Origin of the sequence: Polyangium sorediatum, from assembly GCF_029946465.1 — a bacterium.
Taxonomy (GTDB): domain Bacteria; phylum Myxococcota_A; class Polyangia; order Polyangiales; family Polyangiaceae; genus Polyangium; species Polyangium fumosum.
This window is the reverse complement of the sequence record NZ_JARZHI010000046.1, coordinates 1-57,671: the sequence shown is the minus strand read 5'-3', so window position 1 is coordinate 57,671 and position 57,671 is coordinate 1. Positions and strand designations below refer to the sequence as shown.

Annotated in this window: 49 protein-coding genes (1 of these 49 running past the window's edge); 27 read left to right on the top strand and 22 right to left on the bottom strand. The window is 69.7% G+C overall.

Features of this window, described 5'->3' with window-relative positions:
* Together QHF89_RS34900 and QHF89_RS34895 are read left to right on the top strand one after the other, a co-directional pair.
* Positions 1-779: the 3' portion of a hypothetical protein gene (locus QHF89_RS34900; protein WP_136967437.1), read on the top strand. It extends 97 nt beyond the left edge of the window; 779 of the gene's 876 nt are visible here — the last part of the coding sequence; its start codon lies off the left edge, out of view; the stop codon is at positions 777-779.
* A 289-nt stretch (positions 780-1,068) separates the two neighbouring features.
* Positions 1,069-2,337, top strand: a complete 1,269-nt coding sequence (locus tag QHF89_RS34895; RefSeq protein WP_136967436.1) for an OmpA family protein — start codon at positions 1,069-1,071, stop codon at positions 2,335-2,337.
* A gap of 267 nt (positions 2,338-2,604) precedes the next feature.
* On the opposite strand, the gene QHF89_RS34890 is transcribed toward QHF89_RS34895, so the two are convergent.
* The gene (locus QHF89_RS34890; protein ID WP_136967435.1) at positions 2,605-2,934 is read right to left on the bottom strand and encodes a four helix bundle protein; all 330 of its coding nucleotides are present in this window, start codon (positions 2,932-2,934) and stop codon (positions 2,605-2,607) included.
* Positions 2,935-3,285: 351 nt separating this feature from the next.
* Here QHF89_RS34890 and QHF89_RS34885 point away from each other — a divergent pair, with 351 nt between their 5' ends.
* From QHF89_RS34885 to QHF89_RS34865, 5 genes are all read left to right on the top strand, one after another.
* Positions 3,286-4,503: an ABC transporter permease subunit gene (locus QHF89_RS34885; RefSeq protein WP_136967434.1), complete on the top strand. Its 1,218-nt coding sequence runs from the start codon at positions 3,286-3,288 to the stop codon at positions 4,501-4,503.
* A 28-nt stretch (positions 4,504-4,531) separates the two neighbouring features.
* Complete coding sequence (locus QHF89_RS34880; RefSeq protein WP_136933270.1) at positions 4,532-5,317, top strand: phosphate ABC transporter ATP-binding protein; 786 nt, start codon at positions 4,532-4,534, stop codon at positions 5,315-5,317.
* A 24-nt stretch (positions 5,318-5,341) separates the two neighbouring features.
* Positions 5,342-6,070 carry a phosphate signaling complex protein PhoU gene (gene phoU / locus QHF89_RS34875; RefSeq protein ID WP_136967433.1) on the top strand — a complete coding sequence of 243 codons (729 nt, stop codon included), beginning with the start codon at positions 5,342-5,344 and terminating at the stop codon, positions 6,068-6,070.
* A gap of 70 nt (positions 6,071-6,140) precedes the next feature.
* Complete coding sequence (locus QHF89_RS34870) at positions 6,141-7,049, top strand: SH3 domain-containing protein (protein ID WP_136967432.1); 909 nt, start codon at positions 6,141-6,143, stop codon at positions 7,047-7,049.
* A gap of 69 nt (positions 7,050-7,118) precedes the next feature.
* A complete protein-coding gene (locus tag QHF89_RS34865; protein WP_136967431.1) occupies positions 7,119-8,546 on the top strand; it encodes a VanW family protein in 1,428 nt (475 codons plus the stop codon).
* Here the strand turns inward: QHF89_RS34865 and QHF89_RS34860 are convergent.
* Genes QHF89_RS34860 through QHF89_RS34850 form a run of 3 tightly spaced genes read right to left on the bottom strand, consistent with a single transcriptional unit; the run spans position 8,499 to position 11,726 of the window.
* Positions 8,499-9,281 carry a metallophosphoesterase family protein gene (locus QHF89_RS34860; RefSeq protein WP_284721308.1) on the bottom strand — a complete coding sequence of 261 codons (783 nt, stop codon included), beginning with the start codon at positions 9,279-9,281 and terminating at the stop codon, positions 8,499-8,501. The two genes, QHF89_RS34865 and QHF89_RS34860, sit on opposite strands and share 48 nt — an antisense overlap.
* The gene (locus QHF89_RS34855) at positions 9,278-10,522 is read right to left on the bottom strand and encodes a carboxylate--amine ligase (RefSeq protein WP_284721307.1); all 1,245 of its coding nucleotides are present in this window, start codon (positions 10,520-10,522) and stop codon (positions 9,278-9,280) included. Before QHF89_RS34855 ends, QHF89_RS34860 begins: the two co-directional genes overlap by 4 nt.
* A gap of 19 nt (positions 10,523-10,541) precedes the next feature.
* Positions 10,542-11,726 (bottom strand): GNAT family N-acetyltransferase, encoded by a 1,185-nt coding sequence (locus tag QHF89_RS34850; RefSeq protein WP_136967429.1) that lies wholly within the window; start codon positions 11,724-11,726, stop codon positions 10,542-10,544.
* A gap of 473 nt (positions 11,727-12,199) precedes the next feature.
* On the opposite strand from QHF89_RS34850, the gene QHF89_RS34845 reads away from it, so the two are divergent.
* Both QHF89_RS34845 and QHF89_RS34840 read left to right on the top strand, forming a co-directional pair.
* Entirely contained in the window at positions 12,200-13,591 is a 1,392-nt protein-coding gene (locus QHF89_RS34845; RefSeq protein ID WP_136933276.1) for an adenylate/guanylate cyclase domain-containing protein, read from the top strand.
* Positions 13,588-14,619, top strand: a complete 1,032-nt coding sequence (locus tag QHF89_RS34840; protein WP_136967428.1) for a class 1 isoprenoid biosynthesis enzyme — start codon at positions 13,588-13,590, stop codon at positions 14,617-14,619. Before QHF89_RS34845 ends, QHF89_RS34840 begins: the two co-directional genes overlap by 4 nt.
* On the opposite strand, the gene QHF89_RS34835 is transcribed toward QHF89_RS34840, so the two are convergent.
* Entirely contained in the window at positions 14,579-16,468 is a 1,890-nt protein-coding gene (locus QHF89_RS34835; RefSeq protein ID WP_136967427.1) for a prenyltransferase/squalene oxidase repeat-containing protein, read from the bottom strand. The genes QHF89_RS34840 and QHF89_RS34835 overlap by 41 nt on opposite strands.
* 87 nt (positions 16,469-16,555) lie before the next feature.
* Positions 16,556-16,777 (bottom strand): Franean1_4349 family RiPP, encoded by a 222-nt coding sequence (locus QHF89_RS34830; RefSeq protein ID WP_170229576.1) that lies wholly within the window; start codon positions 16,775-16,777, stop codon positions 16,556-16,558.
* A 168-nt stretch (positions 16,778-16,945) separates the two neighbouring features.
* On the opposite strand from QHF89_RS34830, the gene QHF89_RS34825 reads away from it, so the two are divergent.
* Both QHF89_RS34825 and QHF89_RS34820 read left to right on the top strand, forming a co-directional pair.
* Positions 16,946-18,178 carry a M50 family metallopeptidase gene (locus QHF89_RS34825; protein ID WP_284721306.1) on the top strand — a complete coding sequence of 411 codons (1,233 nt, stop codon included), beginning with the start codon at positions 16,946-16,948 and terminating at the stop codon, positions 18,176-18,178.
* A gap of 13 nt (positions 18,179-18,191) precedes the next feature.
* Positions 18,192-18,713 carry a cyclic nucleotide-binding domain-containing protein gene (locus tag QHF89_RS34820; RefSeq protein ID WP_136967424.1) on the top strand — a complete coding sequence of 174 codons (522 nt, stop codon included), beginning with the start codon at positions 18,192-18,194 and terminating at the stop codon, positions 18,711-18,713.
* A gap of 7 nt (positions 18,714-18,720) precedes the next feature.
* On the opposite strand, the gene QHF89_RS34815 is transcribed toward QHF89_RS34820, so the two are convergent.
* The 7 genes from QHF89_RS34815 to QHF89_RS34785 form a co-directional block, all read right to left on the bottom strand.
* Complete coding sequence (locus tag QHF89_RS34815) at positions 18,721-19,620, bottom strand: CPBP family glutamic-type intramembrane protease (protein WP_136967423.1); 900 nt, start codon at positions 19,618-19,620, stop codon at positions 18,721-18,723.
* A gap of 157 nt (positions 19,621-19,777) precedes the next feature.
* Positions 19,778-20,521 (bottom strand): molybdate ABC transporter substrate-binding protein, encoded by a 744-nt coding sequence (modA, locus tag QHF89_RS34810; RefSeq protein ID WP_284721305.1) that lies wholly within the window; start codon positions 20,519-20,521, stop codon positions 19,778-19,780.
* 35 nt (positions 20,522-20,556) lie between these two features.
* Positions 20,557-21,498, bottom strand: a complete 942-nt coding sequence (locus QHF89_RS34805) for a hypothetical protein (protein ID WP_284721304.1) — start codon at positions 21,496-21,498, stop codon at positions 20,557-20,559.
* 41 nt (positions 21,499-21,539) lie between these two features.
* A complete protein-coding gene (locus tag QHF89_RS34800) occupies positions 21,540-22,637 on the bottom strand; it encodes a monooxygenase (protein WP_136967420.1) in 1,098 nt (365 codons plus the stop codon).
* Between the two features lie 97 nt (positions 22,638-22,734).
* Entirely contained in the window at positions 22,735-24,225 is a 1,491-nt protein-coding gene (locus tag QHF89_RS34795; RefSeq protein ID WP_284721303.1) for a vWA domain-containing protein, read from the bottom strand.
* Between the two features lie 112 nt (positions 24,226-24,337).
* On the bottom strand, positions 24,338-24,892 hold the full coding sequence (locus QHF89_RS34790) for a CbiX/SirB N-terminal domain-containing protein (protein WP_136967419.1): 555 nt from the start codon (positions 24,890-24,892) through the stop codon (positions 24,338-24,340).
* Positions 24,856-26,640, bottom strand: a complete 1,785-nt coding sequence (locus QHF89_RS34785; RefSeq protein WP_136967418.1) for a hypothetical protein — start codon at positions 26,638-26,640, stop codon at positions 24,856-24,858. The genes QHF89_RS34790 and QHF89_RS34785 overlap by 37 nt, the downstream gene beginning before the upstream one ends.
* Positions 26,641-26,685: 45 nt before the next feature.
* On the opposite strand from QHF89_RS34785, the gene QHF89_RS34780 reads away from it, so the two are divergent.
* Positions 26,686-28,092: a hypothetical protein gene (locus QHF89_RS34780; RefSeq protein ID WP_284721302.1), complete on the top strand. Its 1,407-nt coding sequence runs from the start codon at positions 26,686-26,688 to the stop codon at positions 28,090-28,092.
* Positions 28,093-28,134: 42 nt separating this feature from the next.
* On the opposite strand, the gene QHF89_RS34775 is transcribed toward QHF89_RS34780, so the two are convergent.
* Positions 28,135-28,635, bottom strand: a complete 501-nt coding sequence (locus QHF89_RS34775) for an acyl-CoA thioesterase (protein WP_284721301.1) — start codon at positions 28,633-28,635, stop codon at positions 28,135-28,137.
* Between the two features lie 180 nt (positions 28,636-28,815).
* On the opposite strand from QHF89_RS34775, the gene QHF89_RS34770 reads away from it, so the two are divergent.
* On the top strand, positions 28,816-29,946 hold the full coding sequence (locus tag QHF89_RS34770) for an ABC transporter substrate-binding protein (protein ID WP_284721300.1): 1,131 nt from the start codon (positions 28,816-28,818) through the stop codon (positions 29,944-29,946).
* A 7-nt stretch (positions 29,947-29,953) separates the two neighbouring features.
* Here the strand turns inward: QHF89_RS34770 and QHF89_RS34765 are convergent, their stop codons facing one another.
* The gene (locus QHF89_RS34765; protein ID WP_136967415.1) at positions 29,954-31,870 is read right to left on the bottom strand and encodes an ATP-binding protein; all 1,917 of its coding nucleotides are present in this window, start codon (positions 31,868-31,870) and stop codon (positions 29,954-29,956) included.
* A 64-nt stretch (positions 31,871-31,934) separates the two neighbouring features.
* Between QHF89_RS34765 and QHF89_RS34760 the strand changes: the two genes are divergently transcribed.
* Complete coding sequence (locus QHF89_RS34760; RefSeq protein WP_136967414.1) at positions 31,935-32,765, top strand: homocysteine S-methyltransferase family protein; 831 nt, start codon at positions 31,935-31,937, stop codon at positions 32,763-32,765.
* 242 nt (positions 32,766-33,007) lie between these two features.
* On the opposite strand, the gene QHF89_RS34755 is transcribed toward QHF89_RS34760, so the two are convergent.
* Positions 33,008-34,243, bottom strand: a complete 1,236-nt coding sequence (locus QHF89_RS34755) for an acetyl-CoA C-acetyltransferase (RefSeq protein WP_136967413.1) — start codon at positions 34,241-34,243, stop codon at positions 33,008-33,010.
* A 187-nt stretch (positions 34,244-34,430) separates the two neighbouring features.
* Between QHF89_RS34755 and QHF89_RS34750 the strand changes: the two genes are divergently transcribed.
* From QHF89_RS34750 to QHF89_RS34740, 3 genes are all read left to right on the top strand, one after another.
* Complete coding sequence (locus QHF89_RS34750; protein ID WP_136935693.1) at positions 34,431-35,768, top strand: DUF2330 domain-containing protein; 1,338 nt, start codon at positions 34,431-34,433, stop codon at positions 35,766-35,768.
* A 65-nt stretch (positions 35,769-35,833) separates the two neighbouring features.
* Entirely contained in the window at positions 35,834-36,451 is a 618-nt protein-coding gene (locus tag QHF89_RS34745; RefSeq protein ID WP_136935694.1) for a TetR/AcrR family transcriptional regulator, read from the top strand.
* Positions 36,448-36,900, top strand: a complete 453-nt coding sequence (locus tag QHF89_RS34740; RefSeq protein ID WP_136935695.1) for a PaaI family thioesterase — start codon at positions 36,448-36,450, stop codon at positions 36,898-36,900. The genes QHF89_RS34745 and QHF89_RS34740 overlap by 4 nt, the downstream gene beginning before the upstream one ends.
* A gap of 28 nt (positions 36,901-36,928) precedes the next feature.
* Here QHF89_RS34740 and QHF89_RS34735 read toward each other — a convergent pair whose 3' ends face one another.
* Entirely contained in the window at positions 36,929-37,882 is a 954-nt protein-coding gene (locus tag QHF89_RS34735) for a hydrolase (protein ID WP_136967412.1), read from the bottom strand.
* Between the two features lie 101 nt (positions 37,883-37,983).
* Here QHF89_RS34735 and QHF89_RS34730 point away from each other — a divergent pair, with 101 nt between their 5' ends.
* Positions 37,984-39,399: a serine/threonine-protein kinase gene (locus QHF89_RS34730; RefSeq protein ID WP_136967411.1), complete on the top strand. Its 1,416-nt coding sequence runs from the start codon at positions 37,984-37,986 to the stop codon at positions 39,397-39,399.
* Here the strand turns inward: QHF89_RS34730 and QHF89_RS34725 are convergent, their stop codons facing one another.
* Positions 39,400-41,346 carry a serine/threonine-protein kinase gene (locus QHF89_RS34725; RefSeq protein WP_136967410.1) on the bottom strand — a complete coding sequence of 649 codons (1,947 nt, stop codon included), beginning with the start codon at positions 41,344-41,346 and terminating at the stop codon, positions 39,400-39,402.
* A gap of 74 nt (positions 41,347-41,420) precedes the next feature.
* On the opposite strand from QHF89_RS34725, the gene QHF89_RS34720 reads away from it, so the two are divergent.
* The gene (locus tag QHF89_RS34720; protein ID WP_284721299.1) at positions 41,421-42,398 is read left to right on the top strand and encodes a hypothetical protein; all 978 of its coding nucleotides are present in this window, start codon (positions 41,421-41,423) and stop codon (positions 42,396-42,398) included.
* Positions 42,395-43,147, top strand: a complete 753-nt coding sequence (locus QHF89_RS34715) for a glycerophosphodiester phosphodiesterase (RefSeq protein WP_136967409.1) — start codon at positions 42,395-42,397, stop codon at positions 43,145-43,147. Before QHF89_RS34720 ends, QHF89_RS34715 begins: the two co-directional genes overlap by 4 nt.
* Before the next feature lie 15 nt (positions 43,148-43,162).
* Here QHF89_RS34715 and QHF89_RS34710 read toward each other — a convergent pair whose 3' ends face one another.
* Positions 43,163-44,056, bottom strand: a complete 894-nt coding sequence (locus QHF89_RS34710) for a LolA family protein (protein ID WP_284721298.1) — start codon at positions 44,054-44,056, stop codon at positions 43,163-43,165.
* A 130-nt stretch (positions 44,057-44,186) separates the two neighbouring features.
* Between QHF89_RS34710 and QHF89_RS34705 the strand changes: the two genes are divergently transcribed.
* From QHF89_RS34705 to QHF89_RS34690, 4 genes are all read left to right on the top strand, one after another.
* Complete coding sequence (locus QHF89_RS34705) at positions 44,187-45,200, top strand: shewanella-like protein phosphatase (RefSeq protein ID WP_136967408.1); 1,014 nt, start codon at positions 44,187-44,189, stop codon at positions 45,198-45,200.
* A 146-nt stretch (positions 45,201-45,346) separates the two neighbouring features.
* Complete coding sequence (locus tag QHF89_RS34700; RefSeq protein ID WP_284721297.1) at positions 45,347-47,044, top strand: RCC1 domain-containing protein; 1,698 nt, start codon at positions 45,347-45,349, stop codon at positions 47,042-47,044.
* Positions 47,041-48,522 carry an RCC1 domain-containing protein gene (locus QHF89_RS34695; protein WP_284721296.1) on the top strand — a complete coding sequence of 494 codons (1,482 nt, stop codon included), beginning with the start codon at positions 47,041-47,043 and terminating at the stop codon, positions 48,520-48,522. The genes QHF89_RS34700 and QHF89_RS34695 overlap by 4 nt, the downstream gene beginning before the upstream one ends.
* Positions 48,513-50,036 (top strand): di-heme oxidoreductase family protein, encoded by a 1,524-nt coding sequence (locus QHF89_RS34690; protein ID WP_136967405.1) that lies wholly within the window; start codon positions 48,513-48,515, stop codon positions 50,034-50,036. Before QHF89_RS34695 ends, QHF89_RS34690 begins: the two co-directional genes overlap by 10 nt.
* A 271-nt stretch (positions 50,037-50,307) precedes the next feature.
* Here QHF89_RS34690 and QHF89_RS34685 read toward each other — a convergent pair whose 3' ends face one another.
* Together QHF89_RS34685 and QHF89_RS34680 are read right to left on the bottom strand one after the other, a co-directional pair.
* Positions 50,308-52,131, bottom strand: coding sequence for an HTH domain-containing protein (locus tag QHF89_RS34685; RefSeq protein WP_136935704.1), 1,824 nt, complete (start codon positions 52,129-52,131; stop codon positions 50,308-50,310).
* Positions 52,132-52,418: 287 nt separating this feature from the next.
* A complete protein-coding gene (locus QHF89_RS34680; RefSeq protein ID WP_136967404.1) occupies positions 52,419-53,975 on the bottom strand; it encodes a MopE-related protein in 1,557 nt (518 codons plus the stop codon).
* A 116-nt stretch (positions 53,976-54,091) separates the two neighbouring features.
* Between QHF89_RS34680 and QHF89_RS34675 the strand changes: the two genes are divergently transcribed.
* From QHF89_RS34675 to QHF89_RS34665, 3 genes are all read left to right on the top strand, one after another.
* Positions 54,092-54,457 (top strand): hypothetical protein, encoded by a 366-nt coding sequence (locus tag QHF89_RS34675; protein WP_136967403.1) that lies wholly within the window; start codon positions 54,092-54,094, stop codon positions 54,455-54,457.
* Positions 54,458-54,843: 386 nt separating this feature from the next.
* Positions 54,844-55,092, top strand: a complete 249-nt coding sequence (locus QHF89_RS34670) for a hypothetical protein (protein WP_136935707.1) — start codon at positions 54,844-54,846, stop codon at positions 55,090-55,092.
* A gap of 101 nt (positions 55,093-55,193) precedes the next feature.
* Positions 55,194-57,425 carry an FG-GAP-like repeat-containing protein gene (locus tag QHF89_RS34665; RefSeq protein WP_284721295.1) on the top strand — a complete coding sequence of 744 codons (2,232 nt, stop codon included), beginning with the start codon at positions 55,194-55,196 and terminating at the stop codon, positions 57,423-57,425.
* An 87-nt stretch (positions 57,426-57,512) separates the two neighbouring features.
* Here the strand turns inward: QHF89_RS34665 and QHF89_RS50255 are convergent.
* On the bottom strand, positions 57,513-57,671 hold a 159-nt coding region (locus QHF89_RS50255; protein ID WP_425440851.1), incomplete at its 5' end, for an MYXO-CTERM sorting domain-containing protein.

The window sequence follows — 57,671 nt, the reverse complement described above, 5'->3', positions numbered from 1 at the left end:
TCGCGTCGCCCTCGGGCGACCCCACCGCCGTGGAAATCGCTGCCGCAGCGCAGCCGTCGAAACCGGCGGAGCCGCCGCCCGCGCCTGCGCCGCTGCCTCTGGAGAAGGGGCGCTGCCCAGCGCCGCACACGTGCTCCTTCGAGCTCGAAGGGCTGACCAGCCGGCTCCTCGGTCGCAAGGCCGACGACGTCGAGAGCGTCTCGCTGGCGGGCCAGGTGGCGAAGGTGGAGGACGCGATCCCGGTGCCGATGGAGGCCCTCCTTCCCATAATCGAGGGTCACCTCGCGGAGGTCGCCGACGACCGATTCAGCGTCGACGTGCCGGTCGAGATCCGTTTCCGCAATGGCAGCCGCGCGCAGGGGACGTTCCCGCTCGGGGGCATGACGTTGCGCCTGCGCGTCGAGGAGGTCCTGCGCGGCGTCGCCAAGGGCCCGGTTACGCTGCCGGGGGACACGCCGCCGGCGGCCGGGAAGCCGCGATCGATGTGGGTCCTCGGCGGCACCGCGGCACCGCGCCTCCGCGGCGCAGCCGAGACGATCCGGGACGTCGACTGGGTGCTCGTGGCGGATGACGTCTCGTCAAAAGCCCGCTGCCCCGATGGCAGCACCACCTCCCTCTCCCAGCTACGCGCCCGGGTGTACGATCGCCGCTCGGGCATTGTCCTCGCCGAGCGCGTCTTCGCGGCCCCCGATCCCGGTGGATGCGAGAACAGGATCGGCATGCGCGACGCCGAGCCCGGCGCCCGCTGGGCCTGGGACAAGCTGCGCCTCGAACGCTGAGCCGCGGCGTCGTGCGGCGCTCTTCAGCGTCTTCGCATCGATGTTTGCAGGTGGCCTCGTCCAGCTGCGAAAGCGGGAGCGGGAGCGGAAGTGGGAGCGGGAGCGGAAGTGGGAGCGGAAGCGGGAGCGGAAGCGGAAGCGGAAGCGGGAGCGGGAGCGGAAGCGGGAGCGGGAGCGGGAGCGGGGGCGGCAAGAGGGATCTTGTTGTGTACCGCCGTTGAGGAAGGGGGTGGATCCCCGGATTACGCAGGGATTGCCATACGCCGACGGATGCGTGTAGACAGAGGCCGTGCTTGCACGGACGCTTTACCGATGGCCCGCGGTTCTCATCGCGTATTCCATCGCGTGCGGCACACCGCGAGCACCGGATTATCTCACGCCTTCGAGCCCGTCCGTGGTTCCCACAGATGCCGGTTCAGACGCGCCGGATGCCGCTCGGGTCGTCGACACCCGCGGATGGGCAAGCGCCGCAGATTCACCCTACAAGCCTTTCCAGAACCTTCGGCCTGAGTGCCTCATCGACCACGGTTGTCCATTCGAGCCGGCTGTGCTGCCGCCATGCCCTTCGGGGCTCGATCCTCTCGATGTCACCGAAGTCCTCGCGCGCGCCGACGAGCTTTCCGGCCAGTCCGCGCTCGTGCGTGGGATGCTGCGCGCCAGAACGATGATGACCCTGGTGGACTGCGGCTTTCAGTGCTGCAATTCGGCGGGAGGCCCCATCGTCCTTTCGTCTCTCGAAAGCTCCGAGCAGGGGATGCCTCCGAGCCTGCTGCTTGCAGACGAAGCAAACCCGTACGCGTTTCGCTGCGGGGGTGACGATTCCTGGACCTGCTGCACCTTCTCGCCGAACGTGGAGGTGCTCGTGTACGGCCGAATCGAGCCCATTCCCCCGGAACGCTTGAAATATCATCTTGTATATCCGTCGCTCACCGACGTGCGCCTCTGCGCGCTTCATCCATTTCCACCGCCTGCCGAGCTGGAGGTGAACGAGACAGGGTGCAAGCTTCAGGGCAGGCAGTATGCGCCCGAGGAGCACGTCACCATCGGCGAGCAAATGTGCGGCTGTCATCGCGGACGCGCCTCCTGCCAGCCGAACGATTCGTCGTCCTGCTTCTATGCCGGAGAATGGCTTCCTGATAAAGGCGCTCTTCTCCTGCGACGGTCATGCGAGGTCTTGCAATGCAACAGCGGCAACTGGGCGCGTTCCCCGGGGGATTGCAGCTTCCCGATGCTTGCCTTGGTCGGCTTTGCGCTCCGAAGTACCGCGCTCGAACCGAAGGAAGCTGCCAAGCTGGAACCGCTGCCCCAGGCCCTCAGAGAATTGCCCGGCTCGATCAGAATCATCGCGCGCGTCAAAGCAAATGAAGGACGAAATGCGGAGCAGCTCGCGCAGGAGCGCGCACAGCAGGTGAAACGATGGCTGGTCCGGCACGGGGTATCGCCGGAGGCCCTCCGCGTAGAAATCAAACGGCCGGAGATCGACGACGGCGGCCCGCCGCTCGTGCACTTCCGATTCGTGCCGCAATCACGCGCTTCGGCTCCACGCCCCGGTCCGTGAATCGGGCGCAGTTGATATTACTGAATACGCTCCGAACCGTTTGCCGGCGGAAGATGGAGCGGTATCGTAGCCATACTCATGACTCCGGGTAGCACGGGGTTGTGGGGAGACGCCGGTCGGTGTTGAAGGCGCCGGCTGGCGTCGCTTGTCCTGTCTCATGAATTGGGGGCGAAGGCAATCGCGAACGTGCGGATTGGTTCGTCGCGGGAGAGTCCCTCACCCCCAACCCCTCTCCCGTGCCGGGAGAGGGGTGAGGGAGACTTGTTCTTACGGGGCGCGGCGGTAGACGAGGCGGCCCAGGGTGGCGATGACGTGGTCCATGCGATCGAGGACCTTTGGATGAACGTTGCCGATATAGCGCATGGCCTGGGCGACCTGGACGCAGGCGAGCACCTCCCGGGCGGAGCCGAGGGCTGTCTGATATCGCTGCCGTTTATGTCCTGCCGTGTTCCCTGCCCCTTCCGCCGTATTGAGAGCGACGCTGTGCATGGCCCTGCGCAGTTGCCGAGCCAGATCGGAATCTCTCCGTTCAATCTGCTCCGCGATCCCTGCCGCGTCCCCAACCATGGCCAAAACGACTTCGTAAATCCTCAGCATGACGAAACCTCCGCCCGACGACCCAATCGCCGGGACCCCCGTCCCACACCGTCGCGCGGAGGCCTCTTCAAGGCTGCGCAGCACCGCGCGGAGCCGCCCGGAGCGCGAAGCGCGAGGACGGTGAGCACGGCTTGGCCTTGAAGAGGCCGAGCACGACGGTACGCTCGCCGTCCCCGAGCGAGATCCCCTGAACCCCGCCCCCGCCCCCGCTCCCGCCCCCGCTCCCGCTCCCGCTCCCGCTTCCGCTCCCGCTTCCGCTTCCGCTTCCGCTCCCGCTCCCGCTCCCGCTTTTTTTTCGCCGCTCCACCCCTCTGTCACGGTCCTGTCACACAGCACGGGTACGACGACCCTGTGGGCACCCGCGTCACGCGTTCGCTCGCGGACGTCGTCGTCCCGAAGCTCCTGTTCCTCTGCGCGCTCGCCAGCGTCCTCGCCACGCTCGTGATCGCCGGCCTGCTCGCCGCAGAGGCCCTCGGGTTCGTGCGGACGCTCGGTGCCTCGGGGCCCGCGGCGGACGCACGCAGCGGCCTCGCGTCGCTCCTCGCAGGCACTGTCCTCGCCACGCTCGTCGCCGTCCTCGTCGCGCTCCCGCTCGGCCTCGCCGCCGCGATCTACCTGAGCGAGTTCGCAGGCCCCCGCGCGCGCCGTGTCCTCGCGCCGACGCTCGACGGGCTCGCGAGCCTGCCTACGGTCGTCCTCGGCTACCTCGCGATCGCCCTGCTCACGCCGTCGCTCGGCGCGCACCCCGTGCTCCTCTCGGGCGTGGCCCTCGGCGCGATGATCCTGCCGTACTTCGCGGCGCGAAGCGCACACGTGATCTCCGCCGTCCCGCAGAACCTGCGCGAGGGCGCGTATGCGCTCGGCGCGAGCAAGCTCGCGACGGTGAACGCCATCGTCCTCAAGTCGGCGCGCGGCGGGATCGGCGCGGCGCTGCTCTTCGCCGTCGCGCGGGCGCTCGGCGAGGTGATGATCCTCGTGATCATCACAGGCCACACGCCGCAGGGCGGGTGGGACGTCTGGGTCCTCGAAGCGTCGAGCCACCTCGCGCGCGCCTCGCTCTCCGTGACGATCGAGGGCGCCTTGGCGCTCGTCGCCCTGGCCCTCGCGATGGCCGTGCCCGCCTCGATCGGCGCCGCGTCGTGGCTCGAAGAGTACGCGCCCCGCGGCAAGCGCATGTCGCGCGTCGAAAAGCTCGCCCGGACGCTCGCCGCGGCCCCGCCGATCGTCTACGGCCTGCTCGGGCTCGCGATCTTCGTGCGTGTGCTCGGCTCCGGCCAAAGCACGATCGCGGGCGCCGCGATGCTCGCGCTCCTCCTCCTGCCGCGGATGACCACGGCCTTCCGCGAGGCGCTCCGCGCCGTGCCCGGATCGCTGCGGGAAGCCTGCCTCGCGCTTGGCGCCGATCGGCTGCGCACGCTGCGCGAGGTCGTGCTGCCGGCGGCGATGCCCGACATCTGGCGTGGCGCCCTCCGCTCGCTCGCCCGCGCGGCCGTCGAGACCGCGCCGCTCGCCTGGATCGGCGCGCTCTCGCTCTCGGCGCTACCCTGGAAGCTCTTCGTCGCGGCCTAGTGCCCGCGCGTGATCCCCGGATCCCCGTATGACCTCCGACCACCCGCACGACAGCGAGCCCCCGGTGAAGATGAAAGCCGAGGATCTCCGCGCGTGGACGGACCGCGAGGAGGTCATCCGCGGGATCACGCTGCGCATCGCGGACAAGCGCATCACGGCGCTGATGGGCCCCTCCGGCTGCGGCAAGTCCCCGCTGCTCCGGTGCTTGAACCGCATGCACGAGATGACGCCGGGGAGCCGCGTCGAGGGGCGCGTGCTGCTCGACGGCAAAGACATCTACGCCCCCGGCACGAACCCCGCAGAGGTCCGCCGCCGCGTCGGCATGGTCTTCAAGAAGCCGAACCCGTTCCCGCACATGTCCGTGCGAGACAACATCCTCGCCGGCCTGCGCCTGAACGGCCTGCCCGCCGAGCGCCCCGACGAGCTCGTCGAGCGTTCGCTGCAAAAGGCCGCGTTGTGGGACGAGGTCGCGGACGACCTCGCGCGCCCGGGGACGAGCCTGTCGCGGGGCCAGCAGCAGCGCCTTTGCATCGCGCGCGCGCTCGCGCTCGGCCCCGAGGTGCTGCTCATGGACGAGCCGACGAGCACGCTCGACCCGGTGGCAACGAGCCGCATCGAGGATCTGCTCCACGAATTACGCGAGCACGTGGCCGTGGTCATCGTCACGCACAACATGCAGCAGGCCGCGCGGGTCAGCGACTACACGGCGTTCATCCACGAGGGAGATCTGGTAGAGTTCGATCGAACGGATCGGATCTTCACGAACCCGAGGGAGCGACGAACCGAGGATTACGTGACAGGGAAGTTCGGTTGAGCTGAAAGGATCACGCGAAGGTCGATGCCCCAGGGTCAGCACACGAGCCGCGTCTACGAGAACGAGCTGCGCACGTTGCGTGATCGGCTGCTGCTCATGGGCAGCCTCGTCGAGGAGATGATCGGCAAGGCGATGCAGGCCCTCGCCACGCGGGACACGGCCCTCGCGCGCTCGACCATGAAGATGGACCGGCGCATCAACCGGCTGGAGTGCGAGATCGACGATCTCTGCATGCGCATCCTCGCCATGCGCCAGCCCGTCGCCTCGGATCTGCGCTTCGTCACGAAGGCGCTGAAGATCGTGACGGACCTCGAGCGGATCGGCGATCTCGGCGTGAACATCTGCGACCGCGTGGCCGAGCTGAACGAGGAGCCGCCGCTCGGCGCGACGTTCGACCTCGTGGCCCTCGCCGACGAGGCGACGCTCGTGGTGCACGAAGCGCTCGACGCGCTCGTCGAGCGCGACGTCGACCGCGCGACGGAGCTGCTCACGCGGGACGAGGCGATCGACGAGCACTACAGCGAGATCTGGAAGCGCCTGCTCGAGCTCATGACCTCGGACCCGACGACGATCTATCGGGCGACGCGGATCCAATCGATCGCGAAGTACCTCGAGCGCATCGGCGATCACGCAATGAACATCGCCGAAACCGTGGTTTTCCTGGTCACCGGCAAGGACATCCGGCACCGGAACCGGCGCTACGAGACAGGCGCTCCGCCCGCGAACGAAGGCGCGGAAGGCAAGCCTGGCTGAGGGCGTTTCGCGCCTCGTGCCTCGCGCAAAACTTGCTGAGAGCCCGGGAACTTGTGCTACGGCACGGCCCATGGCGAAGTCCACGCGCCCCGTCACGATCGAGAGGCCCTCGCCGGCCGACGAAAGGCCCGCATGGTCCCGGGTCGGGATCGTCGCCGCGGTGGGCTTCGTGCTGGGCATCGCATGGCCCAAGCTCGCGGGCGTGAAGGTCGGCCCCAACGTGCCGGGCGATCTGAAGGCCCAGGTCGAGGTCACCGCCCCCCCGACGGCGTCCGCCCAGGCCGCGCCGCCCGCCGCCGCGCCCGCGCCCACGGGCGCCCCGACGGCCGAGCCGGCCGCCGCGCCGTCGAACAAGCAGACGGTCGCCGTCGGCCCCGGCAAGATCAGCCGTTGCTGGGACAAGAAGAACAAGAAGGTCACCGATTGCGGGGCCCTCCAGCTCGACCCCGTCGCGGTCCCCAAGCTCCAGGGCCTCGCCGAGTGCCCCTCCGCGGTCGGCCTCTCCGGCAAGCTCACGCTCGGCCTGGAGATCGATTTCGAGAAAAAAGAAGTCCACGTCGTCAAGAACAAGAAGGACAAGACGACGATCCCGACCTCGACCGTCACCGGCATCGTGCAGTGCGCCTCACGCGCCTTCGCGAACCTCCCGCTCGAAGACGTCCCCAACAAGTACCGCAATTACACGGTGCAATACGGCCTGACGTTCTACCCGCCCGGCAAGGCGCCCGAGGAGGCCGAGGCCCCCGCCGGCGAGGGCGAAGCCGCCGCCGGCAGCACCACGAGCGAGGCCGAGGCCAATGGCACGGGCGTCGTGAGTTGGGATACGGCCCTCGTGCGCAAGGATCCCAAGGACGGCGAGGTCGTGGCGCGGCTCGTGCGTGGGACGAAGATCAAGCTCGTCGGCCGCCGGAACGATTGGTTCAAGGTCGAGACGGGCGGCAAGACCGGCTGGATCTACCGCGGCGCGATCGGACTCTGAATTTCCACGCGGATCTGGAAATCGAGCGGCTTGGAACGATAAGCTCGGCCCCGAAGCGTTCTCGGGCCGATGTCACACGCAAGCGCGCACCCCTCGTCCACCACGCGACGCCCCCGCCGGAACTTCCTTCTCCGCGGCGCCCTCGCCGTGCTCGTCTCCGGCGCCGCGGCGCTGGGGGCCTCCGCCGCGTGTAAACACCTCCTGCCCGCAGGAAACGCCGTCGCCAAGGGCGTGCATATCGGCGGCGCCGAGGCCGGCCCCGGGACGCCGCGCGAGGTCGCCGCGAGGCAAGCGCGCGTGTTGCTCGATCGGCGCGTCACGCTCGTCCTCGGCGAAGAGGTCGCGCTCGAAGCGTCGCTCGCCGAGCTCGGCGCGACCGTCGACGAGGAGCGGCTCGCCGCGCGCCTGGCCTCCGTGGGCCGCGAGGGAGACCTCTTCACGCGCCTCGCGGACGCGCTCTCCGCGCGGCACGGCGGCGTCTCGGTCCCCGTCTTCGTCACGCTCCCGATCGAGCCGCTCGCCGCCGCGCTTTCGCGGCGCAAGGACGAGACCGACACCCCGCCCCGCGGCGCGCGCCTCGATTTCGCCACCGGAAAACCCACCACGCACGTCGCCGGCCAGTACCTCGACCTGTATGCGGCCGCCTCGGCGATCGAGCGGGCCGCCGCGAGCGGCGAGGCGCGTGTGCCCGTCCCGAGCTTCGCGATCCTGCCCGACGCGTCGAGCGAGATCGTCGCGTCGATCGACGTCTCCCGGGTCGTCACGAAATACGAGACCCGCTTCGGCTACGTCGGCGGACAGGCGAACCGCGCGCAGAACGTCGCGCGGGCAGCCGCCGGCATCGACGGCGTCGTGCTCCTGCCGGGCGAGATCAAGAGCTTCAATGCCGAGGTCGGAGCGCGCACGAAGGAGAATGGCTTCACCACGGCGCCCGAGATCTTCAAGGGCGAGATGCGGGAAGGCATCGGCGGCGGCACCTGCCAGGTCGCGAGCACGCTGCACGCGGCGGCGTACCTCGGCGGCTTCGAGATCGCCGAGCGCATCAACCATTCCCGGCCGAGCGGCTACATCCCGATGGGCCTCGACGCCACGGTCGTGTATCCCCACGTCGACCTCAAGCTCAAGAACCCCTATTCGTTCCCCGTCGTCGTGCACGCCATCGCGGACAAAGGCACGCTCACGGTGGAGATCCGCGGGAGCGGGAATCCCGCCGAGGTCGAATGGTCGAGCGCGACCGTCGGCGTATCCCCCTACAAACGCAAGATCGAGGAGAGCCCGGGCTTGAGCGAGGGGCGCGTCGTCCTGAAGCAAAAGGGCATTCGCGGCTACCAGATCAAGAAGACCCGCGTCGTGAAATCGGAGGGCCGGGCGCGCGTCGAGGAGAAGACCGACGTGTATCCGCCGACCTTCGAGATCCTGATCGTCCCGCCCGGCCTCGATCCCGCGACGTTACCGCCTCTGCCCGGCGAAGCGGCCGAGCGGCAATCGAGCGGCTAACCACGCCCCGAGCCCGCCCCGCTGCGCCGCCGCGAGCGCCGCCACCTTCGCCATCGCCAGCGTCGTATCGTAGGCGACGCGCCGGAACCACACGGCCCCCTGGTCCATGTCGAGGATCGCGAACGCCGCGCGGGGATCGCCGTCCCGCGATTGCCCCACGCTCCCGGGGTTGATCAGGTAATGCGCCCCGTCGTCGAGCTTCACCATGTCGCCCGGCGCCGGCCCGAACGCGCCGCCCCGCGCGCGCCAGGCCCCCGCGTGGTGCGTGTGCCCGAAGAGCCCGATCCGCGCGCCGTACCCGCCCTCTTGCAGCGCTCGCAGGCTCTTCTCCAGCCGCGACAAACTCGACAAATGCAGTTCGTCGTTCGGCATCGGGTGCAGCGCCGCGTGGAAGAGCAAGAGCTCGGAGGACACCTTCCGGACGAGCGGCAACGAGGCGAGCCAATCGCGCGGCGGCCCGCCGAGGAGCCGCCTCGTCCATCGCATCGCCTGCTGCGCCTGCAGGCCGAAATGCGCCGTGTCCCGCAGCCCGAGCGCGGCGCGATCGTGGTTGCCGACGACGCCCTTCGCCCCGGCCGAGGCGAGCATCCGCGCGCATTCGTTCGGGTTCGCCCCGTATCCCACGACGTCGCCGAGGCACAGGATCGCGTCGACCCGCTCCACGTCGATCGCCGCGATCACCGCGGAGAGCGCCTCTACATTCGCATGCACGTCCGACACGACGGCGTATTTCACGGCCGACCCGCCTTTCCGCCCGCGCGCCGGGCCCGCTGCCCCACGCGTTTCGCCAGCGTGAGCACGAGCGGCCAGGGGTCGTCCCAGGCAAACACGTCGAAGACCTTGGGCCCGCGGTACGAGGCCACGAAATCGCGGAGCGACACGGCGCCGGAAGGCCCGTAATCGAGGAGGAACGCCCGCACGTCCCCCTCGACCGAGGCCCAGCGCAAGCCCGGACGAACCGGCCCCGTGTGCGGCAAGGGCAGCCCCGCGAGCTCGGCATACGCGACGAGCGGCAGGTTCACGCCGGACGCCGCGCCGAGCCGGTTCCACAGATTGAAGCGCGGGTTCGCCTCCAGCAAAAAGAGCTCGCCCGTCTCCGCGTCCCGCTTGAAATCGAGCTTCACCACGCCCACGAGCCCGAGCGCCCGCACGACCTCGAGCCCGACCCGCGTCACCTCGGGATCCTCCACGATCTCGATGAACGTGCTCTCGCCCGAGCCCGACGGGTACGTCCGGATCTTCTTGCCCACGTGATGGGCGACGGGCTCGCCGCGCGCATTCATCCACGCGTGAAAGCTCGTGATGTGATCGTCGCCGCCGCGCACGTACCGCTGCACGACGAACGCCGTGCCCGACCGCCGCATCTGCGCGAGGCGTTTGTCGAGCTCCTCCGGCGTCCGCGCGAAAAACGCCTTCCAGGGCAACCCTCCCTCCTCGCGCACGGCCGCGGAGGTGCGGAACGACGTGTGATTCACGGGTTTCACCGCGCAAGGCAAAGGCACGCGCGCCATCACCTCCGCCCGCGTCCTCGCCTCCGCGGACGCCACCGTCGCGGGCACGGGCAAACCGAGGCGCCGCGCGAGCGTGGCGAAGCGCGCCTTGTCGACGAGATCCTCCACGCGCTCGGCCGGCGGCAGGAGAAATCGGTAATGCCGCTCGAGCATCTCCCGGTGCCGCGAGATGCAGAGCAACATGGCGTCCGTCCCGTAAAACAGCACGGGCCGCCCGCCCGTCCGTTCCGCCACGATCCGGAGGTCCTCGGCCGTCTGATCCGGGTTCGTCACGGGATCCGAGAGGACGGCGGTCCGCGCGACATATCGAGATCCGAACGTCGGATCCCCGGCGCGCGTCGAGGCCACGACGAACGGAATGCGCGGGACGGGCAGGCCCGCCTCGGCCGGCGCGTCCCCGGAGAAACACCGGACCATGTTGAGATCCCCGCAAAGCACGGCCGGGACAAGCGATTGCTCGGGCATCGTTCCCTCCCCCTCCGCATCAAGGTTCTTCCTCGGCGAATGCTTCCACCGGACGCCGCTTCGTGCTGGGACGGCCGCACAGCCGCGCCCATTCGCGCGCGGCACGCTCCGCGTGGTCGCGCAAAGCCTCCCGCAGGGTCCGCCGCGCCGCCCGGATCTCCACGATCGGCCGCGAAGAGAGCGCCATGTCGAGCTTGTACCGCACGTCCCCGCCCAGAAAATCGTATTCGCGCCGCCCCGACGCGATCGCCATTCGAATGGCCAGCGCGTGCGCTGCGATCCCCGGCCGGAGCTTCGGCGGCAAATCGGCGCGCCGACCGCTCTGATAAAAATACACCTTGTCGTTCCAGACCAGGTTGTAGAGCGCCGCCACGGGCTCGCCCCCGGCCCGGAGCACCGCGAGCTCCAGCGCGCCCCGTTCGAGCAGCGCGGGCATCACGGCATCGTGAAAAGCCCTGAATTTCTGCGACGAAAACACCCCGCTCCGGTCGTCCTTTTGCCAGCGCGCTTCATGGAGCGAAAGGAGCGTCGCGCGCGCCGACACGAGCTCGTCCGGCGTGCGCGCGACCGTGAGCACGAGCTCGCCCTGCCCGAAGCTCTCCAGATCCCGCATCGATCGCCGCACGAGGTACCGCCGCGACGAAGGCAACGCCGCGAGGTATGCCTCGAACGATTGCGGCAGCGCCACGTACGGGCTCCGGCCGCGCTCCGTCAAGGTCACCCGCAAATCCCTGCGCCCGAGCGCGTCCGCGAGCGCGAACGGCGCGCGCTTGCTGCCATCCATCGCCGGCAGCACGACCTCGTCCCAGGCCCCGAGCAGGCCCCCCGCGAGCGCCCGCGCGGTCGCCTCCGCGACGGCGTCCTCCTCGCCGCGCTCGGCCACGATTCCGATGTATTCCGAGACGATTTCGTCCGCCTCGTCCTCCCCCGACGGGAGCGCTTCGAGCCGACGGAACGGGACGCCCCGATGCCACACGCGCCGCGCCACGAGCGGCAAGAGGCCGATGAGCCGCCCCTCGCGGGAGATCCGTAACGCACGGAGGCATCGCCCGTCCGTCCCGCCGAACACGCGCCACCAGGCGAGGATCCACAAAGGGGAGAGCGTAGGCTCGTTGCAATCGCTGCGATCGAGCAGCGCCTCCCAATCCCCCTGCATGGCCTCGAGCTCGGCGATATCGGAGACCACGGTGCAGCAGAGTTCCATGACAGCCCTCCAGGCGACGCGGCCATTTCGAGCATCCCTCGAAAAACCGCGATCTTCGCCGTATGGACTTCTCGCGCGCGCCCCACGCGCGCCGCGCGAGCCCGATGTAGGCACGGACTGCGCCCCTCCCTGCGTTCCGCCCCCACCGATGCCGCCGGCTCGCTCGACCCGCGGCGCGCTCGCCCCGGGACGGCTCCACGCACCTGCGGGACGCGCGCCTCCGTCCGCCCTCCTACACGCGCGGAAAATCCGCCGCGGCGCTCGCCCGAGGGACGGGTACGTCCGCGGCGACGAGGGCCCGACAAACTGCACGGTGCCGTGCGGCGCGAGCACATCGGCGCGCACAAGAGGCCTCTCGGCGAGCTGCCAGGTTGTCCCGAAGAGCGGCGACGCGTGCACTCGCCCCTTGACGCGGGCAGCACCTTCTTGTCCCATCCCGTATCCCCCAGCGCCCCGCGCGACGAGAGAGAGCCGTGCTCGAGACCAAAAACCCTCGATTTTCCCCGCCGGCGCAGCTCCCGGAGGAGATCCGCGCCATCCTGCAGAACCAGGAGATGGCGGGCGAGCGGCTCGTGAACTACGTACGAAGCGGCTTCGCGCTCTTCTCGCTCAGCGCGAGCCTGCTCGGCTCGGCAAAGGAAGCGCCGGCGGCAAACCTGGTCTTCCGCTCGATGCTGTACGCCTGGCTCGCGTATTCCGCGGTCGTCTGGCTTCTCCTCCGCCTCCGCCCTCGCCACTACGGCTGGCTCAAGTACCTATCGATCACTGTCGACATTTCGTTCCTGTACCTCGCCATGGTCGGCAGCCTGTACAACCATTCCGGTGTGTACGAGGTCTACCGCGGCCCCATGGCCTGGGTCATCCTCGCGGCCTTCAACATCATGGCGGGCCTGCGGTATAGCGTGCTCGCCGGCCTGTACTCGGCCGGGCTCGTGGGCGCGTGCGGCGCGGCGTTCCTCACGTATGTGAACGCGACGATGCCCGTGCCCTGGGTCGAGAGCGCCGTGTACGTCGGGGAAGGGCTGAACTTCGAGGAGTGCGCGAGCATCGTGCTCTTCACCGCGCTGACCGGCGTCTTCTCCGCCGTCACCGCCTGGAACTCCCGCAAGCTCATCCTCCAGGCCGCGACCGAGTCGCTCGCGAGAGACCGCCTCGAACAGGATCGGGATCGCCTCGCCAAGTACTTCTCGAAGGACGTCGTCGATCTCGTCCTCAACAACCCCGAAAGCATCGGCCTCGGCGGGCAGCGGATGCACGCCACCGTGCTCTTCGCGGACATTCGCAACTTCACGCAGCTTTCGACCATGATGCAGCCGGAGGAAGTGGTCGATCTGCTGAATCGCTACTTCTCGATAATGGTCGAGATCGTCTTCAAGAACGGCGGCACGCTCGACAAATTCCTCGGCGACGGCCTCATGGCCCTCTTCGGCGTCCCCTACCCCCTCGATCGCCCGGAAGAGCGCGCCGTTCGCACCTCGCTGGAGATGCTCGACGCGCTGCAGACGATGAACCGCGAGCTCGAAGCCAAGGGCATGCTCCGGCTCGACATTGGCGTGGGCATCAACTGCGGCGCCGTCGTCGCTGGCAACATTGGTTCGTCCCAGCGCCACGAATACACGGTCATCGGCGATACCGTGAACCTCGCCGCCCGGCTCGAAGCCCTGAACAAGGAGACGCGCACCCAGATCCTCGTCTCCGCGCCGGTGCACCAGGCGATCCAGGGCGCCTTCCGCACGCGCACCCTCGGGCCGCTGCGTATCCGCGGCAAACCCGAGCCCATCGAGGTCTTCGCCGTCCTGCCCTCCGACGTCGTGCCCGAGCCGACGCGCATCTCCCTCCTCCCGCCGTCCACCAGCTATCCGTGAAGCCCGACGCGCCGTTCGCCTGTTATCTCGCGAAACAGATCGAAATCGATCACGCGTGGGATCTCTGCGAGCGGCACCTCTCCGCCCTGCCCGAGCCCTTGGGCGCGCTCGCCGCCCGCTTTTTGCAAAGCGTCGCGGACGACCAGGGCCATCACCGCGGCTACTTCTCGACCCCCCTCGCGCCGCCGCTGCTCTATCTGCCGCTCTGGCTGCGCGACGGGCTTTTGGGCAAACGCCCCGAGCTCGCCACGATCCCCCTCGCGCCGCTGCTCGCAGGCGCCATGCTCGGCTACTTCCACGTCCGTTTCCAGGACGACCTCCTCGACGAACCCGAGCGCGGAGACCCCGCGCTCCAGCTCCTCGGCAATACCTGCTTCGTCGCCCTCGTCGAGGCCTGCCGCGCCACGCTCGGCCTCCACGAAGCATTCTGGAGAGCCTTCGATCGCGCCTTCCTCGATATGTCCCGGCTCACCCTGGCCGAGCAATACGCCGTCCGCTCCGACGCGCCTTATACCGATGCGCTTTTCGAGGCGCACGCCGGCAAGGTCGCCTTCGCCCGCATTCCCGTGCTCGCGGTCGCCGCGCTCGCAGGGCGAATGGATCTCGCGCCGGCCCTCGAAGCATTGGTCGGGCGGCTCGGCGTGGCCTATGGGCTCGTCAACGACGTCCTTGGCTGGCCTCGGGATCTCCGCGCCGGGCACCGCACGTACCTGCTCGCCCGCGCGGGCCTCTCCCAGGACGATCTCGCGCGTGTCGCCCGCGTGGAACCCCCTGCGGAGCGTGATGCGGCCCGGGAAGAACTCGCGACGCGCCTTCGCGAGCGTCTCTACGAGGGAGGCCTCCTGCGCGGCGCGCTCGAACGCGCGGGGGAGGTGCACCACGAGGCACGGGAGATGTCCCGGACCCTCGACGTATTGCCTGGCTTCGACGCGTTCACCGACGAGCGAATCACCTGGCTCGAATCCCTCGATTCTCGCCTGGCCGCGATCACGCTCCAGCGCGCGCTCGCGCGAGGTCGAGCCCCATGAGCCGCGCGCGCGTCACGGCGAGCGCGCGCAGGCAAAACGCCGCCGAGACCGTCCGCGCGCCATGCGCCGCGGGGACGCCGTCCTTGCCGGGGCAACGATACAGCGGCTCGCGGGGCCATAACCCGTCTGGCTCCTGCCGTGCGGCGAGGTAATGGACCATGGGCCAGGGGTCAAAGGTTCGTCCTCGCCCGCGCGCCAAAACCTCCAGAGAACACGCGGTCGAGACGACGCCGCCGAATCCTCCATCCGCGGCTTGGAGCGTGACGAGGGCCCGCTCGTGCGCATCGACGAGCTCGAAGAGCGTGGCCACGAGGTCCGGCGCGGCGCCCGCCTTTTCCACGACGCACGCGAGGCGGGCAAACATCAACCACGTATACGGCGCGCCATAATAGGCGAGGCTCGCCTCTTTCTCGGCCGACCAGGTGCGCAGGCACCACGCGAGCGCGCGGTCGAACACGCCCTCGGGGAGCCCGATCCCCGCCTCCGCGAGGCCGATGAGCGCATTCAGCGTCACCGCCACGCAGCGCGGCCCGAGCCACGCCGGCCCGCCCTCGGGCACCGGCTCGCGCAACCCCTTGTCCAGCCAAACCGGCAGCATCCCGTCCTCGGCCTGGTGCGCACAAAGGAGGTCGAGGGCCGGCGCGAGCTCCGCCGCGAGCGTGGTTCGCTCGGGCAAACGAGCGACGAGCTGCAAGGCGAGGCCGAGGTCGTCGCTGTCCGGCGGAATGCCGGTGTAATCGTCGAAATAACGGAATCCGTCGACGCGGCGGACCTCGACGAGCGCCCGCGCCCGCGCCGTGACGTCCTCGCCGGCCTCGTGCAGCGCGAGCAAGCAAAGCCCGACAGGGAACAGCCGCCCCACGCGCGGCACGTCGGCGAACCCTCCCCACCGCTGCAAATCCCATGATTCGCGAAGCTCGGAATCCGCGGCGAGGGTCCGGCACGCGAGCCGCGCCGTCCGCTCGAGCTCGTCCACCTCGAGCTCGCTTTTGGGCACGAAGGCGAAAAACCTCGCCCCGTTCACCCGACGAACCACGCGCGCGAGGGAGGCCACGAGCTCGTCCACCACGCGCTTCGTCTCGCCTTCGAGGACGCGTGTAGCGCGCTCCGCGAGCCGATCCGCCTCGGACACGACACGCGTGACGACCTCGGCGGAACCCACGATCCGGAGCCAGGGGAGCCGATCGGGCGACGGGCAAACCCAACGCGCGAGGGCGGCGCCGCTCCCGGTCGCGCCCGCGTCGGACGCGATCGCGGCGAGCATCTGCGGCAGCGGCGCGCGCATGTTCGGATCGAGGAGCGCGCGCACCTCACACGCGAGCCGCGTGAGCTGCCCGAGCGCCCGCCCCGCCGATGCGAGCTCCGCATCCCCCTCGCCCGAGGATCCCAGCGCTGCGGGCACGATCGCCGAGAGCCCGAAATCCAGGAGTGGCGACGCCGCCGGAAGGGTGCTCGCCCCGCCGCCCTGCACCGCATCCCCGAGCGCCTCGATCGTCCGATCGAGGGCCGTTTGGAGCCCGGCCGGCGCGTCTCCACGATCCCACGCGCGGGCCGCGAGAAGGAGCCCTTCGATCGGCGAGAGGGCGGGCTCGGGTTGGTTCTCGGGGAGCGCGTAGGCCGGGGGAGGAAGGCAACATGCGGCGTGCACCGCTGCGACGAGCAGGAGGACGGCGCGCGCGGTCGAGCCCGCTTCCACGGCGGGCTCCTGCGCGGCGCACAACGTCTCGAGGGTGGTTGCCGTCGCGCGGGCAGGATCGTCCGGTCCTCCCAGCGCGGCGAGCGCGGCCTCAGCGCGTGCGGCGAGCGGCCGCGGGAGCCCCTTCGACCACGGCGCTCCGGGGTGGATCACGATCAAAAGGCCTGGAGGGGGAACTTCGGTGCGAAGCGGCGCGGGACCGGGCGGGGAGCCGGGTCCGCGCGTCGCTCCCGCGGCATCTCAGAACGCCGCTTTGCGATTGGCGAGCTGCTCTTCCATGCCCTTCGCGACCGCCTGGACCTCGTCGGGGTTCGCCGACTTGATCGCGTTGAGCAGCTCGGGCGTGGCCTCGTACCCCTCGGCTGCGAGCGTCGCATCGGGGTTGGCGAAAAGCCGGGCCCGGAAGTCCTTGTCCATGAGGGTCCGGCCGATCAGCTCGTCGATGTTCTTCTTGGCTCCCATGCTGCTGCTCCTCGAAGTCGTCCTCGGAAAAAATGTACGTGGACCTTTATGACCTACACCAAAGGACCTGTCCCGGTCAAGGATCGCCGCGGCGCACCGGCGTCCGATCTTTGCCCGGCTTTGCCGGTGTGTTAGTGTCCTCGACGGGCTTATTTCAGCCGAGATCCGATGAGCGAGAAGGAGAAGCCCCAACTCGAGCTCCTGATTCGCCAGCGGACCCCAGGTCTCGGCGGATCGCGGAGCAGCAGCTTCGTCACCAAGTCCTACGTCGCCGATCAGGTCGCGCTGAGCGTGAAGCCTCGGCGCATTCCCGAGGACGCGTACGAGGTGCAGGCCCAATCGAGGAAGGATCGCAAGCTCTTTTACGTGATCCGGCAGCTCGAGGCCGACCGCTACCTCTTCCTCAACGAAGAGGAGTACTTCCTCTGGCAAAAAATGGACGGGCTGCACACGCTGCGCGACGTCGCGACGGCGTACTTCCTCAAGTTCGGATCCTTCGATTTCCGGGTGATCCAGCGCTTTTTGTCGCGCGCGCGGGAGCACAAGCTCATCATCATCCCCCATACCGATCTCGTGCGCCGCACGCTCTCCGACGAGCAGACCTCGGGCCGATCGCGCCTCCTCACGCGGATCCGCGGCATCGATCTGCGCCTATCGAACGTCGATCAGCGCATCGCCGCGCTCCACGACAAGGTCCGCGTCCTCTTCACCCGCCCCGCGCTCGTCGCTTATGCCGCGCTGCTCGTCCTCGGCGTGATCACGATCGGGAAGCAAGCCGGGCGCGGGCTCGGGAGCGAGGTGCTCCGCGGCCATCATGCGCTCCTCCTGCCCGTGTTCCTGCTCATGCACGCCGCCGCGATCGTCGTGCACGAGCTCGCCCACGCGCTCGCCTGCAAGCACTTCGGCCGCGAGGTGAAGGCCTTCGGTTTCACCTTCGTGAACCGCCTCGTGCCCTCGGTCTACGCCGACGTCACGGACATGTGGATGTCCACCCGCAAGGCGCGCATGGCCGTGAGCTTTGCCGGGCCCTTGTCGGGCCTGCTCCTCGGCTCGATGAGCGCGATCGTGGCGTGGTTCGTTCCCGCGGGCGTCACGTCGTCGTTCCTCTGGCTCTACGCGATCTCGATGCTCGCGCTCGCGATCGGCAGCCTCTATCCGTGCCTGTTCATCGAGTCCGACGGCTACCACATCCTGAGCGATTGGCTGCGCATGCCGGCGCTGCGCGAACACAGCCGCAGGTTCTTGCAGGATCGCGTGCGAAATCTCGTGCGTGGACGAAAGCAGAGGCCCATGACGAACGACGAGCGGACGTTCCTCGTGTACGGATGCGCCTCGGTCGCGAGCCTCTCCGCGGCCTTCGTCACGGTCGTCACGCTCCTCGCCCGCCCTCTGCTGCGCTAATCGAAGGACCCCGATGACACTCTCCCCGAGGCCGCTTCACAAGGACCAGATCAAGCAGTGCGCGCGCGCCCTTCAGCGGGTCAGCCTCTTCTCCGCCTGGAAGTTCGACGAGGTCGAAGAGTTCGCTGCGCACGTCCAGATCGCGCCCTGCCCCGCGCAGGAGGTCGTGCTCTGGGAGGGAGACGCAGGGGACGTCCTCTACATCATCGCCGAGGGCAACGTCGTCGTGTCGCGCCGCCTCAAGGGCGACGTCGAGACCGTGATCTGCCGCCTCCACGCCGGCGACTTCTTCGGCGAGCTCGACGTCATCGACGATCAATCCGCCTCAGCGAACGTGCAGACCGAGACGAGTTGCCTCTTCTACACGATCGACCGCCACACGTTGTACCGCGAGCTCGAGTCGAACCCGCGGCTCTACTCGAAGTTCTTGCTCGCGCTGCTCAAGGAGGTCGCGAAGCGTCTGCGCACGACGAACCAGCGCCTCATCGACGCGATCCTCTGGGGCATCGACGCGACGTCGCTGGATCCAGGCTAGCCGCGCGTCACAAGCGCACAGCGCCGAACTCGGAGGTCCCGGGCCCGTCGCCACGTGCGCGATCGCCCGGCCCGCGCCGCCAGCGCAAGAGGACAAACGTGATCGCCGTCGTGAAGATCGCCACGAGCACGCCGCCCTCGCCGGTCCACAAGGCCGCATCCTCGCCGTTCGTCGAGGCCCCGAAGAACGCGACGACGATCGCGTTCCAGGCCGCGTGCATCGTCACGGCTGGCCAGACGCTGCCCGTCTCCAGGCGCAGGGTCGCGAGCAGGGTCCCCGCGCCGACGCTCGTCACGATGTAGAGCAGGAGCGAGAGCATGGGCACGGGGCTGCCGTTGTACTCGCCCGCCACGATGAGCGGCGCGTGCCAGAGCGCCCAGACGACGCCGCTCACGAGCACCGGCTGCGGCACGCGCGCGTCGATGAGGCGCGTCAGCATGTACCCGCGCCAGCCGAGCTCCTCCCCGAGCGCGAGCACCGCCATGGCCAGCGGCCCGAGCGTGACCGCGATGATGCTGCCTGCGAGCAGCCGCTCGCCCGGCGTGCTCCCCGGGATTGCAAATCCGAGCGGGTGCATCGCCGCTGGCTCGAAGTGCGCCATGCCCGTCGTCCAGGCGATGCCGTAGGCCGGCACGCCCACGGCCACCGGATAGATCACGCCGACCAGCATGGCCCACGCGGCGCGACGATCGAACCGGAACGATACGTCGCCAAACCCCTCGCGCAGGAGAAACCGCGCCACGACCGACGCGAAGCAGGGGACCCATACCAATGGGAGGAAGTAGTTCGGATGGAGGCCGTGCAGGACGATCTGCACGTCGAACGGCGCGCTCGCGAGGAGGAGGACCCCGAAGAAGATCGCGAGCCCTCTACGCGCGCGCCGTACCTTGTCCGTCGCCTCCTGCACCGACGGCGAGCTTATACGGGGTCGAGCCTCGCGGGTAGGGACAAGGCGGGGCCCGCGCGGTGTTCCGTCGCGGGCCGGGGCGTCGGCGTCCCGACAGGGACGTGGTATCGCGTGTTTGTCCGGCGCATCCGGACCGCCGGGCCGGGGGACCGTGGGCCTAGGGAATCGGGCCAAACCCGTACGAGGCGAGGATCCGCTGCCCCTCGGGGCCCGTGATGAAATCGAGCAGCGCCTCGGCGTCAGCCCGTGCCCCCGCGCGGGCCTTCGTCGTGACGGCAGCCCAAACTTCGGGCTTCGGCGCCCATTCTGCCTTTCCGCCATCGAGCACCTCGATCCCCGACGTCCCGGGGACCTCTGTACGATAAACGATCGCCGCCGCGACCTCGCCTCGCTCGACGTAGGCGAGCACGGCCGCGACGTTCCCGCCAAGCACCATGCGCCCTTCGAGCGCTTGCAAGGCCCCGAGCTTCTCCAGCGCCTCGCGCGCGTAGCGCCCGGCCGGCACCGCGCCCGGCTCCCCGATCGCGATCTTCTCGCCGGGCGGCAGGGCCGTCGCGAGCGTCTGGAACGTGAGCTTCGGCCCACCCTTCGGCCCGACGAGGACGAGTTCGTTCGTCGCGACGATGCGCGCGCGTTTGGCGTCCACGTGCCCGCCGGCCGCGAGCTTGTCGATCGGATCCCGGGCCGCGACGATCACCAGATCGACCCCGGCCCCGCCCTCGATCTGCCGCGCGAGCTCCCCCGAGGCGCCGTACGTCGCGCTCACGCGGACGCCTGGATGCGTCGCGCCAAAACCTTCGCTCAGCTTGGGGAACACCTTCCGCAGGCTCGTCGCCGCGGCGACCGTCACCTCCCCGCCTCCCTCGGCGGGTTCCCGCTTGCAGCCAGCGGCGACGAACACGACGAGGGCGAACGCGAGGGCGAACCTTCTCCGGCCTAGGGCTCGCAAAGCCCTTGCTTCCATCGCGCGTAGGACAGCAAAAAGAAGTTCTCCACCGCCGTCTCCATCTCCGGCGTCAGCAAAAACGACGGATGGCACGGCTCCTGGTCGCACATTTGGCTCTCCTTGCCTTTGTCGATGTGACGTCGCGCCGGCACGAGATCCTTGAACGCGCCGGTCTCGTCCACCGTGCCGACCGCGATTTTCAAAATGTACGGAAAGAGCCGGTTTTTCTCGAACGTGGCGGCGGCGTCGCCCGAGAGCCAATTGCCGCCCATCCCCGCGAAATGGCACGTCTTGCAGGCGCCGGACGCCGTCGGCTGATCGGGCAGGTTCACCATTCCGGTGGACTCCCAGTCCTTCCACTGCATGCACGCGCCGAACGCTTCGAGCGCTTCGAGCAGCGTCGTGTTGCTCCCGGGGCCGCCGCCCGCGCCCCCGCCTCCGCCCGCGCCCCCCGCCCCGGCTTCGCCGCCCGCGCCGCCGACGCCTGGATCCGGCTCGAACGTGGGATCCCCGAAGAGCCCGCGCTCGTCGACCTCTTTCATCAGCCATTCCGTGATGAGGGTATCGTCCTCGATCGCGAGGGCCGGACCGGTATGCTCGCCTTTCAGGCGGAGCAGGCTGTTGTCGGGGTGGGCGATGAGCGGCTTCGGGTACCCCTCGATCTTCGCGTACGACGAGCTCTCCTCGGCGCCGAGCCAGATGGGCGCGCTGTTCGCGCCTTGCGTGTGGCAGGGCGTGCATTTGCTGGCGAAGATCGGGTAGACGTTCAGGTCGAAGAGCTCCTTCGCCGTGAAATAATCGTCCGGCGGCCCGCCCGTGCCGCCCGCGCCGCCATTGCCGGAGGGCGTGGGCACGAGGGTGCCTGCGGGCGGCTCCACGCAGCCGTACGCCAGGATCAAGGCGAGGACGAACCCCGCGGTCGCTCGTTTCATGTCGCTCCCGCCGGGATCATCGCCCGATCCCCGCGCGGGGGTCAACGAAAGAGGCCGAGCTGCAGGGACGAGCAGGACTTGCCGTCCTCCTCGACGAAGCCGGCGAACTGCTTCACAGGCGGATAAATGTACCCGAACAGGATGCACATTTCGTTGAGCCCGAGGCCGTAGTGGACCTCGATGTCGCGCGTGTTGTTGAACAGGCACGCGTGGCGGATCGCCGTGACGCCGTCGAGATCGAGCGGCGGATCATAGTTCCGGATGTCGCTCGCGAGATCGTAGGCGCCGTCCTCGTAGACGCGGCGCGCGGCGCCGTCCGCCGTCATGAAATCCACGGTGAAACCCTGGGCGAGGTCGTGCGTGTGGGGCATGAACGAGACGACATGGCCGCCGAACACGGTGCACGTGGTGGCGACGTTCTCGGTCGTGTGCGGCGGGATCGAGAAGTCCGCGATCTGCACGACGAACGGCGCGACCTCCTGCGTGAGCTCGCCCGCGGGCATCGTGAAAAAATCGTAGGCGAGCTCGATGCGCTGCGGCTCGGTTTTCGTGTTCAGGAAATGGATGCTCGTCGAGATCTCGCGCGTGGTGTCGAGCACGTAGCCCATTCCCTCGGGAAACTGGATGGTCTCCTCGCCGACGACCTGCGTCGAGTTGGCGAAGAGCACGTCGGGGATGCCGGCGCCCACGTTCGAGAAGGGATCTCCCGCGCCCGGGTGGCAGCCTGGATAAGGGTTCGGCCCGAGAACGGCCTCGATGGGCTTGGCGACCATGTTGGAGTGGTGCAAGCCCGGCGTCGTGTAGAGGCGGCCGCCGTGCACGATCTCGTGCGTGAGCTCGGGGATGGGCCACGAGAGGCAAAACGAGATCTCCTCGCCGGGCGCGAGCGTGCGCGGCGGGGCGACGATCCGAAATCCGCTCTTCGGCGGGGGCGGGAGCGCGAGATCCTGGAGCGGCTCGCCATACGCGACGACGTTGTCCAGATCGAGCTGCGTGTCCGGTTCGTACCGACGCACGGGATCGACACATGCGCCGCGGAACAGGACCTCGCCGCTGCCACAGAGGAGCACGCTCTCTCCTCCACATCCGGACGAGAGCGCGGCGAGGGCGGCGAGGGGAACAAAGATTCGGGTACCCATGGTTGCCCATGATCCCGCGGCGCCCGCAATCGATCCACTCTTTCTGCAAGAACGGAACGTTCGTCGGAATGACGGATTTAAGGAGGGCGTGCGTCGGTCAGTACCCGGCGTCGTGCATGGCCGCCGCGTTGATCTCGAGGGCGCGGGCGCGGCGGGCGGCAGGCGCGGGGGGCGCGGGCGCAGCGGCGGCGGAATCGGAGCTCTTGCGGGCGGCGCTCACGTTGCGCGCGGCGGCGAGGACACGTTGTTTTTCTTTCTCGTCGCGGACGGTGGCGGCGACCGCCTGGAGCCGCTGCTCCGCCTGGGCGAGGGCCTTCGAGGCATCCTCGAAGCGGCCCGCGTTCACGTCCTGCGCGGCGGCGATTGAAATTTCCGCCGCCTCGTGCACGGCGGCGATCGTCCGGGCGCGCGCGTGTTCCGTTCGCGCGACGACCGCGGGATCGTCGGTCAGATCGAAGCGCGCCACGACCTCCTGCACCCGCGGCAAACCCTGCTCCGCGGGGTCGCGGAAGTGCAGGCGCACGCTCGCGAGGGGGCGGGCGCCCGTCACGCTCGCATCCTCGACGCGCACGCGGACGGCCATTTCGCGGTGCTGACCGCCGAACATCGCGCCGAGGGGCACGCGCATCCCGCCGCCCGCGACGGGCGTGGCGCGGGCGCCGGCGACGGAGAGGATCGTGACGCCCGGCGCGGGGACGATCTCGACGACGGCGTCGGTCGCGCGGGTGGCGGCGACGAGGCGCGTCTCCTCGGCGAGCACGTTCGTCATGTCCTCGGGCGAGGCGAGGTGATGCATGCGGCCGCTCGATCGAACGGCGAGGGTGTTCAAGGTGCGCTCGTCGTAGTCGAGGCCGACGCCGAGGGCCGTGACCTGGATGCCGCGCTCGGCGCCGGTCTCGGCGATCGCGCCGAGCAATTCGGGCGAGGTGGGGCCGACGGTGGCGACGCCGTCGGAGATGGCGACGACGCGGCGAACGGGGTGCGAGGCGGGCGCGGACGCGACGCGCAGCTCGGCGAGGCGCAGGCCGTCGAAGAGGTTCGTCCCGCCCGCTGCGCTGAGGTGATCGATCACGGCGTGCATGGTCCGGCGCGTGCCGGGGTCGAGCGAAAAGGGCGCGATGCGGTCCTCGGCGGCGTCCGAGAACGCCTGGATGGAGACGATGTCGCCGTCGGGCAGGCTGTCGACCATGCGATGGGCGGCGGCGCGCGCGTGCTCGATCTTCGCGCCGGACATGGAGCCGGACGTATCGATGACGAGCGCGAGGGCGCTCTTCGCGCGGGCGATCTTGGCGCCCGTGGGGACGTCGACCCACACGCCGAGCAAGGTCTCGCGCTGGCTGCGGAGGATGAAATCACTCGCGGGGGCGGCGCCGATCCACGAGGCATTTTCGCGCGGCGCGTCGCTCGCGGGGCCGGGCTCGGCGGCGCCTCCGGAGGCCACGAGGAGGGTCGCGGGCGCGGGCGTCTTCGGCGCGATGGCAGCGCCTTCCTCCGTGTGCGTAGGGCTCGCGACGGGGGCTTGCGGGACGGCAGCGGCGCATCCGGCGAGCAGGGTGGCCGTGAACAAAGCAATCACCTTCGGTAGCATCGTCGGCTCCTCGTTGGGGGCACGCGTCGCGGGAGTGGCCAGCTCCTCGGGCGCGGCGGCCCGACCTCTTACGGACGAGAGGGGTGAACGATCTTCCGGGCGTGAAGAAGTTTCAAACGCGGCCCGGACGGCCGGCTTTAAGGGGCGCGGCGGCTTCACCGAACTGCCGCGCGTGGGCGGCGAGCAGGGCTGCGACCGCGTGGAGATCGTAGGGCCAGGCGTAGAGGACGGTCACGCCCGGGTGACGCGCGCGGATGCGCGCGAGGGCCTCGGGGATCTCGATCTCGGAATGGACGCCGCCGGGCGTGAGCATGGAGGGAACGACCGTGAGCGTCGTCGCGCCGGCCGCGACGGCCTCGTCCGCGGCGTCCTCGATCGTTGGTGCACAAAATTCGTTGTACGCGACGAACAGCGCGGCCGGGGCGACGAGGGGCCGGAGGGCCGCGGCGACGGAGAGCAGGCCTTTGCGATAGGGATCGTTCGTGTCGGTGCGGGGCCAGGCGCGGATGCGCTGGTCGAGCTCGATCTCCTCGGCGGACGGCGGGCCGCCGGTCGCGTGCCTGCGGCCTTCGAGGGACTTCCAGCGCGTGACGAGCTCCCGCGGGCAATCCTTCGCCGCCGCGCCGTGCCCTACGAGGAGGACCGCCTGCTCGATGCTCGATTCCATGCATTTCTCCTACGACAGTGCCCGAGGCAAACGAGCACGAAAAACCCGAGGGACGGCGGGAGGGCCGAAGAGGGAGGTTGTCCGGGCAGACGACACGAGCAGCTCTCCCCTGCCCCGGGATCACGTCCGCCGCCGCCCGCGCTCCCGCCTCCGCTCCCGCTTCCGCCTCCGCTCCCGCTTCCGCTTCCGAAATCGATCACGACCTCCGCCTTCGAGACGACGAACGGCGGTGACGCGCCCTCCGATTCATACATCGCGAGCAGCTCCTGCCCGTTCGAATCCGTGACGTTCGCCGCCGCCAGGTGCTCGACGTATTTCCGTGTGATCGGCTGATAAAGAACCCGCGCGAACAGCATCCTTTCTCCCGTCAACCCCTCCGGCGCCGCCACCGTGAACGTCGCCTCGTCCCACGAGCGCACACCTCCCGCGCCGTCCCCATACGCGATCTCCCCCGTCGGTCGCGTCGTGGTCGTCGGGACGAACCCCTTCGGCGGAATCCGTGTATCCGAGAGGATCATATCGTGCCGCGCGAGATCCTCGCCCGGCTCGGACGCGGTGCCATTCCAGTGGCCATGCTGCGCGCGGTACACGTGCGTCGGTGGAGACGCCTCGATCTCGCCTTTCGTCGCGTCGTACCCGCCCAGGAGGGACGTCTCCTCGCCGCTCGCATCAACGAGCGAAAGTGCAATCCACGCGCGGCGGCCCTCGGCATAACCCGTCGGGAACTTGTGGCCGGTCAGGTTCTCCACGCGCACCGTGACGGAGAACGGCTCGCCAGGCGCGGACGAGGCAGGCGCGCTCGTGATTTCGATCTTCGCCGCCATGGAGAGCGTCTCCTCCGTGCGCGCGAGGGCCAACGCGAACGCGTCCGGGAACGCCGCGGCGCGCGCGGGGTCCTTCGCCATGACGGCGCGAATGCCGAAGAGGTTTCCGCCGGCGAACACGTGATCCCGTGGATCGTTGCGGAGCGGCGCGACGGGCACGGTCGCGACGGGGAATTCGCCCTTCTTCCGGCGGGTATGGCAATCGACGCAGCTTTGCCCGCCCGGCTGGGCGTACGCGCTCTGCGCCCATTCTTCGTAGGTGGTGTCGAGCGGGAACGCGAGCGCCGTCTCGGCGCCGTCCGCGTCGCGCAGCCGCCGCCCGGGGTTCGTCACCTGGTGGCATTGACCGCAAAACGCGGAGCTCGAAAGCGCGCCGTCGGCAGCCGTCCCGTGGACCTGCGCCACGCTGTCGGCATAAGGGCCGCGTTTGTCGAGGGTATCGTCGTAGACGATCTGCGCGTCCCCGCGATGGTACGGCGCCTCGGGCGGGCCCGAGGTCACGGCACGGTGGCAGGTGTCGCAGCCGACGCCTTGCATGTCGACGGCGTCGAACGCGCTCCCGTCGGGCGGGGTCGCGTGTCCGCGGACAAACGCGATCGGGGAATGGCAACGCAAGCAAAACGTGCCCACGCCGGGTTCGTCCTGGTTCGCGATCGAAAGCGCCGCGCGAAAGACGGGATCCCGCGCAGCATTGCCCATCATGGTCCCGGCCCACCCGTCGTGCGGGAGGTAGCTGCGGTCGCCGTCGTGGCCGCCGCCGTGGCATAACGCGCAGCCGTCGGCCCCTTCGAACTGGCTGCCCTGGCCAAGCTCTCCGGGCTTCGTGCCCGCGAGGTCCTCGAAGCCGGCGGACGCGGAGGCGGGCAGCACGAGGGGCGTGAGGGCGGCAAACGCGACACGGGCGAGCCCTCGAAGGTCCGGCATGCCCGCTTTGTAGCACGGGTACGGCTTGTGATAACGTCGGCCATCATGCCCCGCCCCCGCTCCACCTCGTATGTCTTGTTGTCCCTTTTCACGCTCGCCGCATCGATCGTCGGGGTCGCGACCACGGAGGCCGGGTGCGCCAGCGCGACGCCGTGCGAGATCAACAGCGACTGCATCGAGGGCGCGTGCGTCGACGGCGAGTGCAAGCGCGAGTGCGCCGACTCCGAGCGCGACTGCAAGGCTGGATTTCGGTGTTATGCCGGCCAGTGTTTGCCCGACGAGGGCCAGGGCGGCGGCGGGCCCGGCTCCGGCGGCATGGGCGGTGCAGGCGGCCTCGGGGGAATGGGCGGCGCGCCGAGCAGCAGCGCGTCGTCGAGCAGCAGCGCGTCATCGAGCAGCAGTTCCTCGTCGAGCAGCAGTTCCTCGTCGAGCAGCGCTTCGAGCGGCTCCGGGGGCGGCGGCGGCGGCGCGACGAAAGGCGAGCTCGATCTGTGCGCGGCCGACGGAGAATGCGAAGCAGGGCTCACGTGCGAGCCGATGTGGAAAAACGGGCCGAAACGCTGCACGCGCGCCTGCATCGCGGACGGCGGCTGCCCGAGCGGGATGCGCTGCAGCGCGGTGGGCTCCGAGAAATACTGCACGGCGAGCGACGTCGGAAAGACGTGCGCGAATGCCTCGGCCTGCAATTTCGGCTGCCTCGAAGGTCCAGGGTATTGCACGGTGGCTTGCGCCACGGGCTCGGAATGCCCGAACGGCTATGGGTGCATGCCCGTCGGCAGCCCGCCCACGAAGGTCTGCGTGAAGGCCGAGGCGTATTGCGAGTCCGGAAACACGTCCGCGTGCATCGTGCCGGCCGCGTGTGACACGAGCTCGCTGCTCGTCGGGGCCTGCACGCTGGCCTGTACGACGAACGCCGATTGCCCGCAGCGGGCCTCGCTCCTCGCGCCCTGGACCTGCACGAACGGCCTCTGCGCGCGGCCGCCGGACGTGTTCGGCCCGATGCCCGGCGGCAGCTCGCCCACCGAATGGCATTGTGATCCGTTCGGCAACACCGTGAACCTCTGCAACGACGCCCAGCACATGAACTTCCAGCAGTTCACGATCCCGCCGCCGCCGGCGGTGAACTGCGCCTCGCCCGTCTCGTTCGAGGGCCCGGCTGGGGACGCGTGCGTGGATTCGTGCCGGTACCAGGGCGCCTGCGCCTTTGGTTTTTCCTGTACGGCCGTCGGCAACATCCAGGGTGGGCGCATCGGCCTCTGCCTGCCCACGGGCGCGGGCGAGGTGGGCGCGGCCTGTGCGAACGACACGCAATGCGTGTTCGGTTATTGCAACAACGGCAAATGCACCCGCGATTGCACGGCCGACGGGGTCTGTCCGAATGGAACGACGTGCACGGCCGCCGGGGGCGCAGCGCCGAACGTGGAGGGGATGCCGTTCCGGAGATGCCTTTGAGCCGCCCCACCGTGGGACGTCCAACCTTCCGACCCCCAACGATCAGAGCGTGTCGCGCGCGTCCGGATCGAGCCTGCGGATCGCGTCGCGGATGAGGTCCGGGATGGGGACCGGTCGGCCCGTGTTCGGGGCGAGCAACACGACGACGGCGCTCCCGGTGGCGACGACGGCCTGCTGGCCCACCGACGTCATGCGGTAGTCCATGGTCAGGCTCGTGCGGCCGAGGCGGGTCGTCTTGCCTTCGACGCGCACGCTGTCGGGCCAGAAGACCGGGCGGAGGAAGTCGACGGAGGTCGAGGCGAGCACGGGCGTCTGCGACGCGCCGGTCGAGAGGTCGACGCCGATCATGCGCAGGTAGGCGAGCCGCGTCTCTTCGAGCCAGCCGAAGTACCGCGTGTTGTTGACGTGCCCGAGCGCGTCGATGTCGCCCCAGAGCACCGCGATCTCCTGACAAACCGAGAACCGCGCGGCCGCAGGAGGCGGGGGAGGCGCGAACGTGGTGGAGCTGCGCCCCGTGGGCTTGTCGAAGCGATCGGAAGACAAGGCAACCTCGTGGATCTGACGCCGCGTTCGCCCGTCCCCGCGAAGGCGGAACGTGCGCCCGCAAGGGAGGGTGGCTGTGTAGTTTCCGCGGCGTCAAGCCTGTGGCATGCTCGACCGCAGGGAGAGCGAGGACCAATGCTCGGACGACGTCGTTGGATCGGGACTGTAGCCGGCCTTTGTTTGCTGTCGGCGCTCGGGGTGGGTTGCGGGAAGAAGGACGGCGGAGGCGCGGGCCCGGAGCCTGCCTCGAACGAGTGGAAGGTGGGCGCCTACCTCAGCCTCTCCGGCGCCGAGACGCAGTTCGGGAAGGACACGCAAGAAGGCACCGAGCTCGCGGTCGAGGAGATCAACGCGAAGGGCGGCGTGAAGGGCAAGAAGGTCCGCGTGCTCTTCGAGGACGACAAGTCGAACCCGCAGGAGGCGTCGAACAAGGTCCTTCAGCTCATCAACCGGGACAAGGTCGTCGCGCTGCTCGGCGAGGTCGCGTCGTCACGCTCGAAGGCCGGCGGCATCGTCGCGAACAAGAACAAGATCCCGATGATCTCGCCCTCGTCGACGAACCCGGACGTGACGAAGGTCGGTCCGTTCGTCTTCCGCGTCTGCTTCACGGACGACGTGCAGGGCCAGATGGGCGCGCGGTTCGTCAAGAACAAGCTGAACAAGAGCAAGGTCGCGGTGCTCTATGCCTCGGACGACCTCTACTCCTCGGGGCTCGCGAACGAGTTCAAGAGCGAAGCGAAGAAGCTCGGCATGACCATCGTCGCCGAGAAGAGCTTCCTCAAGAACGAGACGAACTTCACGACGTACCTGAACGAGATCAAGAGCGCCGAGCCCGAGGCGATCTACGCGCCGGTCTACTACAACGCGATGGTGCCGATCGCGCGGCAGGCGAAGGCCGCGGGGATCCCGGGGAACATGTTCGTCGGCGGCGACGGCTGGCACTCGGACTCGCTCGTAAACGACGCGGGCGAGGAGATGGAGGGCGCGTACTTCACGAACCACTTCTCCCCGGACATGCCCTCGCCGAGCTCGCAGGCGTTCGTGAAGAGGTACGTGGAGAAGTACAAGCGCGAGCCGAGCGCGCTCGCAGCGCAAGGCTACGACTCGGCGATGCTGCTCTTCGACGCGATGGGCCGCGCGAAGGGCGACACGCCCGAGTCGATCCGCGACGCGATCGCCGAGACGAAGAACTTCCAGGGCGCGACGGGCGCGATCACCATCGACGCCGAGCGCAACGCCGAGAAGCCCATCGTGATCGTGCAGATCAAGGGCAAGAAGTTCACGTACTTCGACACGGTGACGGCGAAGTAGCCCGACCTCAGCCTGCCACCACGAGCGCACGCGTGGCCGCGCGCGCCGCCTCGGCCTCGGCGAGGGCCTCCTCCTCGGCGCGCGCGTCACGATCGTTCGTGGCGTCGAGGGGCGTGTCCTCGGCCGTCCGTTCGAGCGCGGCGAGCGCGTCCGGCGCGACCGTCTCCATCCAGCGTCGCATCGGGGCGTACGTGCGGAGCTCCCGCTTGATGCGCGGGATCTCGCCGGCGCCGGCCGTCTCCGGGTTCGTCGCGGCGCGCACGGCGTCGATGAGCAGCTCTTCGCGCGCGGAGAGCGGCAGATCGTGCCCGGCCCGCGTGGCGAGCTCCGCAGCGGCCTTCAGATCCCCCTGCCGGATACGCGAGAGCAGGCGCACGCGGAAGAGGGCGCGGCTCTTGAACGGGTATGCCGGAGGCAACGAGGCGAGCTCGGCTTCGGCCTCCGCGTGTCGATCCATGGCCGCGAGGAGGAAGGCGCGCTCGCTGATCAGATCGGGCAGGAGGATGTCGGAGGCCGAGATGCGGACGGTGTACTGCGTGAGCCGCGCGAGGCCCCGATCGCAGAGCTCGAGGGCGCGCCGAAGATCACTCGTCCTCTCGGCGATGCGCGCGAGCGCGAGATCAGCCTGTGCGGCGAGGATCGAGAGGCGGCTCGACGAGAGGCGCTCGAGCGCCGCGCCGCCCGCGGCGAGATCACCCTTCGCGACGAGGTTCAGCGCGGTGAACAGATCCTTCGATTCCTTGCGCGCCCGGAGGAACCAGTAGACACGGACGCCGACGAGCGCGGCGAAGACCGCGAAGACGATCAGGCCGAGCGGCAGGGTCGGATCCATCGGCTCTTCGTATTCAAACCCGCCGTCGCTCTCCGCGCCCGAGGGCGAGAGCACCTGGTAGACGGCGACGAAGAGGGCCACGAGCACGGCCCACAACGCGATGATCCGGCCGGCCTTTGGCCGGTTCCTCGCAGGCGTGGTCTTCGCGGCCGCCTTGCGCGCCTCCGCGACGGCCACCTTCGCGGCCTCGGTGGCTTCGGCCGCGGGCATCTCGCCGGTCTTGTCGGGCCGCGCGCCGGAGACCTCGACGAAGGGCGCGGCCTCGGGCACGACCTGCGCGATCCAGTCGGCGAGCGGCGGCTCCTCGCTGTCGGCGTCGCGCTTGGCACCCTTGCGATACACGCTCGTCGCGGTCGTCTCGAGCATGCGCTGGAAGGCGCGGACGATCGTGCGCTCGCGGCGGTCCGTGGCGTCGAAGAGCAATTCGTGGTGCGTGACGAGGTGCTCGCGCAACGCCTCGCGATCGCCCGCGCGTTCGAGCAGGATCGCCTCGGCGAGGGCGATGCGGCCGAGGCCTTGCGGCAACACGTCGGGGCTCTCGCGCACGGCCTCGATGTCCTCACGCGCGCCCGCGCGCTCCCCGCTCGCCGCGCGCAAGAAGGCGCGCATGCCGCGCGCGTTCACGATGTGCATCCGGAGCTGCGCGCGGGAGAGGACGCCGAGCGGGGACGTGATGGCGCGATCGAGGTGCGCGATCGCCGCCGGAATGTCGCCCCTGCGCATGTCGATGAGGCCACGCTGCACGGCGGCGACGCAGGTGATGACCGGTTGCGCGCGGCCCTGCTCGGCGCGATCGAGGTGCGCCTCGGCCTCGGCGAAGCGGCCTCGGTTGATGAGATCAAACGAGGTGTTGACGATCTGCACGCCCACGCCCATCCGCCGGCCCACGAGGCCGAGGACGGCGAACACCCCGCCGAGCACGGCGCAGAGCGGGCCGAGGATCATGATCCCTGCGCTCGTCGCACCGAACAGGACGAACAGGCCGAGGCTGTAGAGGCCCACGAGCAGGAGGAACCCGCCCATGACGACGAGCATGGTGTGGTACCGATGCGTCGCGTGGCGGGGCACGTTGTTCGAGGCAGGTGCGCTCATCGTGGTGGAGGTCGGCGGGCCGCGGCCCTCCCGCGGCGCGCCTTCGGCCCCATCCTAAGCCGACATGAACCCTGCGATGTTGACGATCCTCGACGGACCGATGGGAACGGAGCTCGCCGCGCGAGGCGTCCCCACGCCCGCGCCGCTCTGGAGTGCGCTCGCGCTCGACCACGCGCCCGAGGTCGTGTCGGCGATCCACCACGAATACGCGGCCGCGGGCGCGACCGTGCACACGGCAAACACGTTCCGAACCAAGCGGAGGAGCGCGGGCGCGCGCTGGGAGGTGCTCGCGCGGAGGGCGGTCGCGCTCGCGTATGAAGCCGTGCCGGCGGGGCATCGGATCGCGGGGAGCGTGGCGCCGCTCGAAGATTGTTATCGACCGGATCTCTCCCCGACGAACCCCCGGCTGGAGCACCGCGAGCTTTGCGAGGTGCTCGCGGACGCGGGGGTGGATTTGATCCTTTGCGAGACGTTTCCGCACGTGGGCGAGGCGCTCGTGGCGGTGGAGGAGGCCGTGCGGACGGGTTTGCCCGTATGGGCGGCGTTCACCGCGGGCCCGGACGCGGATCTGCTGACGCCGGCGGAGGTCCTCGTGGGCGCGCGGGAGGCTGCAGCGCGGGGGGCGAGCGCCGTGTTGATCAATTGCACGAAGGCGACACGGACGCGGACGTTCGTGGAAAAACTCGCGCAGGCGGGAATTCCATTCGGTGTTTATGCCAATGCGGGCGCCGTGGAGGAGGGCATGGGCTGGGGAATGACCACGCGCGGGGCGGATCTTTATGCGGATCTGGCGGAGGCCTGGATCCAGGCGGGGGCGACGATCGTGGGCGGATGCTGCGGGACGGGCCCGCTCCACGTGCGGGCGATCGTCGAGCGCGCGCGCGGAGTTCGTTGATGTTCGGAAACCTTGGGGGTCGTACCATCGTGCAGGCGCCCGCGTGCAGGACGGGCGCGGCGAGAAATGGGAGGGACAAGCCGAGAGCACGAAGGCAATGAGGGGCCACGTAGGCGCGTCTCCGATGGGTGCAGCTCAAGTCGCAGGACCGGGCGTCGAGCTTGTCCGGGGCGCTCGCGCTCCTCGGCGGCGCCGCGCTCGTGACCGCCGCACGTCGCCGCCGTCGTCGCTGATGGACGCCGTCAAACCCGTTCGAGGATCGTGGCGATGCCCTGGCCGCCGCCGATGCACAAGGTGACGAGCGCGGTCTGCGCGTTGCGGCGCTCGAGCTCGTCGAGCGCGGTGCCGAGCAGCATCGCGCCCGTCGCGCCGAGCGGGTGGCCGAGCGCGATCGAGCCGCCGTTGACGTTCACCCGATCCGGGTCGATCCCGAGCGCGCGCGTCGTTTGCAGCACGACGCCCGCGAAGGCCTCGTTGATCTCCCACAGGTCGATGTCACGCGCGTCCATCCCCGCGGCGCGCAGCGCTTTCAGGCTCGCGGGCGCCGGCCCCGTGAGCATGAGCAAGGGCTCGGTCCCGACGCTCGCCATCGCGAGGATCCGGGCGCGCGGCTTGACGCCTTTCTCCTTCACGTACCGCTCCGACGCGAGCACCACCGCGGCCGCGCCGTCGACGATGCCGCTCGAATTGCCGGCCGTGTGGACGTGCCGGATCTCCTTCGCGTGCGGGTACGCCGCGAGCGCGATCTGATCGAGCGTCTCGCCGTTCGGACCGGCCGGCGCGCTCCCGAGCGCGACGAACGCGGGCTCGAGCGCGGCGAGCCCCTCGGCTGTCGTGTTCGGCCGCGGGAACTCGTCTTTCGCGAGCAGCGCCGCGCCCGTCGCGGGATCCGTCACGGGGATGAGCGAGCGCGCAAAGCGCTTCTCCTCGATGGCGCGCGCCGCATTCTTCTGCGAGCGCAACGCCACGCCGTCGATCTCCTCGCGCGTAAAGCCTTCCAGCGTGGCGATCAGGTCGGCGCTGATGCCTTGCGGCACCTGGAACACGCGCTTGCGGAGCTGCGTGTTGCCGCCGTCCTGCCCGCCGCCGTCGGCGCCCATGGGGACACGCGACATGCTCTCCACGCCGCCGGCGACGACGAGGTCCATCGCGCCCGAGCCGACCGCCATGGCGCCGAAGTTGACCGCCTGGAGACCCGAGGCGCAGAAGCGGTTGAGCGAGACGCCTGGTATCTCGTCAGGCCACCCCGCCGCGAGCACCGCGTTCCGGGCGAGGTTCGCGCCTTGCTCGCCGACCTGCGAGACGATGCCCGCCATCACGTCCTCCACCTCGCGCGGATCGAAGCCCGCGCGCTGCGGGAGCGCCCGGAGCACCTGCGCGAAGAGCTCCTGCGGGTGGACGCTCGTCAGCGCCCCCTTCCCCAGCTTGCCCCGACCTCGCGGCGTCCGTGCAGCGTCGATGATGTAGCTCGTGCCCATGATGATCGCTCCCTTCGTATGACCTTCATCATATGATGATCATCATGCGACCTGTCAAGCGGGGGGCTCCTGGGAGAGCGAGACGACATTCATTGATGCTTCGGCCCGTCGAGGCTCGTAGCATCGCGGAGGCGCGCTTCCATCGACGGCGCGCCGACGTGGATCCTCTTGCCTTGGAGATATCGCGATGAAGCTCCTTCGTGCTCTCGTCTTGTCCCTCCCGTTCCTCGCCGCGCCCGTCCTGCACGCGGGGGATACGCAGGCGTGCGGCGGCTGCATCGTCAGCCAGTCCGAGTCCACGCAGGTCACCGGACACCGGATGATCCTGTCGATCTCGCAGCAGCAGACGACCCTCTGGGATCAGATCACCTACGCTGGCGACCCCTCGTCGTTCGCGTGGGTGCTGCCGATCAAGGGGCAGGTGGAGGTCGGGCTCTCGTCGGACGCGCTCTTCTCGACGCTCGAGGAGAGCACGCGGGTGCAGATCAACTCGCCCACCATCGATTGCTCGTTCTGCGGCTCGAACGGCCAGGGCGGCGCGGGCGGCACGGGCGGCGCGAACAACGGCGGCGGCGGCGTGGTCATCATCGCCGAGGAGGTCGTGGGGCCTTACGCCACCGTGCAGCTCTCCTCGCAGGACCCGAACGCGCTCGCCACCTGGCTCACGACGAACGGCTACAACGTCCCAGCCGACATCCAGCCGGTCATCGACACGTACGTACAAGAGGGGTTCAACTTCCTCGCGCTCAAGCTCGTGCCCGGGCAAGGGATCGACTCGATGCGCCCCGTGCGCGTCACCTCTGACGGCGCGTCGCTCTCGTTGCCGCTGCGCATGGTGGCCGCGGGGACGGGCGCGAAGACGCCGATCAACTTGTGGGTCCTCGGCGAGGGTCGGTACGAGCCGAAGAACTTCCCGCACTTCGTGATCAAGCAAGCGGATCTCGTGTGGAACTGGGACACGCAGTCGAGCAACTACAAGGAGCTCCGGCAAAACGCGTTCGACGCATCCGGCGGCAAGGCGTGGCTGATCGAGGCGAGCGAGTCGTTCTCGTCGTTCTACTTGGAGGAGGGTCTCCTCTATCTGGCCGAGAACAATCCCTCGGAGAGCGGGTATGGCGGGGAGCCCGGAGGGCCGACCGCGCTCGAGGAGTGCCAGGCCGACCTCGACAAACTCTACGGTTCGATCCCCAAGGCGAGCCAGTGGGTGACCCGGATGAGCGCCGAGCTCACGCGCCCGGCGCTCGCGGCCGATCTCGTCGTCGGCGCGGCGGCCGATCAGTCGACGGTCGCGCGCTTCCTGACCGTCAACAAGTCGGTGGGCACGGCGCCCAGTTGCCCGTGCGGCCCGATCGGCGAAGGAGGCGGGGGGGCCATGGGCGGAGCGAACGGAGGGAACGGCGGGAACGGCGCCTCGGACAGCGGCGGCGGATGCGCCGTCGGCGGGGCGTCGAGCCTGCCCGGGGCGCTCACGCTCTTCGGCGGCGCGGCGCTCGTGTCCGCCCTGCGTCGCCGCCGTCGTCGCTGACGGCCGCTCGCTCGTTTGCTGCCCACCGAGTTGACATGATGGATGTCATATGACATCCATCATGCATGAAGAAGGAGCCCCTCTCCAAGGCCGAGCGCTGGGAGCGCACGCATGAAACGCTGCGGCTCACGGCCGCGCGCCTCTTGCGCACGCGAGGCCTGCGGCTGCCGTCGGTGGCCGACGTCATGAAGGGCGCGAAACTGACGGTCGGCGGCTTTTACGGGCACTGGGAGAGCAAGGAGGCGCTCTTCGAAGAGGCCCTGCGCGACGCGCTGCGGAGCAACTGGTCCGCGCTCGTGCAAGAGGCGCGCGGGGAGACGGCGAAGGAGCGGCTCACGTGGATCCTGCGCCGTTACCTCTCCCGCTCGCACCGCGACAACCCGGAAGCCGGCTGCCCGCTGCCTTCCTCGCTCAGCGACATCTCCGTGCTCGGCGCGCCGTACCAGAAGGCGTTCGCCGAGGAGGTCGAGCACCTAGCCGCGGAGCTCGGCGAGATCGCCGGGCCGATCGGGGGCAAGCAGCTCGTGCTCGGGCTCTTCGCCTTGATGGTCGGCGGCCTGAGCTTGGCCCGCGCCACGGAGGGGACGCCGCTCTCGGACTCCATTCTCGCGGCGAGCCGCGCGCTCGCCTACGCCGCCCTCGATCGCGCCGAGCAAAAAGCCTCGGAGAAGGACGAACCATGACGACGACCGAAGAGACCCCCTGGTTGAAGAAGATGCGCGCGATCCTGAAAGGCGCCGAGCCGCCGCCGATCGCCAAGCTGATCGGCTTCGAGCTCGTCGACGTCGGCCCCGGCTCGGCGATCTTCACGCTGGTCGGCGATCCGAGCCGGCACGCGAATCCGATGGGCACGATGCACGGCGGCGTGCTGGTCGATCTCGGCGACGCCGCGATGGGCTTCGCCATGGCGAGCACGCTCGGCGAGGGCGAGAGCTTCACGACGGTGGAACTCAAAGCAAATTATTTCAAACCCGTATGGACAGCGCGCCTGCGCGCCGAGGCGCGGATGGTGAAGCGGTCGCGATCGCTCGGGTATATCGAGTGCGATATCGTGGACGAGGAGAAAGCGCTGGTGTGCAAGCTCGGCAGCACGTGCATGGTGCTGCGCGGCGAAGCGGCGGCCGGTCGCTGAAAGGATTCCGCCGCGCCGCGCGCCTACGTCATTCGCATCCGATGCGGGTCTTGGCGAGGGCCACGTCGTCGAACCACAGGTTCATTTCCTGCCCGGCATAACTCTCCCAGCCAAGCTTCAGGTCCGTGAGCTTCGGCTTCCAGCCCGGCTTCTGCGTGAGCCATTGTTGATCGACGTCGGGCGTCGGCGTGCCGTCGATGACGAGGCCCGCGACGTCGGTGCCGTCGACCCAGGTCCGGATCGCGCCCGCAGCGCCGTCGACCTGGAACTCGATGCAGCGCCATTGGTTCGCCGTGAGCGGGACGCTCATCCCGATGCCGGTGGGGCTGAGCGAGGGCAAGGTGGCGTCGTCGGATTCGCGGTTCCACATGAGGATCTTGCTCTGGCCGCCCATGCGGAGATCCTTGTTGTTGTCGTTCGTGTCCCGCATCGTCATGAACGTCGTGTGGCCGTCGCCCTGCGCGGCCGACATGCGCACGTAGAAGCGGCCATAAAAGACGTCGCCGAGCTCCGCGAACGCCGCAGTGTGAGAAAGGAAGATGTGATCGCAATAGGTGCCCTTGCCCGTCACGAGCACCGAGTTCTTGCCGCTGTGCGCCTGGGTCGAGTCGACGGCGAGCGTGCCCGCGCCCATGCAGTTCGGGCTGACGACCGCCCAGCGCGCGGGATCGGGCGCTTGGCCGGCCGTCGCGGCCTCGAAATCGTCACAAAGGGGCAAACCCGTGCAATGGAAGGCGCTGCCGCCCGCGCCGCCGGTGCCGCCCATTCCGCCCATTCCGCCCATTCCGCCGCTCGCGGAGCTCGAGCTCGACGCGGACATCCCCCCCGCCCCGCCCTGCCCTCCGCCGCCGGCCTGACCGCCGCTGCCGCCCTGACCACCGCCCGCGCCGCCGGATCCGCCTTCGCCCTCGTCGCAGGCGACCAGCGGGATGGCGAGGACGAGGGAGAGAAACACGTGAGGAAGCATCGTTCGTAGGTTCATCAGGGCTGCCTACCAGGGTTTCCCCGAGCAAGCGAGGCCGCCGGACATACTGAACATTTGCTCATTGCCAACGGTCCGACCGTCGTCTACCGTGGCCCCGCTTGATCGGCGAGACCCTGGGCAAGAAGTACAAGCTCATATCCCTGCTCGGGCGCGGGGGAATGGGCGCCGTCTACGAAGCCGCGCACACCGAGACGGGCGCGCGGGTCGCCGTGAAGGTGCTCCATCACCACCTCGCCGCGGGCGAAGGGCTGCGGCGTTTTCGGCGGGAGGCGCAGGCGATTTCGCGGATCCAGAGCCCGCACATCGTCCGCATCCTCGATACCGGGACGGATGAGCCGAGCGGAGCGCTTTATCTCGTGACGGAGCTGCTCGAAGGCGAGGATTTGCAGCGGCTCATCGACCGGATCGGCACGCTTTCGCTGCGCGGCGCCCTCGGCATCACGAGCCAAATCCTCCGCGGGCTCGCCGCCGCCCACGCGGCGCGCGTCGTGCACCGCGATATCAAGCCGGCCAATCTGTTCCTCGCCCGCGAGCCCAATGGCACGCTGACGGTAAAAATCCTCGATTTCGGCATTGCGAAGGTCCGCGCCGAGCCCCTCGGCCTCGGGCAGACGACGGACCTGACGGCCACGGGCAATCTGCTCGGCTCGCCGCTCTACATGTCGCCGGAGCAGGTGCAAAACAGCCGCGACGTCGATCATCGGACGGATCTGTGGTCGCTCGGGTGTGTGCTGTACGCAGCGCTCGCCGGGCGGGCGCCCCATCAACACCTTTCGTCGATCGGGCAGCTCCTCGTGGCCATTTGCGTGACGCCCGCGAGGCCGCTCGTGGAGGTCGCGCCGTGGGTGCCCGCCGATGTGGCCGAGGTGGTCGAGCGCGCGCTCGCGATTCCCGCGGAATCACGGCCGCAGAGCGCGGAGGTGATGCTCTCGGAGTTCGCGCGATTCGTTTCGCCGGACGAAACGCTCCGGGAGGATCTGCTCGCGACCGGGGAGAGGTCCCGCGGGGTGGCCGCTTCGAGCACGCCGCCGAGCCCGCCTTCGTCGATGTCGACGCCGCGGTTCGTCGTGCCACCCGCCTCGGAGCGGCCCTTGCGCGGCGACGAGCCGACAGAATTCGCGGGATCCGTCGCAGATCGGGTGCCCTCGGAGGATCCGCGGTCGGCCGCTCGGTCGGCGGTGCCGAAGCTGCCGACACGCGTGGGGAGCCGGCACGTGACCGTGGATCCGCGTCGGTTTCTCGGAGAGCAGAGCGAGCTTTGGACGCTCTCCCTCGACGTTCACCCCAATCTTTCGAGCTTGATCGCGCGGATCTGGAAAGCCATGCGGCGCGCCGGCGCGAAGGTGCCTCCGATGACGTACGGAAAAGAATGGATCCTGTTCGAGCCGCGGACGAAGCGGTTCGTCGAGGACGACGTCGGCGAAGGCGGAGCGCGTTTGTCCCTGGAGGCCGCAGGGATCCGGCCGGGGGCGGTGCTCTGGGTGATGACGCCCGAGGAGCGCGAGACGGCGTGATCAGGGAGCGCGGTTTGTCCGCGTGTCCCGGCCTTCACGCTCCGTGATCGCCTTTCCCCAGGGATACTTCGCCACGAGCGCGCGCCCTTTCTCCCGGAGCGCGCTCGGCAGTTTTCCGCGGCTCGCCAGCGTGAACGCGGAGGCAAACGCCTCGGCGCTCGGGAACCGATCAGCGGGCTTTTTCGCGAGCGCGAGGGCCAGGACGAGGTCCACGTCGCGCGGGAGGTTCGGCACGATGTCCGAGGCGCGCGCCGGCGTTTTGTAGACGATCTCGAAGAGGATCTGCGGCGTGTCCGTGCCCGAAAACGGCGGCCTGCCGGTGAGCGCGCGGTACGCGACGGCGCCGAGGGAAAACAGATCGCTGCGCACGTCCGCTTCGATGCCCTGCGCCTGCTCGGGCGACATGTACCCCGGGGTGCCGACGACCGCGGCCTGCGTGAGCGTGCCCTTGGAGCCCTGGAGCTTCGAGACGCCAAAATCGAGGATTTTCCAGGTCGGCGCGCCTCCGTCCGCCTGCGACAGGAAGAGGTTCTGCGGCTTCAGGTCGCGATGCACGATCGACGCGGCGTGCGCCGCCGAGAGGCCCCGGGCAACCTGCTCGAGCAGCTCCGTGACGCGGGCGAGATCGATCTGTTTTTCCTGGCGCAGGTGGTGCGCGAGATCCTTGCCTTCGAGCAGCTCCATCGCGATGAACGGCGCGCCGTCGTCCGTCGCGCCGACCGCGAAGACGCTGACCACATGGGGCGATTCGAGGCGCTGCGAGATCTCGCCCTCGCGCAGGAAGCGCTCGACGAGCGCCGGATTTTCGAGCCCCGCCGCCGAGAGCAGCTTCACGGCCGCGCGCTCGCCCGTCTCCACGTGCGCCGCCGCGTAGACCTCGCCCATCGCGCCGCGGCCGATCACCTCGGCGAGGCAATACGCACCCGCGATCGCGCCCGTGTGGCGACCGTCGAGGCCCGCGCCGGCGCGCAAGGCACGTTCGAGGATGAGGTGCGCTTCGTCGAGCTGCGCCTCGCGCTGGGCCGCGAGCCGGCTCGCCTCGACCGAGCGCTTCATGGCCTCGATCGCCGCGATGCGGCTCGTGCGCGTTTGCCACGCCGCGATCGCGAGGACGCTCGGCACGTAGAGCGTCATGAACAGCCGCGCGTTCGGCGCTGCGTCGGTCGCACGGAAGAGCCCCACGTCCGGCAGGACGCCGGTCCCCACGAGGATCGCGAGCACGAGGTAGAGCGAGATGGCCCCGCCCGCCGCGCCGTACATGAAGCGCCGGTCGTCGCTCATCCCGAAGACGCCGAAGGCCAGCGTGACGAGCAGCGGCGCCGGCGAGAAGACGCCCAGGTAGTAGATGGTCATGGGCATCATGAGCAGGCACGCGACCACGAAGATCCGAAGGACGCGGTGCGTGTAGCGGGCCTCGTCCCTGCCGCGCCACCACACCCAGGCGCCGACGCTCCCCATCGCCACGAGCGCGACGCTGAACGGCAAGCGGATGATCGTGTCGGGCGCGAGCGGCAACGACACCACGCCGAACGCGCAGAGGATCACGATGACGCGGCCGAACGCGCTCGCCCGCGCCGCCTCCTCCGTGTGCAGCGCCTCGGCCATCGTGTAGCCGGCCGTCGTCGGGCGCAGGATCGAGGGCGACGCGGAGATGCGCCCCGTGGCGGAGATACGCCCTGTGCGCACGGAGGCCGGCGGCAAGGAGATGCGCGACGGCGGTGGCAAGGAGACACGCGGCGGCGGCGGCGTCGTGCGGCGTACGCCCGCCATCGAGGGCGTCTCGGCCAGCGTCGGCTCCTCGCTCGTGAGGCTCGTGTGGTCGAGCAGCTTCGGTCCGAGCGCGACGGGATCTTCGATCGACGAGGCAGGCGGGGCGTCTGTCCCCGGCGGGAGCTCCGTCGCCCGGGCGAGCGCTCCCTCCGTCGTTCCCCGTCCCGAAGACGCCATGCCCCAGATGCTACGAAAAAAACGTCCGAGGCGCGCGGTGCTCGCTCGTGGGGGTCGTGCTACCGCTGTCCCGCGTGAGGAAGCCCCGCGATATCGTCGTCGCCACGCACGGCCACTGCTTCGACGGGATGGCAAGCGCCGTCATGTTCACGCATCTCGTGCGCTGCCTCTCCCCCGAACAGGCGCTCTCGTTCCGGTACCGCTCGTGCGGCTACGGACCGGGCATGGCGACAATCCCGGAAGGGTGGCTCGACGGCGACGAGAACGCGATCCTGGATTTTCGGTACACGAAGAGCCAGCGTCTGTCCTGGTACTTCGATCACCACATCACGGCGTTCGGCTCGGCCGAGGAGCAACGCGCGGCGCTCGCCTCGGGAGACGCGACGCATCACGTGTTTTACGAGCCCACCTACGGCTCGTGCACCAAGCTCATCGCGGACGTGGCGAGCGCGCAGTACGGCATCCGGAGCGAGGCGCTCGCGCCGCTCGTCGCCTGGGCCGACGTGATCGACGCGGCCCGTTTTCCCTCGGCCGAGGCCGCGGTCGATCGCGAGGAGCCCGTGCTCAAGCTGGCGTCGGTCGTCGAGCACCACGGCGACGGGCCCTTCCTGAAGGACATGGTGCCGCGGCTGCTCGAACGGCCGCTCGACGAGGTGGCGCGCGGGGCCGACATCGCCGAGCTCTTCCGGCCGCTCGGCGCCGCGCGCGAGACGTTCATCCGCCGCGTGAAGCAGGTCGGGACGACGATGGGACGCGTGGTGCTCGTGGACCTCAGCGACGCGCCGCTCGACGCGGCGGCGAAGTTCGTCACGTACGCCCTTTTCCCGGAGGCCATGTACTCCGTGACGCTCACCCGCCAGAAGCAGCACTGCAAGGTGTCGGTCGGGTACAACCCGTGGTGCGGCAAGGAGCGGCGGCACGACATCGCCGCGATCTGCCGGCGCTACGACGGCGGCGGGCATCCGGTCGTGGGGGCGGCGTCGTTCCCGCTCTCGGAGCTGCCGCGGGCGCGCGCCGTGGCGCTCTCGATCGCGCGGGAGCTCGACACGTGAGGTGGCGCGGCGCAGCAGCCCTCCGGCGCGCAGAAGGGCGGCCGCCGCTCGTGTACGGGCACCGCGGCGTGCGCGGGGCGCGGCCGGAGAACACGCTCGCGGCGTTCGAGTTCGCGGCCGCCGAAGGCGCGGACGGGGTCGAGCTCGACGTGCGCGTCGATCGGGACGGGGAGCTCGTCGTGCTGCACGATCCGACGTTCGAGCGCGTGACGGGCGGCGCGGACATGCGGGCCGCTTCGGATCTGCCGTACGAGGAGATCCGGCGGGTCGACGTGGGGAGCGGGGAGCGCGCGCCGCGGCTCACGGAGGTGCTCGCGCTCGTGCAGGCGCGCGGGCTCGCCGTGAACGTGGAGATGAAACACGACGTGCCGGATCGAGCAGCCGTGGTGCGCGCGACGGCGCGGAAGCTCGGGGCCTTCGATCCACGCGTGCCGGTGATCGTGTCGTCGTTCGATCCGCGCATGGTCGCGGCGTTCGGCGTGCTCGCGCCGCGGATCCCACGGGCGCTTCTGGTGCATCGCACGCGCTGGTCGTGGGCCGCGCTCGAGCTCGCGCGGGGCCTCGGGCAAGCGGCGCACGTCGAGCGGATCCTCACGCAGGGCAGCACGGTGCGGCGGCTTGTGCAGAGCGGGCTCGTGGTGAACGTGTGGACGGTGAACGACACGCGCGAGGCGCTGGATCTCGCGGCCCTCGGCGTGGACGGCATCATCACGGACGTGCCGGGGCTCATCCGCGCGGCGCTCGGGTAGCCGCGCGCTCCAGCTCTACTTGTCGCAGGTGACGAAGAGCTTGCGGACGCCGCCGGGCTCGGTCTGCTGGAAGGCGCCGGGCACGAGGGGCGGGTTCCACTGGGCTTCTTTGTACTGGAAGATCACGTCTTCCTCGGTGTGCGGCACGCGCATGCGGATCGAGCGCGGCAGCTCCGCGTCGCAGGCGCCGCCGATGGGCTGGATCGGGTCCTCGATGCCGTCGGGATCGACCCGCGGGGGCGCGGTGCGGGCGGCCTCGTGGTTCGAGAGCTCGGCCTGGTAGAGGTCGGCGCCGCGCTGCGAGACGAGCACGGAGAGGACACGCACGCGCTGCTGGGCCCAGGGGTTGTCCCAGTCCTCGGGCCGGATGCCGAGGTGGATCTCCTGCTGGGCGTCGCGCGTGCTCGGCACGAGGACGCGGTAAAACCCGTGGTCGGTGTCCCAGGTGATCGTGGGGGCGCCGGGCTGGTGCAAGAGGACGGGCGCCTCGCCGCGGAGGAGCGAGACGAGCGCGTGCCCGGGGATGGGGACGCGGGTCATGCGCGCGAGGTTGCAGGGGCTCGCCGGGCCGAAGAGGAACTGCTTCTCTTTAACGTCGAGCATCTGAAAGCGCTCGCCGTCGGCCGTGAGGGTGTAGAGCATGGCGCCGAAGGGGCTGACCACGTCGAAGCGGACGCGGTCCGGGTTCACGGCGAAGAGGTGTACCTCGCCGCGCACGCGGCCCTCGGGCGCGAAGCGGTCGATCTTGGCCTGGCCTTGCACGCCGTTGACGCACGCGTACGTGGCCTTCATCCGGCCGAGCGCGTCGTCTCCGGTGGGGAAGACCGACGGGGGCGGACGCGTGCCGCCGCACGCCGTGGCGAAGAGGAGGGCCGAGACGAGGGAACACCGTGCGACGTGGGCGCGCATGCGGGCTCGACCGTTGCAGGAAAGTCCGAGCCCGTCAACGAGGCGAGGGTGGGAGGGGGTTCGGCGGGGAAGCGCATTTCTGGCCGCAACGCTCTTTGCGAGCGCGCCACGGGTGGCGTAGACCCGGACGATGCACGCGCGGATCCCCTCGCTCGCCGTGGCCGTCGTCGCCCTCGCCCTCACCGCCTGCGACAAGCCCATCCCGGAGTCGACCCCGGCGAAGCCGCCCGCCGCCGCGGGGCCGCAGGCTTCTCCCGGCGCCGCGCCGAGCGCGAGCGCGCAGGCGGCGTTCGAGCAACCGAAGCGCATCGCGGCTCCGGCGCGGATCGTCGCGATCGGAGATGTGCACGGCGACCTCGCGGCGACACGCACGGCGCTGCGGACCGCGGGCGCGATCGACGAGAAGGACCACTGGATCGGCAAGGATCTCATGGTCGTGCAGACCGGGGACGAGATCGATCGCGGCGACGCGGATCGCGAGATCGTGGACCTCTTCGAGCGCCTCGCCGACGAGGCCAAGGCCGCGGGCGGCGCCGTGATCGCGATGAACGGCAACCACGAGGTGATGAACGTCCAGCTCGATCTCCGCTACGTGACCGACGGCTCCTTCAAGGATTTCGAGGGCGTCCCCGGCATCACGACCACGGATCCGCGCCTCGCGCGCGTCCCGGAGAACGAAAAGGCGCGCGCCGCCGCGTTCCTGCCGGGGGGGCCGTACGCGAAAAAGCTCGCCAAGCGGGGCATCGTGGCCGTCGTCGGCGACACGGTGTTCGTCCACGGAGGCATCTCGCCCAAGCACGTGCGGTATGGCCTCGACCGGATGAACCGCGAGGTGAGCGCGTGGATGGACGGCACCGCGCGGGATCTGCCCGGGCTCATCACCGCGGAGGACGGCCCGGTCTGGCTGCGGCGTTACTCGGCGGCGCCTGGCCCGGACGATTGCCGGGTGCTCGCGGAGACGCTGACGATGCTCTCCGCGAAGCGCATGGTCGTGGGTCACACGCCGCAGCGCGGCGGCATCACGTCGGCGTGCGGCGAGCAGGTGTGGCGCATCGACGTGGGGATGTCGAAGCACTACGGCGGCAAGCCGGAAGTGCTGGAGATCAAGGGCGCGGAGGTACGGCCGATCCGCGCGGAGCCCTGAGCTCCGGCGTCGAGCTCCCCGCCCCGCCCGCGTTCCCGTGGGGGCCCTCGCGAGCGCGCCTGGATTCCTCGTTTGTACGTTGAAAATGATATTCATTTACATCTTCGCCACAGCGGACTAGCCTCGGCATCCCAGGTAGGTACGGGATGAGAACAGGCTTCCTTGCATGGGCGCTGGCGTCGGCGCTGGTGCTTTGCACAGGCGCTGGTTGCAGCGACGAAGGAGAAGCGGGCCCTGGACAGGGCAGCGCAGGTGGATCAGCGCCCGCAGGCAGCGGCGGTAGCGGCGGCATTGGCGGCGGCGCCGGCGGCAGCGGTGGCATTGGCGGTAGCGGCGGCGCCGGCGGCAGCGGTGGCATTGGCGGTAGCGGTGGCACCGGCGGTAGCGGCGGCGCTGGCGGCAGCGGAGGCATTGGCGGCAGCGGAGGCGTCGGCGGCAGCGGCGGCGAAGGGGGCGGCGCTCCCCCCGACACGACCCCGCCCATCGTGACGCTCGGAGGCCCCCAAAGCGGCGCCCTCCTCCGCACGGCGCGCCTCCACGTCTCCGTGCACGCCGAGGATCCAGGCAGCCTGGCCAAGGTCGAATACACGTGGAACGGCGCCCCCGCCGTGCCCCTCGACATGAGCAGCGGCGTGCCGGTGTTCGACGGCACCGTGGACGAGCGGCCGACCCGCGGGAAAAACACGCTCCTCGTGGCCGCCGAAGATCTGGCGGGCAACCGGACGGAGGTGCCGCTCGAAGTGACGTTCGAACGAAGGCTCGGCGCCGGTGGCTCCCACACCGGCGCGATCACGGCGGGCAAGGTCGCCGTGTGGGGCCGCAACAACCTCGGTCAGCTCGGCCTCGGCGTCGGCGACACGACGTCGCGCTTCGAGCCCGTGCTCGTGCCTGGCCTCGAGGAGATCACGGCGATCGATCTCCGCCAGAACCAATCGCTGGCGCTCCGCAAGGACGGCGTCCTGTTCGTCTGGGGAACCAACACCGACGGCCGGCTCGGCCTCGGCGCCCCGGGCATGCCCGACGCCGACAAACGCGAAATCGCCACGCAAAACCCGAACCTGACCGGCGTCCTCGCGGCGACGTTCGGCTACGATCACACGCTCGTCTTGCTCGACGACGGGACGGTGCGCGCGTTCGGCGACAATAGCTCCGGGCAGCTCGGCGACGGCACGACCGAGGACCGCCATTACCCCGTGGTGGTCACGGGGCTCGACGATGTCATTCAGATCGTCGGCGGATCGAAGCACTCGCTGGCGTTGCGGCGCGACGGCACGGTCTGGGCCTGGGGGAGGAACCAATACGGCAACCTCGGCCAAGGGACCGCCGACACCGATCCGCACCCCATGCCGGTCCAGGTGCCGGGATTGACCGACGTCGTGCACCTCGCTTCCGGGCGGGATCACGTGCTCGCGCTGCGCGCCGACGGGACGGTCGCCGCCTGGGGGCTCAACCAAAGCGGCCAGGTCGGCAATGGAATGAGCGGCGCGGACGCGGACGTGCTTTCGCCGACGGCCGTCGTGGGATTGCAGGACGCGGCGGCGGTGTTCGCCGATGGAAACTACAGCTTCGCGGCCCGGAAGAACGCGAGCGCGGCCGGCTGGGGGCAAAACTTCAATGGGCAGCTCGGCATCGGCGGGGACGATACCGTCGATCGGAGCGCGCCGGACGCGCCGCTCGCGCTGCCCGCGACGCTCGACATCGACCCCGGCGCGACCCACGCGATCGGGCTGACGCCGGACGGCGCGGTCTACACGTGGGGATGGAGCACGAACGGCAGCCTCGGGCGGCCAAACCTGCTCAACAACTGGGCCTACCCGACGCCGGGGCTCGTGACGCAGCCATGAGGCTCCGCGCGCTCGCCCTGTGCACGCTCGCCGGAGTCGTGGCGGTCGCGTGCTCCGGCGATCCGCCGGCAGGCACGACGACCGCCGCGGGTTCGACCGGCGCGGCGGGCGCAGGGGGCACGGCCGCAAGCAGCGGCAGCGGTGGGAGCGGCGGGAACGGCGGGAACGGCGGGAGTTCGGCCGGGGAAGGCGGAGGCTCGAATCCGGACGAAACGGTCGTTCTCACGCTCGTGAGCCCCCTGCCCGGGCTGGCCTTCGAGCGACGCCATGTGGACGTGGACGTCGCCTTCTCCGTGCCGGAAGGCGGCGCGACGCTCCGGCTCGCGCTCAGCGAGGTGATCACCAACGAGCAATCGATCGATACGACGGTGACCACAGGAACGGCGCGGCTCCGGCTGCCACGTGCGCGCGGCGCGAATGTGTTTGTCGTAACGATCGTCTCGGCGTCGGGAAAAACGGCGACCGTGGAGGGAAATCTCCACGGCGGGCGCCTCGTGACCACCTCCATCGACACGATGTTCGCCCTCCGGGACGGAACCCTCGTGCAATGGGGCGGCGGCGACCCGACCCCCGCCAAAAAGGACGCGCCCACCGCGCTCGTGTCCGTCGCCGAAAATGGAGACACGCTCTTCGCGCTCGACGCCGAAGGGCACGTATTCAAGGCTCCCGGAGGACCATCGGCCTTCGAGCCCGTGCCAGGGCTCGAGGACATCGCGACAATCGCGCCCGGCGGAGGCCATGCCTTGTTCCTGCGCGCGGACGGCCGGCTCTTCGCCGCCGGGCTCAACAACCGAGGCCAGCTCGGCGCAGGCGACACGGAGAGCCATGCAGGCGTCGTCGAGGTCCCGCTCGACGGGATCGTCGCGATCGCCGCCTCCGACGACGCGTCGTTCGCGGTCGACACGAAGGGCCTCGTGCACGCGTGGGGCTCGAACGACGAAGGGCAACTCGGCCTCGGCGACGAGGACGCCTCGCCCCACCCCGATCCGCTCATCGTCCCGAACCTCGTGGACATCGTGGACGTGGCCGCCGGCCGAGACCATGTCCTCGCCTTGGCCGCTGCCGGCGGGCTTTACGCCTGGGGGCTCGGTTCGAGTGGCCAGCTCGGCGACGGATCGGCCGGGATCCTGGCCTCGAAGCCACAGCCCGTTCCCCTCGTGCTCCCCGGCCCCGCGATCGCGCTCGGCGCCCGGGGAAACACGAGCCATGTCGTCCTGGCGAGCGGCGAGCACCTCGTCTGGGGGCAAAACAGCCTCGCGCAGCTCGGCGTGGGCGACACGAACATGCGGACCAAGCCGACGCCCAGCCTCGTTGGCCACGTGCGCGCGATCTCCGCGGGCCTCACCGGCGGCGTGGCCGTGGACGAAAGCGGCGGCCTCCAGGCGTGGGGATCGAATACGAGCGGGCAGCTCGGTCTCCCGCTGCCGCCCGAAGGCCCGGAACGATCGAGCGTGCCTGTCGTGGTGCCGTGGCCGTGAGCCTCCGCGCGGCGCGTCGGATCGCCCTCCTCGCCGTGATCCCGCTCGGGGTGGCGTGCTCCGACGAGGCCCCCGCGGGCCCCGGCGGCTCGGCTTCGGGCACCGGAGGGGCGGGCGCATCGGGCGGCGGACCTGGCAGCGGCGGTGTTGGTGGCGCCGCAGGCGCAGGCGGCGGCGGTCTTGGCGGCACCGGAGGCACAGGCGGAGCCACGCCGGCCGCCTTCGAGCCCGGCGAAGAGCGCCCCGGCGGCGACACGACCATCGATACACGCGACGAAAAAAGCTTCCTGCGGCCCGCGGCAAACCTCTCCCTGGAGCGCCTCGGGACCTTCGAGGCCGGACTCGCGCTCTTCGACGTCGCCTGGACCGTCGGAGGCGAAGTCGACCGCGACGGCCTGGGCCCCACGTACGTCGGCACCTCCTGCCGAAGCTGCCATTTCCGAGGCGGCCGAGGCGCGCCGCCGCCCCCAGGCCAGCCGATGACATCGATGCTCGTGCGGCTGTCGATCCCATCCGCGGACGGCGCCACCTTCGTCCCCGATCCTCGCTACGGCGATCAAATCCAGAACAAGGCCATCCCCGGGGTCCCGCCGGAAGGCTGGTTCTCCGTCGCCTACGAAGCCAAAGCCGCCGCCTATGCCGACGGCACCGCATACGAGCTGCTGGAGCCGACCTACACGGCCCACGATCTAGCCTTCGGCCCGCTCGCCGAGGGCACGCGTTTCTCCCCGCGCGTGGCGCAGCCCATGATCGGGCTCGGCCTGCTCGCCGCAATCCGCGACGAAGACATCGAAGCGCTCGCCGACCCCCACGACAAAAACGGAGACGGAATCCGCGGCCGCAGAAACCACATCTCCGTCGAGGGAAACCTCGCGCCCGGGCGATTCGGCTGGAAAGCAAACGAGGTGGATCTCGCGCGACAAACCGCAGGGGCCTTCCTCGGGGACATCGGCATCACCTCCCCGCTGCACCCGACCGACAACTGCCCGCCCCTCCAGGCAGCCTGCGCCGCAGCCGCAAGCACGACGCTGGACATCGACGCAGCTCGCTTCGACGCGATCGTCGTGCTCTCGCACCTCGTCGCCGTACCCCACCGCCCCGAAGCCGCCGAGCCCGACGTGCTGCTCGGCAAGGCGCTCTTCTCGCAAGCCGGTTGCAGCGCGTGTCACGTCCCGTCCTTCGTCACCGGCCCCCTCGCAGGTTTTCCCGAGGTCGAAGGGCAGCACATCTACCCGTACACCGACCTCTTGCTCCACGACATGGGCGCAGGTCTCGCCGACGAACGCCCCGACCACGAAGCCGGAGGGCGCGACTTCCGCACCGCGCCACTCTGGGGCATCGGCCTGACGAGCCTCGTCTCCGGTCACACGAGGCTCCTGCACGACGGACGCGCCCGAAGCATCGAAGAAGCCATCCTCTGGCACGGCGGCGAAGCCGAACCCGCACGCGCGTCCTTCCGTGCGATGTCTGGTGTAGACCGGGCAGCGCTTCTGCAGTTCGTCAGCTCGCTTTGAGCAGCCGCGCCGGGGTTTCACCCCGGACCCCGACCAGGGGCTGTCCGCCCCTGGACCTGGACCAGGGCCAGCCCTGGACCTCAGGTGCATCAACCGCGATGCGGTCGATGCAAAGGTGCATGGATTCGCGGCGTCGCTGAGGCAGCTAACGCGATCGTTTGAGGACCCATGAAGGGGTGAGGATCGCCCCGCTGTTCGTTTGTGCTCAAACGAACAGCAGCGGCAGGTGAGCGGGCGGGAAGGTGTGGGGGGCAGCGCCCCCCACCCAGGATCAGGAGGCGCGGAGCGCGTCGAGCAGGTCGACGTCCGGAATCGCGATCGGAAGCCGCGCCCGGATGACCGCCACGTCGTTGTCCTCGCACATCCGCGCCACGGCAAGGCCGTCATACAGCGCGATCGGCGCCGTCCCCGGCACAGACGCCTCTTCCCGCGCGCCGGACAAGGTTTGTCCCGCCGTGAAGATCCATCCGACCGTGGCCGGTCCATAGTGGTGCAGCGAGCCGCGCAGCTCCGTCACCCGCTCGCGACCCACCTCGCGGCCGTCGCGCCGAATCACGATCGCCACCCGAATCTCGTCGTTGCCCATGCGCAAGACGCCCGAGAAGTGCGACTCGCCGCCAGGCGCACCCGCGCGGCGCACCGCGCGAAGCTGCCCAACACCCATACGCTCGAGCGCGAGGACACAAACCTCGATGAACGCATGCCCCGGCAGCTCGCCGAGCTTGCGAGCGAACGCGCGACGAGCCCCATCGCGATACCGCTCCACCGCAGCGAGGGCCTCCTGCTCCAGCCGCGCCAGATCGCCGCCGAGCAGCCAATCCGTCAGGGCCACGCGGCCCCCCGCGAACCGGAAGCGCGGCCGCTGCCCCGCAGCAATCCGCCGGGCATTGTCAGCGCGCACCGCAGCAGCCACCTGCGACTGCACGAGCTGCGCATCCCCCGAGAGGCGACCACGTCGCTGCGCCGTCTCGGCGATCTGCCGCAGAGACACAGCACCCGCGTTGCGATCGAACGTCGACAGGATCGCGGCCACCGCATCGGCGAGCTCACGACCCGCAAGATCATCCAGCGCCGGATGACCTTCCCCAGGGGTCAACTCGATGACCTGCGGGCCCCGGTACACAGCCTCGGTCGGCGCCACATCACGCACGATCTCGCGGTCCCGTTCGCGACCCACGTCACGGTCGCGGTCCCGGCCCACGTCGCGATCCCGATCGCGGCCGCCCATGTCACGGTCGCGGCCGTCGCGACGAACCTCGAACGCGGGCGTCGCCGTATACGAAGGCAGCCCGCCTCCGCTCGTCGGCACGGCCTGCGCCTCGCCGTTCGTGCTGCGACCCCGGCGACGGCGGCGACGACGGCGACGACCTTCCCCTCCGGCATCGGCAGCGCCCCCACCGGCGCGCTCGTCCCCACCACCGAGGATCGGCTGATCGTCGTCCTCTTCCTCGTCGAACATCTCGGCGGCGCCAGCAGCCGCTTCCGCGCGCATCACGTCGTCGGGGCCGGCGGGGCCAGCGTCGATCTCTTCCTCCTCGGCAGCGCGCGTGTACGACGGCGCCGACGGCCGGGGCATGGGCGGAGCGAGTTTGGCCGCGGGAGCCGGAGAAACGAGCGTCTCGTCGTCGTCCTCGTCAGCGTCTTCCTCGGCGGCAACGACCTCGACGGGGGCGGCGGGGGCGGCCTCGATCACCTCGGGCGCCTCGTCCCTCTCGGCCTCCGCGGCCTCCGCCTCGCCTTCGGCCTCTTCTTCAACGGCCTCCGGGGCGCTGACCTCTTCCTCGACCTCGTGCCGGGCAGCCTTGGCAGGCTCTTGTTTGCCGCCGCGCTTGCCCTTCTTGCCATCGAGACCCGCGCGGAGCGTCTTCTCGTCCCACTCCCGCAGCGCGAAAACGCCGGGCTTCACCCGGATGAGCGGCGTGTCGGACGAGTCCTTCTTGAGCATCGCGGCGAGCCGGGCGCCCATCGTGACCTCGGGGCTCTTCCCGACGTGGCTGAGCAAGTTCTTCTCTATCGCGATATCGGTGATCTCTTTGTAGTGGAGCGGCCTGCCGACGAGGCGAAGCACCTCGGCCGCTGCATCGGTAAACGTCATCTTTTGTCCAGCCCTTCGGGCGCTCCCATCACTCGGGGCGCTCCTCTTGGTGCGCGTCGCACGTGCCGCCCTTGTTCCGACGCCACGCGCTGGGCCTCTGCCCGCCACGACCGGGAAGCGCACATTCGCTCCCACTCGGCCGGACACGCTACTGAACAGCCGCATAACACGGGACGATCCACGAGTCAACCACGCCAGCCCGCCCACCCCTCCCCCCTCGCACGAACTCGACGCGAAAGTTCGTCCTGGACGGAGTTTTTTTCCCACGAACCCGCATCGCCTGCCCGCTAGGGCCGGTGCGTCTTCGGGTTCGCGAGCTTGCTCGGCAACCAGCGGAAAAAGTCGAGGATCGTGGACGAATCGAAGATGCCGTCGGACGAGTCCCACACGATGAACTCCACCGTGGCGATCTCCCCGGGCACGATCGGCGCCTCCGTGGTCAGCCATCCCGTGCTGCCGCCGATCGAGCTCGGCGTGTTGTTGCAAGGCGAGTCGAAGTCGTCGTAGCCCGTGCCCGCGAGCTCGGATTTGCCCCCCGAGCAGAAATTGAACCCCGGCGTGCCGAAACAACCCGTCGGACCGGCCACGCAACGATCGAAGAAATTCAGGTTCACGGAGCCGGGCGTCCCCTGGCCGTCGAACACCACGTTGCGGTTGTTCGCGATTCCCGGCGCGTTCGTCTTCAAAAGCACCACCCAAAGGTCGTTGAACGGCGAGCAGGCATACTCCGGGTACTCCGACGACCAGTACGCATGATCAAACGCAAAACTGTTCGCATTTGTAGGCGTACGCACCTGAATCTTGAGATTGACCGGATTGAACGCGGTGGACGCGAAGGGAACCGGGCATCCTGATTTGTTGGTCGGGAAGCCGGGGGGCGTGGCCGACTGCGTGCCGGTGTCCGTGCCGCCCTGCGGCGTGCCGAACTGGAAGTACGGCTGGCTCGGCGTGGCCGCGAGCCCCGTCGAGAGGAAGACGAAATTCTGGTTCGCCCGCGGGCCAAGCACGTTGCCCATGGACGTGATGATCGCGTGCGACTGCGGGAACGGCGTACCCGTGCCGTCCGCGAGCCGCAGCTCCGCCGTGATCACGCCCCAGCGCTTGTTCGCGCCGGTCGCATTCAGCGTCGTCGTCTGGCAAAGCTCGATCGACTTCGCGTAGTCGAGCGGATCCTGCGAGGTGTACTGCAAGCCCGCGCTGCAGGCGGTGTTCGGGTTGTCGATGCCGCCGTCGCAGTCGTCGTCCTTCCCGTTCGGGAAGTCGAACGCGCCCGGGTTCACCAGCGGATCGGCGTCGTTGCAGTCCCCGTCGCAGACCGTGTAGCCATCCCCGTCGGCATCCGGGCAGGAGCCATCCGGGATCACGTCTTGCGGGACGTCTTGCGGCACGTCCTGCGGCACGTCGACCGGGACATCCACAGGCACGTCTTCCGGGACGTCTTCGGGCACGTCTTCGGGCACGTCTTCGGGCACGTCTTCGGGCACGTCGACAGGGACATCGATCGGCACGTCGATCGGCACATCCACCGGCACGTCCTCGAGGACGTCGATCGGCACATCCTCGACCACGTCGAGCGGCGCGTCCTCGACGCTCTCCTCCACCACGTCGAAGACGACGTCCGGCGAGACATCGGGCGAGACATCGGGCGAGACATCGGGCGAAACGTCCGGCGAAACGTCCGGCTGCGCGTCGTCGCCGGGCGCGTCGGGGCCGGCGTCGTCTTCGTCCTCGTCGAGGGTGTCGTCGTCCTCGATGTCGGTGCGCGCGCCGCAGCCCGGTCCGAGCCAGACGGCCGGCGTGGCGAGCGCAACAAGAACGAGCCCCCAGCGAAACGAAAAGCGCACGACGTAAGCCTCCCGAAGACACCCCCGGCGGCAGCCCGCGCCGTCGCCCACCCGGAGAATATCAGGAAACGCAGGAAACGTACGCGGTCTGCCTCGAACGGGAGTACGCTCAGGGGATGGAGCTCGGGCGGCTCCTTCAGGAGCTCATTCAAGCCGCGCGCAAGGCGGGCATCACCGTGCGCTCCGAGTCCTTCGACCCCTCGCTCTCCGACGGCGGCAAGAAGTGGCGCGGGGGGCTCTGTGTCATCCGCGGCAAACGCGTCATCCTCGTGGACGAACGCGCGCCGCTCGTCGACCGCATCGCCACCGTCGCCGCCTCGCTCGCCAGCGTCGACCTCGAGCACGTGTTCCTGCCCCCCATCGTCCGCGCGACGATCGGCGCCTACCAGCGCGAGGCCCCCGAGCGGCCCGTCCCGAACGCGACCGTCCCCCTCCCCCCCGTACGCGCGCGGCTCCGCCGCACCGACGACGACGAACCCTGAACCCCGCATCGCGTTCGTCCGCGCACACCGAGGCAAAGCCACCTCTATCGCCGGCGCGTGCAGGACGGCCCGATCACGCTCTGGACCGCCGCGCCGCGTGCACCCTCGACGCCGCCTCGTCACGATTGCGCGAAAAAGGAACGTTTCCAAAATGGCACACGCGTTGCTATGTAATGGTGCGCGCCTTCGAGCGCGTCGCGGGAGCGCAGGGCCCACCTCCTTACCGACCCCTTTTTCGGGCTCCATGACGCACTTCGCGCTTTCTTCCCATGACGCAATCCCCGCCACGGGTCACGCCTCCGCGGGCCACGCAGGCCCCCGGGAGATCCCGTCGACCCGATTCCACACAGGTCCCCACGCCCGGGTCGAACCGACATTCGCCGAGCGTGCCGCCGAGCGCCGAACCTCTGCGCGCGAAGCGCTCCTCGCCGAGCGTTCCGCCGCCTCCCGCGCCCGGCCTCTCCGACGCCGCCGCCGCGCTCTCCGGCGCAGCCGCCGCACTCCACGACGCAGCCGCCGCCCTCGAAGGCGCGGCCGCCCGGCTCGCCGCGATCCGACCTCGCGCCCGTACGAGCACGCACACAGGCGCGACACCCACGCCGCCCGGCACTCCGCCGGATCGCGAACGAACGTAGGGAACGGGCATCCCCACGACTTGACGCGCACTTCCGTCCCCGTTCTCCTTCCGCTTCTTGGAGGTTGGAAGATGCGGAGAACGATGAAGGCGCTTGGTGGGATGTTGATCTTGGCCCTCGGAGGCGTGGCCGCATGCAGCGGCGGCGGTGAGGGGACGGGGGCCGGTGGCACCGCGGGCACCGCGGGCGCGGGGGGAATGGCCGGCGCGGGGGGGATGGGGGGGACGGCCGGCGGTGGAATGGGCGGGGACGGCGGCTCGGGCGGCGTGTTCGTCCCGGGATGCCCGTCCGGCATCGTCTGCGGCACGGGTGATTGCTGCGCGCAGGGCTCCGAGTGCGTGATCGACGCTTGCTTGCCGGCCTGCGCCACGAACGTCCGTTGCGGCGCCGATCTCTCGGTGTGCTGCGGGGCCGGCGAGGTCTGCGTGGCGGATCAATGCGCCCAGCCCGGCGGCAATTGCCTCGACTGGGCCGATTGCGCCGAGGGCGAGTTCTGCGAATCGACGCTCGGCGTCTGCTTGCCGCAGCCGCCCCCGGGCGCCGCGACCTGCGAATACAAGCCGCCGCCCGGACCGCTCAAGCCGGTGCTGGAATGGTCCTGGACGGAGAGCACCATTTTCCCGGCGTTCCACCAGGTCATCAACATGCCCGTGGTCGTCGATTTGGAGAACGACGGCACCCCGGACGTGGTGATCGTGACGTCGAACAACTTCAACGCGAGCCAGACGGCCTACCTGCGCGCCTTGAATGGCAAGGACGGCATCGAGAAATGGGACGCGGCCGTGGACGTGTACGCCGACGCGAACCGCGTACAGCCGCGCGTGACGCCGGCGGCGGCCGACATCGACGGCGACGGATTCGTCGAGATCGTGACCGGCAAGGCGGGCGGCGGGCTCATCGCGTTCGAGCACGACGGCAAGGTCAAATGGACGTCCAAGCAAGCGGACGGCACCACGAACTGGACCGTGGCGCTCGACTCGGCCACGGTGGCGATCGCAGACCTCGAGGGTGACGGCAAACCCGAGATCGTCGTCGGCGGCGCCGTCTTCGATGCGAATGGCGTCCTCCGGTTCAACGGCGGCGCGTTCTTCGGGGCCAACACGGGCACCTACGGCGCCGTCAGCATCATCGCCGACCTCGACGGCGTGATGCCGCAGGAGATCGTGAGCGGCAAAAAAGCGCTCCGGTCCGACGGCACCACGTATTGGGAGCAAGCCGCGCTCAGCGACGGCTACCCCGCGATCGCGGATCTCGACCTCGACGGCAAGCCCGAGCTCGTCGTGGTCTCGAACGACACCGTGCGTGTCCAGAACCCGACGACCGGCGCGGTCATCGCCAGCGTCGAGATGCCCGGCAATGGACTCGGCGGCCCCCCGACCATCGCCGATTTCGACGACGACGGCCGCCCGGAGATCGCGGCCGCGAACGGCACGGCGTACTCCGTCTTCGAGTTCGAGGCCGGCGAGACCGCGACGCTCAGCGTGAAATGGCAGAAGACGACGCAGGACGGCTCGTCGAACCGCACCGGATCGAGCGTCTTCGATTTCCAGGGCGACGGCGCGGCCGAGGTCGTCTACAACGACGAATGCTATTTCCGCGTCTATGACGGCGCCACTGGGGACACGCTCTTCGAGGAGAAGAACCCGTCGGCGACGATCCACGAGTACCCGGTCGTCGCCGACGTCGACGGCGACAACAACACCGAGGTCGTGCTCGCGGCGAACGACCTCTTCCACCTGAATGGACAAAACGGCTGCCCCTACGGCGCCAACGGCCTGCGGCACGGCATCTACGTCTACGGCGACGCGGACGACAACTGGGTGCGGACGCGCAAGATCTGGAACCAGCACGCCTACCACCTCACGAACGTGAACGCGAACGGCACCGTGCCCTCGCCCGAGTCCGCGAGCTGGATCAGCCCCTTCGGCCTCAACAACTACCGCCAGTCGAACCAGGGCGCCGGCGTCTTCAATGCCCCCGACCTCCAGGTCAGCCTCGAAGCTTCGCTCGCCCCCTGCCCGGGCGGCGTGGATCTCCGGGCGTTCGTGCAAAACAAGGGCACGGACGGCGTCCCGCCCGGCGTGAAGGTGAGGTTTTACCGGGGCAATGGCCCGGACGGTACGTTCATCGGTGAAGCGACCACCACGAAGGCGCTCCTGCCCGGCCAGTACGAACTCGTCGTCATGCCCTACAAGACGCTGGCGAGCGACGTCGTCATGTCGTTCTACGTCGAGGTCGACAAGGACGAGGCCGGAGAGGGCGGCCTGAACGAATGCCTCGAAGACAACAACGGCGCCACGCTCGGCGGCGTCGAGTGCGGCGACCTGAACTGATTCTCCCTGCACGATAAAAAAAGGGCGGACCCACGTGGGCCCGCCCTTTTCCTTATCCGCGCAGGCCCACGACGGGCCCGCGGCTTCTCATGCGGCCTTGCGCCGCCGCCCGATCACGAGGCCGAGCGCGCCGAGCACCACGAGCAGCGAGCCCGCGTGCCCCTCGTCCGCGCCGGGCGCCGTCCGGCAGCCGCAGCCGCCGTCGTCGGGTCCCCCGCCGCCCGCGCCGCCGGCGCCAGCGTCGCC

Bases quoted from the DNA above. Each gene is read 5' to 3' on its own strand.
- QHF89_RS34820 (WP_136967424.1), top strand. From the start codon at position 18,192: ATGACACTCTCCCCGAGGCCGCTTCACAAGGACCAGATCAAGCAGTGC.
- QHF89_RS34850 (WP_136967429.1), bottom strand. From the start codon at position 11,726: ATGGAACTCTGCTGCACCGTGGTCTCCGATATCGCCGAGCTCGAGGCC.
- QHF89_RS34675 (WP_136967403.1), top strand. From the start codon at position 54,092: ATGGAGCTCGGGCGGCTCCTTCAGGAGCTCATTCAAGCCGCGCGCAAG.
- QHF89_RS34855 (WP_284721307.1), bottom strand. From the start codon at position 10,522: ATGCCCGAGCAATCGCTTGTCCCGGCCGTGCTTTGCGGGGATCTCAAC.
- QHF89_RS34685 (WP_136935704.1), bottom strand. From the start codon at position 52,131: ATGACGTTTACCGATGCAGCGGCCGAGGTGCTTCGCCTCGTCGGCAGG.
- QHF89_RS34880 (WP_136933270.1), top strand. From the start codon at position 4,532: ATGACCTCCGACCACCCGCACGACAGCGAGCCCCCGGTGAAGATGAAA.
- QHF89_RS34695 (WP_284721296.1), top strand. From the start codon at position 47,041: ATGAGGCTCCGCGCGCTCGCCCTGTGCACGCTCGCCGGAGTCGTGGCG.
- QHF89_RS34725 (WP_136967410.1), bottom strand. From the start codon at position 41,346: ATGGCGTCTTCGGGACGGGGAACGACGGAGGGAGCGCTCGCCCGGGCG.
- QHF89_RS34750 (WP_136935693.1), top strand. From the start codon at position 34,431: ATGAAGCTCCTTCGTGCTCTCGTCTTGTCCCTCCCGTTCCTCGCCGCG.
- QHF89_RS34790 (WP_136967419.1), bottom strand. From the start codon at position 24,892: ATGGAATCGAGCATCGAGCAGGCGGTCCTCCTCGTAGGGCACGGCGCG.
- QHF89_RS34755 (WP_136967413.1), bottom strand. From the start codon at position 34,243: ATGGGCACGAGCTACATCATCGACGCTGCACGGACGCCGCGAGGTCGG.
- QHF89_RS34780 (WP_284721302.1), top strand. From the start codon at position 26,686: ATGCCCCGCCCCCGCTCCACCTCGTATGTCTTGTTGTCCCTTTTCACG.
- QHF89_RS34870 (WP_136967432.1), top strand. From the start codon at position 6,141: ATGGCGAAGTCCACGCGCCCCGTCACGATCGAGAGGCCCTCGCCGGCC.
- QHF89_RS34760 (WP_136967414.1), top strand. From the start codon at position 31,935: ATGAACCCTGCGATGTTGACGATCCTCGACGGACCGATGGGAACGGAG.
- QHF89_RS34830 (WP_170229576.1), bottom strand. From the start codon at position 16,777: ATGGGAGCCAAGAAGAACATCGACGAGCTGATCGGCCGGACCCTCATG.
- QHF89_RS34740 (WP_136935695.1), top strand. From the start codon at position 36,448: ATGACGACGACCGAAGAGACCCCCTGGTTGAAGAAGATGCGCGCGATC.
- QHF89_RS34700 (WP_284721297.1), top strand. From the start codon at position 45,347: ATGAGAACAGGCTTCCTTGCATGGGCGCTGGCGTCGGCGCTGGTGCTT.
- QHF89_RS34795 (WP_284721303.1), bottom strand. From the start codon at position 24,225: ATGCTACCGAAGGTGATTGCTTTGTTCACGGCCACCCTGCTCGCCGGA.
- QHF89_RS34745 (WP_136935694.1), top strand. From the start codon at position 35,834: ATGAAGAAGGAGCCCCTCTCCAAGGCCGAGCGCTGGGAGCGCACGCAT.
- QHF89_RS34805 (WP_284721304.1), bottom strand. From the start codon at position 21,498: ATGAAACGAGCGACCGCGGGGTTCGTCCTCGCCTTGATCCTGGCGTAC.
- phoU (WP_136967433.1), top strand. From the start codon at position 5,342: ATGCCCCAGGGTCAGCACACGAGCCGCGTCTACGAGAACGAGCTGCGC.
- QHF89_RS34825 (WP_284721306.1), top strand. From the start codon at position 16,946: ATGAGCGAGAAGGAGAAGCCCCAACTCGAGCTCCTGATTCGCCAGCGG.
- QHF89_RS34710 (WP_284721298.1), bottom strand. From the start codon at position 44,056: ATGCGCGCCCACGTCGCACGGTGTTCCCTCGTCTCGGCCCTCCTCTTC.
- QHF89_RS34865 (WP_136967431.1), top strand. From the start codon at position 7,119: ATGTCACACGCAAGCGCGCACCCCTCGTCCACCACGCGACGCCCCCGC.
- QHF89_RS34665 (WP_284721295.1), top strand. From the start codon at position 55,194: ATGTTGATCTTGGCCCTCGGAGGCGTGGCCGCATGCAGCGGCGGCGGT.
- QHF89_RS34705 (WP_136967408.1), top strand. From the start codon at position 44,187: ATGCACGCGCGGATCCCCTCGCTCGCCGTGGCCGTCGTCGCCCTCGCC.
- QHF89_RS34765 (WP_136967415.1), bottom strand. From the start codon at position 31,870: ATGAGCGCACCTGCCTCGAACAACGTGCCCCGCCACGCGACGCATCGG.
- QHF89_RS34800 (WP_136967420.1), bottom strand. From the start codon at position 22,637: ATGGGTACCCGAATCTTTGTTCCCCTCGCCGCCCTCGCCGCGCTCTCG.
- QHF89_RS34785 (WP_136967418.1), bottom strand. From the start codon at position 26,640: ATGCCGGACCTTCGAGGGCTCGCCCGTGTCGCGTTTGCCGCCCTCACG.
- QHF89_RS34890 (WP_136967435.1), bottom strand. From the start codon at position 2,934: ATGCTGAGGATTTACGAAGTCGTTTTGGCCATGGTTGGGGACGCGGCA.
- QHF89_RS34735 (WP_136967412.1), bottom strand. From the start codon at position 37,882: ATGAACCTACGAACGATGCTTCCTCACGTGTTTCTCTCCCTCGTCCTC.